At 71.5% G+C, this 56,482-nt stretch carries 52 protein-coding genes and 2 pseudogenes (2 of these 54 only partly in view); 27 read left to right on the forward strand and 27 right to left on the reverse strand.

All coding sequences use genetic code 11. From position 1 onward, the window contains the following. Positions 1-422 carry the 5' portion of a hypothetical protein gene (locus AB5J55_RS33045; RefSeq protein WP_369274109.1) on the reverse strand. 322 nt of this gene lie to the left of the window's left edge, so 422 of the gene's 744 nt are visible here — the first part of the coding sequence; it begins with the start codon at positions 420-422; its stop codon lies off the left edge, out of view. Between the two features lie 95 nt (positions 423-517). Between AB5J55_RS33045 and AB5J55_RS33050 the strand changes: the two genes are divergently transcribed. The 5 genes from AB5J55_RS33050 (at position 518) to AB5J55_RS33070 (ending at position 5,102) form a co-directional block, all read left to right on the forward strand. Beyond that, positions 518-1,384 (forward strand): LysR family transcriptional regulator, encoded by an 867-nt coding sequence (locus tag AB5J55_RS33050; RefSeq protein ID WP_369274110.1) that lies wholly within the window; start codon positions 518-520, stop codon positions 1,382-1,384. A gap of 150 nt (positions 1,385-1,534) precedes the next feature. Next, positions 1,535-2,134, forward strand: a complete 600-nt coding sequence (locus AB5J55_RS33055) for a PDZ domain-containing protein (RefSeq protein ID WP_369274111.1) — start codon at positions 1,535-1,537, stop codon at positions 2,132-2,134. 84 nt (positions 2,135-2,218) lie between these two features. Further along, positions 2,219-2,839, forward strand: a complete 621-nt coding sequence (locus tag AB5J55_RS33060; RefSeq protein ID WP_369274112.1) for a LysE family translocator — start codon at positions 2,219-2,221, stop codon at positions 2,837-2,839. Positions 2,840-2,960: 121 nt separating this feature from the next. Next, positions 2,961-4,088, forward strand: a complete 1,128-nt coding sequence (locus AB5J55_RS33065; RefSeq protein ID WP_369274113.1) for an aminopeptidase P family protein — start codon at positions 2,961-2,963, stop codon at positions 4,086-4,088. Positions 4,089-4,154: 66 nt separating this feature from the next. Then, complete coding sequence (locus tag AB5J55_RS33070) at positions 4,155-5,102, forward strand: aminoglycoside phosphotransferase family protein (RefSeq protein WP_369274114.1); 948 nt, start codon at positions 4,155-4,157, stop codon at positions 5,100-5,102. Between the two features lie 76 nt (positions 5,103-5,178). Here AB5J55_RS33070 and treZ read toward each other — a convergent pair whose 3' ends face one another. Next, a complete protein-coding gene (gene treZ / locus AB5J55_RS33075) occupies positions 5,179-6,924 on the reverse strand; it encodes a malto-oligosyltrehalose trehalohydrolase (RefSeq protein ID WP_369274115.1) in 1,746 nt (581 codons plus the stop codon). 185 nt (positions 6,925-7,109) lie between these two features. Here treZ and AB5J55_RS33080 point away from each other — a divergent pair, with 185 nt between their 5' ends. The 3 genes from AB5J55_RS33080 (at position 7,110) to AB5J55_RS33090 (ending at position 9,586) form a co-directional block, all read left to right on the forward strand. Beyond that, positions 7,110-7,661 (forward strand): DUF1707 and FHA domain-containing protein, encoded by a 552-nt coding sequence (locus AB5J55_RS33080; RefSeq protein ID WP_328421918.1) that lies wholly within the window; start codon positions 7,110-7,112, stop codon positions 7,659-7,661. Between the two features lie 138 nt (positions 7,662-7,799). Continuing rightward, a complete protein-coding gene (locus AB5J55_RS33085) occupies positions 7,800-9,170 on the forward strand; it encodes a M14 family zinc carboxypeptidase (protein ID WP_369274116.1) in 1,371 nt (456 codons plus the stop codon). After that, positions 9,167-9,586, forward strand: coding sequence for an SSI family serine proteinase inhibitor (locus tag AB5J55_RS33090; protein WP_369274117.1), 420 nt, complete (start codon positions 9,167-9,169; stop codon positions 9,584-9,586). The genes AB5J55_RS33085 and AB5J55_RS33090 overlap by 4 nt, the downstream gene beginning before the upstream one ends. A 55-nt stretch (positions 9,587-9,641) precedes the next feature. On the opposite strand, the gene AB5J55_RS33095 is transcribed toward AB5J55_RS33090, so the two are convergent. Both AB5J55_RS33095 and treY read right to left on the reverse strand, forming a co-directional pair. Next, entirely contained in the window at positions 9,642-10,892 is a 1,251-nt protein-coding gene (locus AB5J55_RS33095) for a M14 family zinc carboxypeptidase (protein WP_369276362.1), read from the reverse strand. Positions 10,893-11,283: 391 nt separating this feature from the next. Next, positions 11,284-13,662, reverse strand: coding sequence for a malto-oligosyltrehalose synthase (gene treY, locus AB5J55_RS33100; protein ID WP_369274118.1), 2,379 nt, complete (start codon positions 13,660-13,662; stop codon positions 11,284-11,286). Positions 13,663-13,743: 81 nt separating this feature from the next. On the opposite strand from treY, the gene AB5J55_RS33105 reads away from it, so the two are divergent. Continuing rightward, complete coding sequence (locus tag AB5J55_RS33105; RefSeq protein WP_369274119.1) at positions 13,744-15,138, forward strand: MFS transporter; 1,395 nt, start codon at positions 13,744-13,746, stop codon at positions 15,136-15,138. Here AB5J55_RS33105 and glgX read toward each other — a convergent pair. Beyond that, on the reverse strand, positions 15,135-17,309 hold the full coding sequence (gene glgX / locus AB5J55_RS33110; RefSeq protein WP_369274120.1) for a glycogen debranching protein GlgX: 2,175 nt from the start codon (positions 17,307-17,309) through the stop codon (positions 15,135-15,137). The two genes, AB5J55_RS33105 and glgX, sit on opposite strands and share 4 nt — an antisense overlap. Before the next feature lie 180 nt (positions 17,310-17,489). Here glgX and AB5J55_RS33115 point away from each other — a divergent pair, with 180 nt between their 5' ends. The 4 genes from AB5J55_RS33115 (at position 17,490) to AB5J55_RS33130 (ending at position 21,927) form a co-directional block, all read left to right on the forward strand. Then, positions 17,490-18,311 carry a Tat pathway signal sequence domain protein gene (locus tag AB5J55_RS33115; RefSeq protein ID WP_369274121.1) on the forward strand — a complete coding sequence of 274 codons (822 nt, stop codon included), beginning with the start codon at positions 17,490-17,492 and terminating at the stop codon, positions 18,309-18,311. 85 nt (positions 18,312-18,396) lie between these two features. After that, positions 18,397-19,713, forward strand: a complete 1,317-nt coding sequence (locus AB5J55_RS33120; RefSeq protein WP_369274122.1) for a copper amine oxidase — start codon at positions 18,397-18,399, stop codon at positions 19,711-19,713. A gap of 103 nt (positions 19,714-19,816) precedes the next feature. Then, complete coding sequence (locus AB5J55_RS33125; protein ID WP_369276363.1) at positions 19,817-21,058, forward strand: SAV2148 family HEPN domain-containing protein; 1,242 nt, start codon at positions 19,817-19,819, stop codon at positions 21,056-21,058. A gap of 131 nt (positions 21,059-21,189) precedes the next feature. Next, positions 21,190-21,927, forward strand: a complete 738-nt coding sequence (locus AB5J55_RS33130) for a 3'-5' exonuclease (protein ID WP_369274123.1) — start codon at positions 21,190-21,192, stop codon at positions 21,925-21,927. 136 nt (positions 21,928-22,063) lie between these two features. Here the strand turns inward: AB5J55_RS33130 and AB5J55_RS33135 are convergent, their stop codons facing one another. Then, on the reverse strand, positions 22,064-22,573 hold the full coding sequence (locus AB5J55_RS33135; protein WP_369274124.1) for a YbaK/EbsC family protein: 510 nt from the start codon (positions 22,571-22,573) through the stop codon (positions 22,064-22,066). Continuing rightward, positions 22,537-23,514 (reverse strand): DMT family transporter, encoded by a 978-nt coding sequence (locus AB5J55_RS33140; RefSeq protein WP_369274125.1) that lies wholly within the window; start codon positions 23,512-23,514, stop codon positions 22,537-22,539. The genes AB5J55_RS33135 and AB5J55_RS33140 overlap by 37 nt, the downstream gene beginning before the upstream one ends. A gap of 91 nt (positions 23,515-23,605) precedes the next feature. Between AB5J55_RS33140 and AB5J55_RS33145 the strand changes: the two genes are divergently transcribed. Further along, positions 23,606-24,520: a LysR family transcriptional regulator gene (locus AB5J55_RS33145; protein ID WP_369274126.1), complete on the forward strand. Its 915-nt coding sequence runs from the start codon at positions 23,606-23,608 to the stop codon at positions 24,518-24,520. A gap of 42 nt (positions 24,521-24,562) precedes the next feature. Here AB5J55_RS33145 and AB5J55_RS33150 read toward each other — a convergent pair whose 3' ends face one another. Next, positions 24,563-25,426 carry a phosphotransferase enzyme family protein gene (locus AB5J55_RS33150; RefSeq protein WP_369274127.1) on the reverse strand — a complete coding sequence of 288 codons (864 nt, stop codon included), beginning with the start codon at positions 25,424-25,426 and terminating at the stop codon, positions 24,563-24,565. A 212-nt stretch (positions 25,427-25,638) separates the two neighbouring features. Between AB5J55_RS33150 and AB5J55_RS33155 the strand changes: the two genes are divergently transcribed. The 7 genes and pseudogenes from AB5J55_RS33155 to AB5J55_RS33185 all read left to right on the forward strand — a co-directional run bounded on the left by AB5J55_RS33155 (position 25,639) and on the right by AB5J55_RS33185 (position 32,348). After that, positions 25,639-26,547, forward strand: coding sequence for a carbohydrate ABC transporter permease (locus tag AB5J55_RS33155; protein ID WP_369274128.1), 909 nt, complete (start codon positions 25,639-25,641; stop codon positions 26,545-26,547). After that, a complete protein-coding gene (locus tag AB5J55_RS33160; RefSeq protein WP_369274129.1) occupies positions 26,544-27,377 on the forward strand; it encodes a carbohydrate ABC transporter permease in 834 nt (277 codons plus the stop codon). Before AB5J55_RS33155 ends, AB5J55_RS33160 begins: the two co-directional genes overlap by 4 nt. Next, a complete protein-coding gene (locus AB5J55_RS33165) occupies positions 27,377-28,663 on the forward strand; it encodes a sugar ABC transporter substrate-binding protein (RefSeq protein ID WP_369274130.1) in 1,287 nt (428 codons plus the stop codon). The genes AB5J55_RS33160 and AB5J55_RS33165 overlap by 1 nt, the downstream gene beginning before the upstream one ends. Before the next feature lie 257 nt (positions 28,664-28,920). After that, positions 28,921-29,700 (forward strand): ErmE/ErmH/ErmO/ErmR family 23S rRNA (adenine(2058)-N(6))-methyltransferase, encoded by a 780-nt coding sequence (gene erm / locus AB5J55_RS33170; protein ID WP_369274131.1) that lies wholly within the window; start codon positions 28,921-28,923, stop codon positions 29,698-29,700. After that, positions 29,697-30,963, forward strand: a pseudogene (gene mgt, locus AB5J55_RS33175) (macrolide-inactivating glycosyltransferase). Before erm ends, mgt begins: the two are co-directional and overlap by 4 nt. A 112-nt stretch (positions 30,964-31,075) precedes the next feature. Then, positions 31,076-31,718 (forward strand): annotated as a pseudogene (locus tag AB5J55_RS33180) (GAP family protein). Between the two features lie 135 nt (positions 31,719-31,853). After that, positions 31,854-32,348, forward strand: coding sequence for a hemerythrin domain-containing protein (locus AB5J55_RS33185; RefSeq protein WP_369274132.1), 495 nt, complete (start codon positions 31,854-31,856; stop codon positions 32,346-32,348). Between the two features lie 102 nt (positions 32,349-32,450). Here the strand turns inward: AB5J55_RS33185 and AB5J55_RS33190 are convergent, their stop codons facing one another. Further along, positions 32,451-34,718, reverse strand: a complete 2,268-nt coding sequence (locus AB5J55_RS33190) for an MMPL family transporter (RefSeq protein ID WP_369274133.1) — start codon at positions 34,716-34,718, stop codon at positions 32,451-32,453. A 325-nt stretch (positions 34,719-35,043) separates the two neighbouring features. Here AB5J55_RS33190 and AB5J55_RS33195 point away from each other — a divergent pair, with 325 nt between their 5' ends. The 3 genes from AB5J55_RS33195 to AB5J55_RS33205 are packed head-to-tail and all read left to right on the forward strand — an operon-like array spanning position 35,044 to position 36,999. Beyond that, positions 35,044-35,589 carry a DUF1697 domain-containing protein gene (locus AB5J55_RS33195; RefSeq protein ID WP_369274134.1) on the forward strand — a complete coding sequence of 182 codons (546 nt, stop codon included), beginning with the start codon at positions 35,044-35,046 and terminating at the stop codon, positions 35,587-35,589. Further along, positions 35,582-35,953, forward strand: coding sequence for a DUF4440 domain-containing protein (locus AB5J55_RS33200; protein ID WP_369274135.1), 372 nt, complete (start codon positions 35,582-35,584; stop codon positions 35,951-35,953). Before AB5J55_RS33195 ends, AB5J55_RS33200 begins: the two co-directional genes overlap by 8 nt. Positions 35,954-35,955: 2 nt before the next feature. Then, entirely contained in the window at positions 35,956-36,999 is a 1,044-nt protein-coding gene (locus tag AB5J55_RS33205; protein ID WP_369274136.1) for a ketopantoate reductase family protein, read from the forward strand. Between the two features lie 9 nt (positions 37,000-37,008). Here the strand turns inward: AB5J55_RS33205 and AB5J55_RS33210 are convergent, their stop codons facing one another. The 15 genes from AB5J55_RS33210 to AB5J55_RS33280 all read right to left on the reverse strand — a co-directional run bounded on the left by AB5J55_RS33210 (position 37,009) and on the right by AB5J55_RS33280 (position 51,944). After that, the gene (locus AB5J55_RS33210) at positions 37,009-37,749 is read right to left on the reverse strand and encodes a sirohydrochlorin chelatase (RefSeq protein WP_369274137.1); all 741 of its coding nucleotides are present in this window, start codon (positions 37,747-37,749) and stop codon (positions 37,009-37,011) included. A gap of 5 nt (positions 37,750-37,754) precedes the next feature. Beyond that, the gene (locus AB5J55_RS33215) at positions 37,755-38,645 is read right to left on the reverse strand and encodes an ABC transporter permease (RefSeq protein WP_369274138.1); all 891 of its coding nucleotides are present in this window, start codon (positions 38,643-38,645) and stop codon (positions 37,755-37,757) included. Continuing rightward, the gene (locus AB5J55_RS33220) at positions 38,632-39,420 is read right to left on the reverse strand and encodes an ABC transporter ATP-binding protein (RefSeq protein ID WP_369274139.1); all 789 of its coding nucleotides are present in this window, start codon (positions 39,418-39,420) and stop codon (positions 38,632-38,634) included. The genes AB5J55_RS33215 and AB5J55_RS33220 overlap by 14 nt, the downstream gene beginning before the upstream one ends. A gap of 36 nt (positions 39,421-39,456) precedes the next feature. Continuing rightward, complete coding sequence (locus AB5J55_RS33225; protein ID WP_369274140.1) at positions 39,457-40,557, reverse strand: aliphatic sulfonate ABC transporter substrate-binding protein; 1,101 nt, start codon at positions 40,555-40,557, stop codon at positions 39,457-39,459. 208 nt (positions 40,558-40,765) lie between these two features. Further along, positions 40,766-42,100 (reverse strand): sulfate adenylyltransferase subunit 1, encoded by a 1,335-nt coding sequence (locus tag AB5J55_RS33230; RefSeq protein ID WP_369274141.1) that lies wholly within the window; start codon positions 42,098-42,100, stop codon positions 40,766-40,768. Between the two features lie 2 nt (positions 42,101-42,102). Further along, a complete protein-coding gene (gene cysD, locus AB5J55_RS33235) occupies positions 42,103-43,050 on the reverse strand; it encodes a sulfate adenylyltransferase subunit CysD (protein ID WP_369274142.1) in 948 nt (315 codons plus the stop codon). Continuing rightward, positions 43,047-43,625 (reverse strand): adenylyl-sulfate kinase, encoded by a 579-nt coding sequence (gene cysC / locus AB5J55_RS33240; RefSeq protein WP_369274143.1) that lies wholly within the window; start codon positions 43,623-43,625, stop codon positions 43,047-43,049. The genes cysD and cysC overlap by 4 nt, the downstream gene beginning before the upstream one ends. A gap of 3 nt (positions 43,626-43,628) precedes the next feature. Next, positions 43,629-44,339, reverse strand: a complete 711-nt coding sequence (locus AB5J55_RS33245) for a phosphoadenylyl-sulfate reductase (RefSeq protein ID WP_363031632.1) — start codon at positions 44,337-44,339, stop codon at positions 43,629-43,631. Further along, positions 44,336-44,515 (reverse strand): hypothetical protein, encoded by a 180-nt coding sequence (locus AB5J55_RS33250; protein ID WP_314205404.1) that lies wholly within the window; start codon positions 44,513-44,515, stop codon positions 44,336-44,338. The genes AB5J55_RS33245 and AB5J55_RS33250 overlap by 4 nt, the downstream gene beginning before the upstream one ends. Next, positions 44,512-46,209 (reverse strand): nitrite/sulfite reductase, encoded by a 1,698-nt coding sequence (locus tag AB5J55_RS33255; protein WP_369274144.1) that lies wholly within the window; start codon positions 46,207-46,209, stop codon positions 44,512-44,514. Before AB5J55_RS33255 ends, AB5J55_RS33250 begins: the two co-directional genes overlap by 4 nt. Before the next feature lie 128 nt (positions 46,210-46,337). Next, positions 46,338-46,421, reverse strand: a complete 84-nt coding sequence (locus AB5J55_RS33260) for a putative leader peptide (protein ID WP_349817346.1) — start codon at positions 46,419-46,421, stop codon at positions 46,338-46,340. Positions 46,422-46,547: 126 nt separating this feature from the next. After that, positions 46,548-47,120: a GNAT family N-acetyltransferase gene (locus tag AB5J55_RS33265; protein WP_369274145.1), complete on the reverse strand. Its 573-nt coding sequence runs from the start codon at positions 47,118-47,120 to the stop codon at positions 46,548-46,550. Positions 47,121-47,186: 66 nt separating this feature from the next. After that, positions 47,187-48,476: a hypothetical protein gene (locus AB5J55_RS33270; RefSeq protein WP_369274146.1), complete on the reverse strand. Its 1,290-nt coding sequence runs from the start codon at positions 48,474-48,476 to the stop codon at positions 47,187-47,189. 144 nt (positions 48,477-48,620) lie between these two features. Continuing rightward, positions 48,621-49,910, reverse strand: a complete 1,290-nt coding sequence (locus tag AB5J55_RS33275; RefSeq protein WP_369276364.1) for a GAF domain-containing protein — start codon at positions 49,908-49,910, stop codon at positions 48,621-48,623. A 399-nt stretch (positions 49,911-50,309) separates the two neighbouring features. Beyond that, on the reverse strand, positions 50,310-51,944 hold the full coding sequence (locus AB5J55_RS33280) for an acyl-CoA dehydrogenase family protein (RefSeq protein ID WP_369274147.1): 1,635 nt from the start codon (positions 51,942-51,944) through the stop codon (positions 50,310-50,312). A gap of 136 nt (positions 51,945-52,080) precedes the next feature. Here AB5J55_RS33280 and AB5J55_RS33285 point away from each other — a divergent pair, with 136 nt between their 5' ends. Beyond that, on the forward strand, positions 52,081-53,220 hold the full coding sequence (locus tag AB5J55_RS33285) for a YihY/virulence factor BrkB family protein (protein WP_369274148.1): 1,140 nt from the start codon (positions 52,081-52,083) through the stop codon (positions 53,218-53,220). Positions 53,221-53,258: 38 nt separating this feature from the next. Here AB5J55_RS33285 and AB5J55_RS33290 read toward each other — a convergent pair whose 3' ends face one another. Further along, positions 53,259-54,110 carry an NmrA family NAD(P)-binding protein gene (locus AB5J55_RS33290; RefSeq protein WP_369274149.1) on the reverse strand — a complete coding sequence of 284 codons (852 nt, stop codon included), beginning with the start codon at positions 54,108-54,110 and terminating at the stop codon, positions 53,259-53,261. An 80-nt stretch (positions 54,111-54,190) separates the two neighbouring features. Here AB5J55_RS33290 and AB5J55_RS33295 point away from each other — a divergent pair, with 80 nt between their 5' ends. After that, positions 54,191-55,132 (forward strand): AraC family transcriptional regulator, encoded by a 942-nt coding sequence (locus tag AB5J55_RS33295; RefSeq protein WP_369274150.1) that lies wholly within the window; start codon positions 54,191-54,193, stop codon positions 55,130-55,132. A gap of 71 nt (positions 55,133-55,203) precedes the next feature. Next, the gene (locus tag AB5J55_RS33300) at positions 55,204-55,896 is read left to right on the forward strand and encodes a helix-turn-helix domain-containing protein (protein ID WP_369274151.1); all 693 of its coding nucleotides are present in this window, start codon (positions 55,204-55,206) and stop codon (positions 55,894-55,896) included. Here the strand turns inward: AB5J55_RS33300 and AB5J55_RS33305 are convergent. Together AB5J55_RS33305 and AB5J55_RS33310 are read right to left on the reverse strand one after the other, a co-directional pair. Continuing rightward, a complete protein-coding gene (locus AB5J55_RS33305) occupies positions 55,873-56,280 on the reverse strand; it encodes a VOC family protein (protein ID WP_369274152.1) in 408 nt (135 codons plus the stop codon). The genes AB5J55_RS33300 and AB5J55_RS33305 overlap by 24 nt on opposite strands. Positions 56,281-56,332: 52 nt before the next feature. After that, on the reverse strand, positions 56,333-56,482 hold the end of the coding sequence (locus tag AB5J55_RS33310) for a VOC family protein (RefSeq protein ID WP_369274153.1). Its footprint extends 483 nt past the window's final position; the window shows 150 of its 633 coding nt (coding positions 484-633); its start codon lies off the right edge, out of view; its stop codon occupies positions 56,333-56,335.

The raw sequence follows: 56,482 nt of genomic DNA on the forward strand, positions 1-56,482 counted from the left end.
ACCAGTGAACAGGCCAGGGGTTCGATGAGGAAGTCGTCCGCGTCGGGGTCGTTCTCGGCGTGGGCGACCCGGGACAGCCCGCACACCTCGCGGGCGTACTCGAGGAGTGCGTGCTGGAAGCCGCCGCAGGTGCCGAGGAACGGGATCCTCTCCTCGCGCGCCGTGCGGATCGCGGACAGCACACCCGCCTCGCTCCGGTACGGGCTGCCCGGCAACACCCACACGGCGTCGAAGCCGCGCACGGCGTCGTCGGCGACCGCGTCCTGCGAGGGGATCCAGTAGGCGTCCAGGACGAGCCGTTCGCGCTCGGCGAGGGCTTCCAGCAGCACGGGCACGCGCGTGTGCGAGGCGACGTTGGGGGAGCGGTCCCCGACCAGCGCGAGCCTTGCGGTCGTTGCTGCTCGAGCAGCGGTGTTCGTCATGGCCGTCATCCTGGGCGCGGCCCGTCCTTCACGTCCAACGATGATTACTGGACCTCCGATAAGCAGCACTGATGGCGTGCGGGATGCTCTGGCACATGGACCCGCACCTGCTGCGCACCTACGTCACCGTCGCGCGTCTCGCCTCGTTCTCCGAGGCCGCCCGCGAGCTCGGCTACACCCAGTCGGCGGTGTCCCAGCACATGGCCGCGCTCGAACAGGACCTCGGCGCTCCGCTGCTCACCCGTCGCCCCGTGGCACCCACGGCGGCCGGTGAGCGGCTCCTCGAACACGCGGGCCCGCTGTTGCTGCGCCTGGAGGCGGCCCGCGCGGACGTCGTAAGGATGGCGGCCGCGCCCGGCCGCGGACTCACGCTCGCGACCGCGTCGACCGCACTCGGACCCCGCATCCTTGCCGCGCTTCCGGCCTCCGGCGTGACCCTGCGCGTGCTGCCCCGCGACGAGGTCCCCGCTGCCGTCGCCACCGGCCCGGCCGACCTCGGCCTCGTCGACGGCCTCGCCGCCCCCAGCGACCCCCTGCGACTGCCGGATGTGGCCCCGCTGACGACGTACGGCGTGGGGGAGGAGCCCGTCTGCGTCCTCCTGCCCGACACCCACCCGCTCGCCCGGCGCACCGGCCTGCGCCTCGGCGACCTGGCCGACGCGCGCTGGCTGGAGGCCCCCGACGCGGGGCTGCCCCTCGCCCACCTCCGCGCCGCGAACGGCGGCCACGGCTTCCGCCCCGCCCTGCGCTACGAGGGCACCGACATCCACGCCCTCACCGCCCTGGCCGCGGCGGGCCACGGCCTGACCCTGCTGCCGCGCCCGGTGGCCACCGGGGTGCCCGGCGCGGTCGCCGTACCGCTCACGGAGCCGCGGGTCGTACACCGGACGGAACTGGTGTACGCCGGGGCCCTCCGAGGAGCGTCGGCAGCGGTCGCGGAGGCGTTGCTCGAACCCGCTTGAGGCAGGCCTGCCCCTCCGCCGCCCCTCCCTGACGTCCTGTTCTCCGCCGTGACGCCTATGGCTTCCCGTTCTTGACCACCGGTCAGTCTCACTCGATCGTGGCTCGTCGTGCGCCGGTGCGCAGGGTAGTCACCAGCCGGAGGCGATCCGATGGAACAGACTGCGTTGCGACCCAAGCCCATGCCAGGTCAGGGGCCCGGCGAAGAGGCCAAGCCTGCCCCCGGCGCACGGCGTCCGCACGCCGCGCCCCACCGGCGCGGCCGACGGCTCACGACCCTGCTGTGCGCGCTCCTGGCGGGAATGGTCCTGATCCTGTCCGGGGTCGGGCTCGGCACCCTCGGGGCCACGGTGATCGGCATGAGCAAGCTCGCCGAGCTGAAGCGACAAGCGGGCCTGGGTGCCCCCGGAAGCCCGTCCGAGTCGGCACCACCCGGTTCCTCCGCCCCCGCATCCCCGACGCCCACCTCCTCGCCGCGTCCAGCCGCCGTCGCCACTCTCGGCGTGGAGGCCGTGGACGCCGAGAAGCCGGGCGCCCTGCTCGTCGGCGTCCATGTCCCGGGACCGGGATACTCGGCCGGCCTGGTCCGCGGTGACGTGCTCCTGGTGTTCGGCAGGACCCGCATCGACTCGGCCGCCGACCTCGCGCGAGCCGTCGCCGGGGCCCGCCCGGGCCGCGAGGTCACCCTCACGGTGCGCCACCGCAGCGGCGGCTACCAGCAGCTGACGGCGATCCCGGGCGTCGTCACCTGACCGCCACGCGTCTCAAGCGAAGGCTTGAGGGGGAGTCCGCGAAATCCGCTGGTCCCGTTCCGCCGGCCGGGCCACGATGACCCCATGCTGACCACCCTCATCGCCTTCCTGGGAGCCTGCACCCTCGTCGCCGCCTCGCCGGGGCCCAGCACGGTGCTGATCATCAAGCAGTCGCTGCACAGCAGACGCTCCGGATTCCTGACCGTGCTCGGCAACGAGACAGGGGTCTTCGTCTGGGGCGTGGTCGCCGCGTTCGGCCTGACCGCGCTGCTGACGGCCTCCGAGGTGGCGTACGACGTGATGCGGATCGTCGGCGCCGTCGTGCTCGTCTGGTTCGGCATCCAGGCGCTGCGACAGGCCCGCCGCGCGAAGGGGGAGCACGAGACCGCGTGGGAGGGCACGCAGAAGAGCGGCTGGGCCTCCTACCGTGGCGGGCTGCTGCTCAACCTCGCCAACCCCAAGGCGGCCGTCTTCGCCCTGTCCTTCCTCCCGCAGTTCGTCCCGGAAGGCGCCCCGCACCTGCCGACCATGATCGGCCTCGCCGCACTCTGGGCGGTCTACGAAGTCGGTTACTACGGCCTCTACGTGTGGTTCGTCGGCCGGATGAAGAACGTGCTGTCCCGCGCGGGCGTGCGCCGGCGCCTGGAACAGGTCTCCGGAGGCGTGCTGCTCCTCCTCGGTGTCCGCATGGCACTGGACAGCTGACGCCACGCCCGCCCGGGCTTCCCGACGAGCCGCTCGAAAGACCCGCCGATCGGCTCGCGCCGCCCCCTCCGTACGGGCAGGATGCTGCCCGTAGTCCTTTCACGCGCCCAGGGAGGCCCGGATGACCGGCACCGCACCCGCGCCCTTCACCGCCGACGACTACAAGGCCCGTATGGAACGTGCCGCGCGGGCGGCCGCCGACGCGGGCCTGGCCGGGCTGCTGGTGGCCCCCGGCCCGGACCTGGTGTGGCTGACCGGCTACGCGCCCCCCGCGGAGACCGAGCGGCTCACGCTGCTGGTCCTCGTCCCCGGCCGGGACCCCGTCCTCGTCGTCCCCGCCCTGGAGGCCCCGGACGCCGCGCAGGCCACCGGCGCGCCCGGCCTGACCCTGCGCGACTGGACCGACGGCAAGGACCCCTACGCCGCCACCGCCGCCCTCCTCGACGCGAGCGGCCGGTTCGGCATCAGCGACAACGCCTGGGCCCTGCACCTGCTGGCCCTGCAGAAGGCGCTGCCCGGCACCTCCTACGCCTCCCTCACCGACGCGCTGCCGATGCTGCGCGCCGTCAAGGACGCCGCCGAGCTGGAGCTGCTGGCGGCAGCGGGTGCGGCCGCGGACGCAACGTTCGAGGAGATCCGGAAGGTTCCCTTCAGCGGTCGCCGCGAGTCCGAGGTCGCCGCCGACCTCGCCCACCTGCTGCGCCGCTTCGGCCACTCCCAGGTCGACTTCACGATCGTCGCCTCCGGCCCGAACGGCGCCAACCCGCATCACGAGGTGGGTGACCGCGTGATCGAACGCGGCGACATGATCGTCCTCGACTTCGGCGGCCTGAAGGACGGCTACGGCTCCGACACCTCCCGCACGGTCCACGTCGGCGAACCCACCGACGAGGAGCGCCGGGTCCACGACCTGGTGCGCGCGGCCCAGGAGGCCGGCTTCCGTGCCGTACGGCCCGGCGCCGCCTGCCAGGAGGTCGACCGGGCGGCCCGCGCGGTCATCGCGGACGCCGGATACGGCGAGTACTTCATCCACCGCACCGGGCACGGCATCGGCGTCACCACCCACGAGCCGCCGTACATGATCGAGGGCGAGGAGCAGCCCCTCGTGCCCGGCATGTGCTTCTCCGTGGAGCCCGGGATCTATCTGCCCGGCCGCTTCGGAGTGCGTATCGAGGACATCGTGACGGTCACCGAGGACGGCGGCCGGCGCCTCAACGACACGACCCGCGAGATGGTCATAGTGGACTGACCCGGCCACCGATCCGGGAGCAAGGAGCCCGGCCCCCGTAGACCCCCGAGCGACGACGGCGCGACCATGACCCAGGCACCGACACCCACCGCGGACACCGTCCGCCGACTGGTCCGTTCCCTGCTCAAGGACGGCGCGGACCACTCGGCCGGGCCCGAGGTCCGCCCTGCCGCCGCGGGCGCCGAGCCCGCCACCTGGTGGGTCGGCACCCGCCATGTGCTGCGCCTCGCCCCCGACCGTGAGGCCGCCGCCCGCCAGCGCCGCGAACTGCGCCTGCGCGACCTCGTCCGCCCGCACGTACCCGTCACGGTGCCGACGAGCGTCGCGTACGGCGAGTGGGCGCCCGGACTGACCTGCACCCTGGACACCAAGGTGCCCGGCGGGGCGGGCGGGCAGCACGACGTGTCCGCCGTCGGCGAGGCCGACCTGGCCGGGCTGCTCACAGGGCTGCGCGAGGTCCCGGTACGGCAGGCCGAGACGCTGGGCGTGCCGCGCGCCGCACCGCGCTCCCTGGAGGCCCTGCGCCGGGCCGCAGAACGTGCCGCGGCCCGCCTCGACGCCGCTGACGAGTTCGACGCCGCCCGCGTGCGCCAGCTCACCCAGCAGGCCGCCGGACAGCTCGCCGCCCAGTCCGCGACGGCCGTCCTCGTCCACCACGCCCTCACCGGCGACCACCTCGTGGTCAGCGCCGACGGCCGGGTGCGCGGCGTCCTCGGCTGGGCCGACGCCGTCCTCGGCGACCCCGCAGAGGACATCGCCGGCCTCGCTCTCGCCGTCGGCTCCCCGGCCGCCGTCCGCGCCGCCACGCTCGCCGGCTACGGGGCCCGACCCTGCCTACGAGGCCTCTGGCTCGCCCGCTGCGACGCGGTCGTCCGCCTCGCGGACCGCCTCGCCGGCAAGGGCGAGTCACCGCCACCGCTGCTGAGAGCGCAGCTCATGCACGCGTGGGAGCCGATCCTGCTGGAGCGGGTGACGGAGCTCAGGGAGGACGACGAGGGGGAGGAGGAGTTGTAGGGGTGGGCCCGCAGGCGCATGCGCGGGCTGGTCGCAGGGGCGGGACGCGTGGTCTCTCACGCCCGCCCAGCCCCGCTCACCCCTGCAACAGCACCACACCCGACTCCCCGGGCACATGCAGCACCCCGTCCGCGCCAGGCGCCTCCACGGGCTCCCACGCCGCCAGTACGGCCGCCTGCCGGGGCCCCAGCGGGATCGCCGCCGGTTCCTTGGCGAGGTTGACGGCCACGCGTACGTCGCCGCGCCGGAAGGCGAGCCAGCGCCCCTGCTCGTCGTAGGCCACCTTGGTGTCGGCGAGGTCGGGATCGGTGAGGTCGGGCTGCTCGTGGCGCAGGGCGATGAGGCGCCGGTACCAGGCCAGCACGCGCGCGTGAGGCTGGCTGTCGAGCTCGGACCAGTCGAGGCAGGAGCGGTCCCGGGTCGCCGGGTCCTGCGGGTCGGGCACATCCTCCTCGGCCCACCCGTGCGCCGCGAACTCCCGCCGTCTGCCGCGCCGTACGGCTTCGGCGAGCTCCGGGTCGGTGTGGTCGGTGAAGAACTGCCACGGCGTGCCCGCGGCCCACTCCTCGCCCATGAACAGCATCGGCGTGAACGGCGCCGTCAGTGTCAGCGTGGCCGCGCAGGCCAGCAGCCCGGGGGAGAGGACGGCCGCGAGCCGGTCGCCCTGGGCCCGGTTGCCGACCTGGTCATGGGTCTGGCTGTAGCCGAGGAGGCGGTGCGCCGCCACGCGCGTGCGGTCCAGGGGGCGCCCGTGACGGCGGCCCCGGAAGCTCGAGTACGTGCCGTCGTGGAAGTAGCCGCCGGTGAGGGTCTTGGCGAGGCCTGCCATGGGAACGCGCGCGAAGTCGGCGTAGTAGCCCTGGGACTCGCCGGTCAGCGCGGTGTGCAGGGTGTGGTGGAAGTCGTCGTTCCACTGGGCGTGCAGACCGAGGCCGCCCGCCTCGCGCGCGGTGATGAGCCGAGGGTCGTTCAGGTCCGTCTCCGCGATCAGGCACAGCGGCCGGCCCAGGTCGGCGGAGAGGGCGTCGACGGCCGTCGACAGTTCCTCCAGGAAGTGGCACGCGCGCGTGTCCACCAGCGCGTGCACCGCGTCCAGGCGCAGCCCGTCGATCCGGTAGTCCCGCAGCCAGGCCAGTGAGCTCTCCACGAGAAACGTGCGCACCTCGTCCGAGCCGGGCGCGTCCAGATTGACCGCGGAGCCCCACGGCGTGTGATGCGTGTCCGTGAGGTAGGGGCCGAAGACGGGCAGATAGTTCCCGGACGGGCCGAAGTGGTTGTGCACCACGTCGAGGACCACGCCCAGGCCCAGTTCGTGGGCCCGGTCGACGAAGCGTTTCAGCGCCTCGGGGCCGCCGTACGGCTCGTGCACGGCCCACAGCGAGACGCCCTCGTAGCCCCAGCCGTGCCGCCCCGGGAAGGGACACAGCGGCATCAACTCGATATGTGTGATGCCCAGTTCGACGAGATGCCCGAGGCGCTCGGCGGCCGCGTCCAGCGTGCCCTCACGCGTGTACGTACCCACGTGCAGCTCGTACAGCACCGCACCGGGCAGCGGTCGCCCTGCCCACTCGGTACGCCACTCGTGGCGGCCGTGGTCGACGACCGCACTGAGCCCGTCCGGGCCGTCCGGCTGCCGGCGCGAACGCGGATCGGGCAGCACCGGCCCGTCGTCCAGCGCGAAGCCGTACCGCGTCCCGTCCCGCGCCTCCGCCTCCCCCCACCACCATCCCGCTCGATCAGGATCGCGCTCCAACGCGCGCGTGGCGTCCCCGCAATGGAGCGTCACACGGCCGGCCTTCGGTGCCCACACCTCGAACTGCACGGACGGTTCCCCTTCGTCTGCTCACCGTGATGTAGCCCGTCCATGGTGCTTCAAACGAGATCAATCCGCTTTTGAATCTTCCCTTTTGCGGCGGGTGTCGTGACCTGTCTCGGCGATCACGCGCGTGTGGTGGTCGTTTCCCCGTTTTCTGGACACCGGGGGTCCACTGACCGACAATCAGCAGCGTGACGTCGTCTTTCGAGTTCAACACGTACCCCGCGCGGCTCTCCGACGTGGAGCGCGACAAGGCGCTGAAGGTGCTGCGTGACGGCGTCGCCATGGGACGGCTGTCGCACGACACGTTCGTGCGCCGCATGGAACTCGCCCTCTCCGCCCGCCGTGCGGACGAGCTAGCGGCGCTCACCGCGGACCTGCCCTCCGAGAGCCGTCTGTCCCGCCTGGTGTTCGGCACCGTCGAGGCGGTCTCCGGCTTCACCGTACGGCTGCGCAGGGCATGGCAGGCCGAGCGGCTGCCCAAGCTGCTGCTGCCCCACCCCGGGTCCGGTCATCCGCTGCGCATAGGGCGCGACCCCGCCAACGGGCTGCGGCTGACCCACGAGACGGTGTCCCGGGTGCACGCCGAACTGAGCCACCAGGCCGGCCTGTGGGTCCTGCGTGACCTCGGCTCCACCAACGGCACCACGGTCAACGGCAGGCGCGTCATCGGTGCCGTCGTGGTCCGCGAGGGCGACCAGGTCGGCTTCGGCCGGATGTCGTTCCGGCTCGCCGCGAACTGAGCCGGCCAGCGGCTCGGGGCCTCCCTTTGCTTGAAGCGTTGACTCAAGTCCCTTTGCCCTCGGTGGTGTTGACGTACTGGCCAAGTCGTGACTGACTGTGCGTACACCATGCACACCAGGTGAACCGACGGCACCGCATTGTGGAGGTGTGCCCTGCCGCCACTCCTCCGCTACCCGACCGTCGACGAGCTGGGCGCCCGGGCGGCCGCGCTCGTCGCCCGCCGTCCCCGTGACGCACGACTGCGCCGTGTCGGCACGTCCCGCGCGGGCACGCCCCTGTGGCTGCTGTCCGTCGGCCACGGCAGCCGCCAGGCCCTCGTCGTGGCCGGCCCGCACGCCAACGAGCCGGTGGGCGGCGCCACCGTCCTGCGGCTGGCCGAACGGGTGCTCGCCGACCCCCGCCTGCACGAGGGCGCCGACGCCACCTGGAACCTGCTGCTGTGCCTCGACCCCGACGGCCTGCGCCGCAACGAGGGCTGGCTGCACGGGCCGTACGGCCTCGCCGACTACTTCCGGCACTTCTTCCGGCCCGGATTCCTGGAGCAGCCCGAATGGCTGCCGGACGGTGCGGACGCCGCCACGCTGCCCGAGACCCGCGCCCTGCTCGAACTCCAGGACGAACTGCGGCCCTTCCTGCAGTGCTCCCTGCACGGCGTCGACGTCGGTGGCGGCTTCGTCGAGCTGACCCATGACCTGCCCGGCCTCGCCCAGCGCATCGCGCACACGGCGGCCCGCCTCGGCATCCCGCGCGAGCTCGGCCCCTACGACACCCTGTACTGGCCGGAACTGGGCCCCGCCGTCTACCGGATCCCCAGGCCCCGCCGGGGTGACCTGGCCGCCGCCATCACCGAGGCGGCCGTGGAGTCGACGTGGTTCCATCCGTACCGGCACGGCACGGTCACGGCGGTCGTGGAGGCGCCCATGTGGGGTGTGGCCGCCGTGCAGGACGGTGCTCCGCCCGCCGATGAGGAAACGGTCCTGCGCAGGGTGAGCCACACCCTCCGGCACGACACCCTCCTGCTCCAGCGGCTGCTGGAACGCCTGCGGCCCCACCTGCCCGCCGGACCGGAGTCGGCCCGGCTGCTCGCCCCGGTCGACGACTATTTACTGGTCTGTCCAGGGCTCGCGAACACCTGGGACCCCGACGTGCGGGACCCGGTCGGCGTACACCCCCTTCCCCCGCTCAGCACCGCCCATCTGGCCGCCCTGCGCATCGCCGGGCGGCGCCTCGCGCTGCGCACCGCCGGACTGCTGCACCAGCTCGTGACGGGCGCCGGGCGCGACCCTGCCGGGGTGCTGCCGGAGTTGGACCGGCTTCTCGACGAGTGGTGCGACGACTATCGCGACGGCTGCGGGGCGCGCTGGATCCCGGTCGCGCGGCAGGTGGAGTACCAGGCGCGGGTGGTGCTCGCCGCGTTCGAACTCGCCGGACGGTACGCGCCCGCGTGCTCCCGTTCGGGTGAGTCGGGGTGGAATGCCGGGGCCGCCGTGCCGATGCATCGGGAATGACGCAATCAATCACGGCGAAAGCGGTACGGGGCGGCCTGCTGGCGGCGGCCGCCATGCTCCTCCTCGGCGCGACCCCGGCGCAGGCGGCGGCCCAGGAATCGGACTCGGAGAACTGGCTCTTCCTGACGGTCACCCGGGGCGACGCCCGCCACGGTGACCCGCACGGCACGCTGCTGCTGTGCGACCCGCCGCAGGGCCACGGGAAGGCGGCGGAGGCCTGCGCGGAGCTCGAGAAGGTGGGCGGCGACATCAGCCGGCTCCGGACGGCGGACGCCTTCTGCCCGATGATCTACGCCCCGGTGACCGTCCACGCGCGCGGGGAGTGGCAGGGACGGCCGGTCGAGTACCGGGAGACATTCGCCAACGGGTGCGCGATGGGTGCTCGGACGGGAGCCGTGTTCGCGCTGGACGACTGACGCCGTGCCGCATCGGCCGTACCGCACACGCCGGCGCGGCTCAGGTCGGCGCGGCTCAGGTCGGCCGGTCGCGCGCGTGCAGCGCTGCCGCTACGACCGTGCGGGACTGGTGCTCGACCTGGTGCTCCAGGGGCACCCAGCGGGCCCGGAAGCGCTCGGCGAAGGCGTCGCTCCAGGTCGCCACCAGATGTTCGAGGCGCTGCGCCCCGCGGTCGTCGGCCTCGCGCAGGACGCGCAGCAGCATGGCCGCCGCCCGCAGCGGCAGCCGGCGACCGAAGGCGTCCACGCTCCCGACGTACGCCATGGTGTTGTCGGCGGGCGGCGTGCGCATCCAGTCGGCGGCCAGCCCTGGCACCAGCTCCAGCGCCCACTTCGAGGCCCGCAGCAGGGGCCCGTCGAGGCCGTCCAGGCGGGGAAGCGCCTCAGCGAGCACCCGCTCCACCTCCAGCGCGTCCCGCAGCAGCCGGGCCGCCAGCCGCCGCATCGCGCCGGCCGGGTCCGGATGCGGCGCGGGGTCGTCCACCAGGTCGCTGGCCCACATCGGCACCTCGACGACCGCGGTCAGGCCGCCGTAGCGGTGCACGTGGTACCAGGTGCTGCTGCGCGCGTCGTCCGGCATGCTCGGATAGGCCGCGCCCGCGCCAGGCGCCGGCATCACATGCACCCCGGGTCCGGACGCGGGCCAGCCGGCCGCGTCCGAGGCGCCCGTCTCCACCGGGATGTGCAGCTGGGCCGCGGACTTCGCGAACGGCTCGGCGAGGCCCGGGACGTCCTTCGTCAACTGCACCCAGCTGCCGCCCAGATCGGTGCCGTGCAGGGTCACCTGGAGGTAGGGGCGCAGTTCGTCGATGACCCGGGTCAGCGCGCGCGTCTCGGGCGGCAGCCGGTCGGCCGGCAGCGTGGCCGGTGCCCACTCCGGCTGTTCCTCGGCCGCGGGCCGGAAGAAGCCGCGGTGGTAGTCGAGCAGGCTGCGGGGTGCCGGGGTGACGTGCAGGCTCGCCCCGTCGGGATCCGCGCACAGCAGGAAGTGCCAGGAGATGTCCCTGCGCAACTCCCGTTCGACCAGGACGCGTTCGGCGACCGCGAGGAGGGTGGGCCCGCCGGTCGGTTCGTTGGAGTGCGCTCCGGCGACCACCAGGACGGCGGGCCGGGCGTGACCGATGGACAGCAGGTGGAGGGGTCTGCCCGCTCGGGAGGACCCCACCTGTCTCATGGTGCACAGGCCCGGTCGGTGAGCGGCCAGTGCGCGGGCGGACAGGACCAGCTCGGTCAGCGTGGGGTAGCGCAGCTCCGGCAGGAGACTCACCCCCGTCATGTCCGCCCAGCCTTCGCAATCCGCAGTACCCCACGGTCTGGTTTACGTGTCAAGGACTTCACGGGGGAGGCTCCCGGGGGCGCCCAGTTGCATTCACCCCCGGCGCGTGGGGGCAGCGGGAGCCGGGGGCGGCGCGAGGTCGGTCCGGCCGGGGTACTGCGCACCGGTCGCCGGCCGCCGACCGGCATGAACGGACGCCGGGAGCGCCGGATCGCACAGGGCGCCAGAGCTCGTCACCACGCGCTGCCCGTGTGCACGAGCCCCGGGAGCGCACGCGGGCCCGAGCCGGGTCGCCGGCGCTCTGGCAGGGCGCGGGGTGCCCATGTACGCGCTGGACGGTCGTGCTCTCCGCGGAGGTCCTCACTACCGCTCCAAAGCCGTTCTACGACTGCCCCTCCAGCTCGACCGCCTGCTCACCGACCCGCTCCAGCAACGCGACCGGGACGCCCTTGAAGAGCTCCTCCACGCGCGCGTGCCCGGTGAACTCCCGCTCCGGAGCCAGCACATCGGCCCAACGGCCCGGCGGCAGCCGCAGCACCGTGTCCCGCCAGCCACCCGACTGCGCCAGCCGCAGTGACAGCCGCGTCACGGCGGTGACCACCTCTCCGGAGCGCCCGAAGGCCACACAGTGCGCGGCGGCCGGGCCCTCGGCGGTCAGGGGCGCGTACGACGCCGAGTCACCGAAGACCTCGGGACGCCTCCTGCGCAGCCGCAGCGCGGCCGCCGTCAGCGCGCCCTTCTCACCGGGGTCCCGGTGCGGGAACCGCACGCCCCGGCGGTTGTCCGGGTCCACCAGCGCCCGGTACTCGCCCTCCGTGCCCTGATAGACGTCCGGCACGCCCGGCATCGTCAACTGGGCCAGGGCCATGCCCAGCAGGTTCGCCCGGATGTGCGGCTCCATACGGCTCCGGAACGCGGCCACGCGCTCGCCGGGCACCCCGCAGGGCCCCGCGGCGACGAACGCCGCCACCGCCTCCTCGTACGGCGGTTCCTGCTCCGTCCAGCTGGTGAACAGCCCGGCCTCGCGCACATGCTTCAGCAGCGCCCCCTGAACGCGGTCCACATCCGCCTCGCCCAGCGCGAACACCGTCTGCCAGGCAGCCCACGCCAGCTGCGCGTCCGGTACGCCCTCGCCGTCACGGGTCACCTCCGTCAGGACGTCCGCCCAGTGCTCCGGGCACTCGGTGAGCACGGCCAGCGCGGCCCGTACGTCGGCACTGCGCTTGGTGTCGTGCGTCGACGCGACCGTCCCCGTCACGGGCCAGTCGCGCTGCACGCGCGCGCAGTAGGCATGGAACTCGTCGGCCGACACGGCGGGGCTCCCCGGGTTCCCGCCCACCTCGGTCGCCGACAGCAGCGGCACATAGCGGTAGAACGCCGTGTCCTCCACGGACTTGGCCCGCAACGCCGACGCCGTCTGCGCGAACCGCGTCCGGAACTCCACGTGGTCCGGTCCGTCACCGGCCCGCCCGAGCACCAGCTCGCGCACCACATCGACCGCGCCCGCCTCCTCGGGCACGACGAAGGCGAGCCGGGCCTCGGCCGCGGCCTCCTCGGTGACCACACGGGCCGCGTCCCCGGAGGCGTACGGCCGGTAGACGTCCAGCCGGACGAGCAGCTCCTGCAGCGCGGTGCGCAGCGCCCAGGGGGCCCGGTCCCGCAGCGCCGGCTCCGGCGACGTGGCGCACAGGCGGCTCGCCACCCGCGTCAGCCGGTCGATCTCCGTGGCCAGCTCGTGCGTGAGCACCTTGTACGCCGCCCGCCGCACGGTCGCCTCCCAGTCGCCGCCCCGGTCCGTCTGCGGGGCCGCGAACCGCCGGTACTGGCCGAGGAGTTCCCCGAACCCCGCCGGATCGGTGAAGAGGCCGTCGATGTGCCGCAGGGCGTCGTAGCCGGTGGTGCCGGCCACGGGCCAGGAGGCCGGCAGGTGCTCGCCGTCCGACAGGATCTTCTCCACGACCGTCCAGCGCCCACCGGTCGCCTCGTGGAGGCTCTGGAGATACGCGTCCGGGTCGGCGAGGCCGTCGGGGTGGTCGATGCGCAGCCCGTCGATCACGCCCTCGTGAAGGAGCTGGAGGATCTTGGCGTGCGTGGCCTCGAACACCTCCGGGTCCTCGACCCGCACCCCGATCAGCTCCGAGATGCTGAAGAATCGCCGGTAGTTGAGCTCCGTACGGGCCAGCCGCCACCACACCGGGCGGTACCACTGAGCGTCCAGGAGCTGCGGCAGCGGCAGTTGCTCGGTGCCTTCGCGCAGCGGGAACTCATGGTCGTAGTAGCGCAGGACGCCGCCGTCCACCTCCAGACGGCCGAGCTCCTCGCCCAGCGGCCCCCCGAGCACCGGCAGCAACACCTGTCCGCCCTGGGCCTCCCAGTCGATGTCGAACCACCGCGCGTACGGCGACTTGGGGCCCTCGCGCAACACCTCCCACAGGGCGCGGTTGTGGCGCGGGGCCATGGCCATGTGGTTCGGCACGATGTCCACGACGAGGCCGAGACCGTGTTCGCGCGCAGTGCGGGCCAGTGCGCGCAGTCCCTCCTCGCCGCCCAGTTCCTCGCGCACGCGCGCGTGGTCCACGACGTCATAGCCGTGCCCCGACCCCGGGACCGCCTCCAGGACGGGGGACAGGTGCAGATGCGAGACGCCGAGCGAGGCCAGGTACGGCACGGCCGCCGCCGCGGCCTCGAAAGGGAACGAGGACTGCAGCTGCAGCCGGTACGTGGCGGTCGGCACCGTCGGTTCAGGTCGCTCAGGTGTCATGGAAAGCTACGTACCCGCCCTGCCGCCCTTCGTGTCATCGTCCCCTCCACGTGGGCCCACGCGCGTGCCTAGCTTCGAGTGATGGGAAAGACAGGGACGACAGGACGCCGCGGCTCCTCCGCGGCCTACCGCGAGGTGATCGGCCTGACCGGGCCGGTGCTGCCGGTCATGTCCTTCCTGGCTCGGCTGCCGACCGCCACGATCCAGTTCGGCAGCGTTCTGCTGGTCGCGCGCACGAGCGGCTCCCTGGCCGCCGCCGGGCTGACCGGCGGTGCGCTCGCCGTCGGGCAGGTGGCGTGCGGTCCGCTGGTCGGCCGACTCGCCGACCGGCGTGGTCAGCGGACGGTCGTGCTCGTCTTCTCGCTCGCCAACGCCGTCGCGATCTCCGGGCTGGTCGCCGGTGCGCTCGCGGGGCTGGAGGCCGCGGTGCTGGCCGTGGTGGGGGCGGTGGCCGGAGCGACGGTGCCGCAGATCGGGCCGATGGCCCGCGCCCGTCTCGTGGCTCTCGCCCGCCGTGCGGGGGCTCGCGACTCGACGGTGGGCGCCGCGCTGTCCTTCGAGAGCACCCTGGATGAGGTCTCCTTCGTGCTGGGGCCCGCCCTGGTCGGCCTGGCGGCCGTGACTGCGCATCCCGGGTACGCGCTGGGTGGTGCCGCGGTGTTGGTGGCGTTGTGCGGCAGCGGCTTCGCGTTGCATCGGACGGCGGTGGCGACACGGCCTGGACCCGTCGGTGCGTCGGCGGAACGACGGTCGGGTTCCGTCCGGACGCCTGCGGGGCGACGGAACGGTGCCGTCCCCACGGCGCCCACAGGGCGGGGCGGTCCCGTGCCGACGGCGCCCACGGGAGGGGACGGTCCCGTCCCGGCGTCGCCGGCAGGAGGAGACGGTCCCGTCCCGCCGCCCCCCATCCCCCGATCCATCCACGCCCTCCGAGCCGCCCTCGCTCTCCAGGGCGCCATGTTCGGCGCCTGCCAAGCCGGCATCACCGCCCTCACCGAGCGCCTTGGACAGCCGGACCAGGCTGGGCTCGTCTACGCCGCCATGGGGGTGATGAGCGCTGTCGCCGGGCTCTCCATGGCCGCCGTGCCCGCCCGGCTCGGCCTCACCGTCCGCTGGCGGGCAGCCACGGCAGCCGCGTTCCTGCTGTCGCTCCCGCTGCTGTGGACGGAGGGCCTGCCCGCCCTCTACGTCACCGTCACCGTCCTCGGCGTCGCCTACGCCCCGCACCTCATCACGGTGTTCGGGCTCACCGAGCGCGTGGTGCCGCCCGCGCGGCTCTCCGAGGCGATGGCGTTCGCGACGAGCGCGCTGGTCGGCGGGCAGGCTCTCGCGCTCGCCGTCACCGGCCGGCTGGCCGAGTCGTACGGTCCCGCGACGGCCTTCGGCGCCGCCAGCCTCGCCGCGGCGCTCGCCTGTGCGATCGCGCTGGCGGTGCGCCCGGCGTCGTACCCCGGACGCACCGCCACATCGCCCTAGACCGGCCGCTGCAACACCGTCATGCTGCGGTCCACCAACGTCAACCGGTCCCCGGCCTGCACCTTCGCTGCCGTCTCCGGCGGCACTCCGTCCGCGCGCGCGGTGTCGACGACCACCTGCCACTCGCGGCCGTGGTTGACCGGCACGACGAAGTCGAGGGTCTTCGGGGAGGCGTTGAACATCAGCAGGAACGAGTCGTCGCCGATGCGCTCCCCGCGCGCGCCCGGCTCCGAGATCGCGTTGCCGTTGAGGAACACCGTCAGCGCCGACGCCTGCGCGCGGTCCCAGTCCCGCTGGGCCATCTCCTTGCCCTGCGGAGTGAACCAGGCGATGTCCGACAGGTCGTCGTGGGTGCCCTCCACGGGCCGCCCGTGGAAGAAGCGGCGCCGGCGGAACACCGGATGGTCCCGCCGCAGCCACACCATCGCGCGCGTGAAGGCGAGCAACTCGCGGGGCAGACCGGCCAGGGCATCGCCCTCAGGGCCGCCTTGCCCGTCCGAACCCGCCTCACCGGCGACCCCGTCGGTCGGCCACTCCACCCACGCGAGTTCGCTGTCCTGGCAGTACGCGTTGTTGTTGCCCCGCTGGGTGCGCGCGAACTCGTCGCCGTGGCTGATCATCGGCACACCCTGGGACAGCATCAGCGTGGCGATGAAGTTGCGCATCTGACGGGCGCGCAGCTCCAGGACGGCCGGGTCGTCGGTCTCGCCCTCCGCCCCGCAGTTCCAGGACCGGTTGTGACTCTCGCCGTCCCGGTTGTCCTCGCCGTTGGCGTGGTTGTGCTTGTCGTTGTACGAGACGAGGTCGTGCAGCGTGAAACCGTCATGGCAGGTCACGAAGTTGATGGAGGCCAGCGGGCGCCGCCCGTCGTCCTGGTACAGGTCGGACGAGCCGGTCAGCCGGGACGCGAACTCCGCCAGCGCGCGCGGCTCGCCGCGCCACAGGTCCCGTACGGTGTCGCGGTACTTGCCGTTCCACTCGGTCCACAGCGGCGGGAAATTGCCCACCTGGTAACCGCCCTCGCCCACGTCCCAGGGCTCGGCGATCAGTTTCACCTGGGACACCACCGGGTCCTGCTGGACCAGGTCGAAGAACGACGACAGCCGGTCCACCTCGTGGAACTGCCGGGCCAGGGTGGCCGCGAGGTCGAAGCGGAAGCCGTCGACGTGCATCTCGGTGACCCAGTACCGCAGCGAGTCCATGATCAGCTGCAGGACGTGCGGGGACCGCATGAGCAGTGAGTTGCCGGTCCCGGTGGTGTCCATGTAGTAGCGCGGGTCGTCCGTCAGGCGGTAGTACTGCGGATTGTCCAGGCCCCGGAAGGACAGCGTGGGGCCCAGGTGGTTGCCCTCGGCGGTGTGGTTGTAGACCACGTCAAGGATGACCTCTATGCCGGCCTCGTGCAGCGCCCGCACCGCCGACTTGAACTCCAGGACCTGCTGGCCGCGGTCGCCCCAGGAGGCGTACGCGTTGTGCGGGGCGAAGAAGCCGATCGTGTTGTAGCCCCAGTAGTTGTTCAGGCCCATGTCGACCAGCCGATGGTCGTTCACGAACTGGTGGACCGGCATCAGCTCCAGCGCCGTCACGCCCAGCTCGGTGAGGTGCTCGATGACCGCCGGGTGTGCGAGGGCGGCGTAGGTGCCGCGCAGTTCCTCGGGCAGCCCGGGGTGGCGCATGGTCAGGCCCTTCACATGGGCCTCGTAGATCACCGTGTGGTGGTACTCGGTGCGCGGCCGCCGGTCGTCGCCCCAGTCGAAGTACGGGTTCACCACGACCGACGACATCGTGTGCGGCGCCGAGTCCAGGTCGTTGCGCTTGTCGGGTTTGTCGAAGTGGTAGCCGTACACCTCCTCGCCCCAGCGGATCGAGCCGCTGACCGCCTTGGCGTACGGGTCGAGCAGCAGCTTCGCGGAGTTGCAGCGCAGACCGCGCTCGGGCGCGTAGGGTCCGTGCACCCGGAAGCCGTACCGCTGTCCCGGCATGACGCCCGGCACGTACGCGTGCCGTACGAAGGCGTCGCTCTCCCGCAGTTCCACCGCCGTCTCCGAGCCGTCGTCGTGCAGCAGACACAGCTCTACTCGGTCCGCGGCCTCCGTGAAGACCGCGAAGTTGGTGCCGGCGCCGTCGTAGGTGGCACCGAGTGGATATGCCTCTCCAGGCCAGACCTGCATGGTCACGACTCTTTCAGCTCGGGCACGCCGTCGTGGGCGCCTTGACGTCGAGTCTCCCCAAAAGTGATGGAACCACCTATGACTTACGTCCCTCTTATCGGTCGACCAGGCATACGCGTTATGCCGAACCAGTGGGGCCAACACGTACTCCCGGGGACGTACGGGGAGTAGGGGGAAGATGTGCGCAAGATAGTGCACCGCCATCTGGGCAAGGTGGTGGCAGGTGCGGCCATCGCCGTCGCGGGAACGGCCGTGATGGTCGGGATCACCCTGCCGGGGACGGCGGGGGCCGACGAAACGGGAGGAAGCAACAGCGGTCAGCCCGCCCAGCAGGCCGCCCAGGAGCAGGGGCAGGGCGCCGGCACGGTGCCGCCGGGCGTCGTCGAGGGGGCCCCGAGCGAGGGTGACGAGGGCACGGGCAACGACCCGCTGACCGACGACGAGATGGACCGGGCCGCGAAGCTCGCGGTCAACCCGCAGCTGCGCAGCGCCGGTGAGAACGTCGAGGGCGACCGCGGGCCGCAGCGCCTCGGCGTCGACCTGGCCGAGCCGGACGCCGACGAGCCGGACGACGCGAACGCGCCGCGCCGGGCCGAGGTCTCGTTCTACGACTACAAGACCGACGCGCTCGTCACCAAGACCGTCAACCTCGACACCGGCAAGGTCGAGCAGACCTCCACCGAGCACGGTGTCCAGCCGCCGCTGAGCCGTGCCGAGTACGCCGAGGCGGCCAAGATCCTGATCGCCGACCCGCTGGGCGCGGGCATGAAGGCGGACTACAAGGACGCCACCGGCAAGGAACTCAGCTCCCCGGACCAGCTGCTGCTCAACGGCGCCGTGTACCGGGCCGCTCCGGGTGCCCAGCCCGCCGTACTCGACCAGTGCGGCGAACACCGTTGCGTGCGGCTGTTCCCGAAGGTGAAGAACGGGCCCTGGATCGACGCCCGCTCCTTCGTGATCGACCTGAGCGCCCGCAAGGTCGCCAAGCTCGACATCGGCTGAACCACTCTCCGTTCAGTCTTCCAACTCGCGCGCCACAGGCGTGCATCTCACGTACTTGCACCTCCTGTAAGGGAGTCATTTCTTCATGCGTGTGAACAGAATGAGCCGTGCCCGCAAGGGTGCGGCCCTGGGCCTGTCCGTGGCCGCACTGGCCGCCGGCGCGACGACCGGCGCCGGACCCGCCTCCGCCCAGCCGAAGAACGCCCCGGCGCCTGCGGCCGACTGCAGTGCCGCCTACCGCATCGAGCAGAAGCTCACCGGCGGCACGACCTGGCGGATGTGCTGGCGCTACGACGGCAAGGCCGGGCTCGTCCTGGAGAACATCTCCTACCAGCCCAAGGGCGAGGCCAAGCCGATCAAGGTCCTCAACAACGCCAGGCTCGGCCAGATCCACGTCCCGTACGACGACGGCAGCGTCGAGTACGACGACCTGACGGGCTTCGGCTTCGCCCAGGGCCTGATGAACCTCGCGCCCAGCGAGTGCCCGGGCGGCACCATCAAGTCCGTCAAGGTCCCCGAGGCCTGGGACCCGGAGCACCCGAACGTCAACGGCCTGTGCACGACGACCCGCGCGCGTGGCCACGCCTACCGCATGCAGGGCGACACCGGCGACAAGGTCTACCAGGCGCAGAGCAAGGACCTGCTCGTCTACACGGTCAACCAGGTCGGCTGGTACGAGTACATGACCGAGTGGCGCTTCCAGGACGACGGCACGGTCACCATGAACGTCGGCGCCACCGGCAGCCTGTCGTACGACGACTACGACGCCGGCGACGGCCGCGGCTGGCCGATCGGCAAGGGCGACAGGGCCAAGGCCACCAGCCACAGCCACAACGTCTTCTGGCGGCTGGACTTCGGCCTGGACGGCTCCTCCAAGGGCAAGATCGAGCAGTACGACTCGGCCGTGACCGCGCCCGCCGCCGGTGACCGTGCCCCGAAGACCAAGACCACCCGCACCAAGGTCACCAAGGAACTCGCCGGCGACGCCAAGAACTACCGCTGGTGGCGCATGGTCAGCGCGACCGGCAAGAACAAGGACGGCCACGCGCGGTCGTACGAGATCGTCCCCGGCGCCAGCACCAAGTACCCGGGCCGCAGTTTCACCAAGCACGACATGTACTTCACCGAGTACAACAAGTGCGAGAAGTTCGCCACGAACAACCCGGGTTGCGGCAACACCCACCCCAAGTCCGTCGACAAGTGGGTCGGCGGTCAGAGCCTCACCCACCCGATCGTCTGGATGAACGTGGGCTTCCACCACATCGCCCGCGACGAGGACCAGCAGCCCATGCCGGTCCACTGGCAGGGATTCTCCATCGTCCCGCGGGACGTGACGGCTATGAATCCGCTCACTCCGAGCGAGCTCGCCTGGCAGAACGGGCACTGGCAGCCTCGTAGTTGAGAAACGACCCTGTCCATCCGGCTGCACCGCCGACCGCTCCCGGAGTACCCTTCCTTGATCGTTGGGACGGGGAGTGCTCGGGGGAGCGGAAGGCGGTGCGCGGGTGGGCTCGGGAGGGCTGGAGTTGCCCCCTGGTGACGAGGGTCACGAGGGGAACTCCACAGACGTCCCGCCCGGCACGGTGTCGCTGGCCAGGCCGATGGAGACCAACTCCATCGGCCCGGAGCTGGACTGGGACACCGAGGCCTGGCGTGAGGTACGGACGCGCGCCCAGCGGGCCGGCCGGGCATACATTTGGCTGAACCTCGTCGAACAGCGGCTGCGCGCGGTCGTGGCCGCTGTGCTGCGCCCCATCTACGAACCTGTCCACGGCCACGACGACTGGGTGGTGGCGGCGGCCGGCCCCGCCGGGCAGGAGTGGGTGCAGCGCGCCGTCGCGGTACGCGAAGTCAGCCGCCGCAAGGGCTACTTGCTGGACCCGGCCGACGACAACGTCCTCAGCTTCCTCACCCTGCCGCAGCTGCGCGAGCTGATGGTGCAGCACTGGCCGTGCTTCGAGCCCTACATCGACGACCGCAGGGACGTCGAACTCGCCCTGGACGAGCTCGAAGTGACCCGGAACGTCGTGTCGCGCAACCGGGCCCTGTCCGAGGCGGTCCTCAACCAGGCCGAACGGGCCTCCGCGCGACTGCTGGAGGTCCTCGGTTCGAGCGGTGACGTCCCGTCCGCGCGCCGGCTGCCCATCGACGCGGTCGAGGACCTGGTGGGCGACCGGTACGCCGACGTGGTCGCCGTGCACTCCGACCGGGTGCGGCTGCTGCGCCAGTTCCCGGCCGAGGACATCTTCGGCGGCGCGCGCAGGCTCGACGCCATCGGTATCGGCCTCAACCTTCTCGTGCAGAACTTCTCCGGGCGGCGCCTTGTGCGGCTCGCCGAGTCCGGTTGCCGGGTCCGGCTGCTGTTCCTGAACCCGGCCTCCAGCGCGGTCAAGCGGCGGGAACGCGAACTCGGCATCAAGCGCGGCGAGCTGAGCCGGGCGGTCGAGATGAACATCCTGCACATGCGCCGGGTGCGCTCCCGGCTGCGCGACCCGGGTGCCTTCGAGATCCAGGTCTTCGACGAGACGCCCCGCTTCACGGCCTACCTCGTGGACGGCGACGGCTCCGACGGCATCGCGGTCGTGCAGACCTATCTGCGGCGGATGCGAGGTCTCGAGGCGCCGGTTCTGGTGCTGCGTAACGGCAGCAGGGTGGTCAAGTCGGACGAGATCGACGAAGGCGGGCTCTTCCCCACGTATCGCGAGGAGTTCGAGCTCATGTGGGCGGATTCGCGTCCAGTGTCCTGAACTGTCCAAGTACGAACCGGTCGCGAAAGACCGTCCCGCCGCGGAAGCGGAATGCGGTCCCCTGATTGTCAGTGGCGCATGGGAGGGTGGAGACCACTGGGGGAAAGCACCACCAAGAAGGGGGACCGCCCATGGGCTGGCACCGTGAGCTGCTGATCGGCTTCGACCTGGAGACGACCGGGACAGATCCGCGCGAGGCGCGCATCGTCACCGCTGCCGTGATCGAGGTCAGTGACGGGCAGCCCCTGGGGCACAAGGAGTGGCTGGCCGATCCGGGCGTCGAGATCCCGGCGGACGCGGTTGCGGTCCACGGCATCAGCAACGAGCGCGCGGCCGCCGAGGGCCGCCCGGCCGACCAGGTGGCGGACGCCGTCGCGGACGTCCTGGTGACGTACTGGAAGACGGGAGTGCCGGTCGTCGCGTACAACGCGGCCTTCGACCTGAGCCTCCTCTCCGCCGAACTGCGGCGGTACGGCCTGCCGTCTTTGAGCGACCGCCTGGGCGGTCTTGCCCCCGCCCCGGTCATCGACCCGTACACCATCGACCGCTGGGCCGACCGCTACCGCCGCGGCAAGCGCAACCTCGAAGCGGTCTGCCGGGAGTACGGCATCGCACTCGACTCCGCACACGACGCCTCCGCCGACGCCCTCGCCGCGGCCCGCCTGGCCGGCGCGATAGCCGTCCGCCACCCCAAGATCGCGTCGCTCGGCCCGGCGGAGCTGCACCTTCGTCAGATCGAGTGGTACGCGGAGTGGGCGGCGGACTTCCAGAACTTCCTGCGCCGCAAGGGCGACGCGACCGCGGTGGTCGACGGCACGTGGCCGCTGAGGGAGCCGGCGGGGGAGCGGGTGGCGGGCGAGACGGTCTGAGGGGCGCTGAGCGCGGGCGGCAGCGGGGCGAGGGGCGTCAGGCCGACGCAGGCCGGTCCTGCCTTCCGGCGGCGTCCCGCACGCCGGTGCGGCACGTGACCCCGCAGGAACGGTGGCGCCGATGCGACGGCTTGCGTCACTCAGACGCGGACGCCGGCGCAGCGATCCGCTCGACGCGCGGCTTGGCCAGCCGCTCGTAGTCCGCGCCGGAGATGCGGAGCGAGCGGTCCAGCCGGGCGGCGTTGAAGTACAGCTTCGGCTGGGCCACGACGTCCGGGTCGGCGACGAGTTCGAGGTCGGGGTCGAAGCTGAACGGCAGGACCGTGCCGGGCACCGCACGGGCCAACCGCTCCGCGGTCTGAGGGTCACTGAAGCCGACGTAGCGCGCTGCGAACAGCGCCCGGACGGCGTCCAGGTCCACCCGACGGTCGCCCGGGACGACGGCGAGGACGTGCCGGGTCGTGCGCCGGTCCACCTTGACCCGCAGCACGATGCACTTCGCGGCTTCGGAGGCCGGGTGACCGCGCAGGGCGCAGACGGCCTCGGTGGCGCCTTCGGGCTCGTGGTCGATGAGGCGGTGGTCGATGGAGGAGGAGTCGAGCAGGGAGATCAGGTGGTCGTAAGTGTCGTATGCGTGCTCGGGCATTCGGGTTCCTTGCTGAGGGCGTCGGCCGGGGCATGGGATGCGGTGAGTGTGAGGTCCGGTGTGTTGCGGTGCGCCCGTTCCACAGCCTGGCCCCAGTAGGTGCCGGCCACCATGAGGGCCGCTCCGAGGCCGGTGAGCGGGGTGAGATGGTCGCCGCCGAGGGCCATGCCCACCGCGACCGCCCAGACCGGCTCGGTGCCCAGCAGCAGAGTGGCCCTGCTGGCGGAGGTGCGCTGCACGGCCCAGGTCTGCGCCAGGAAGGCGAACACACTGCAGAACAGGGCGAGATGGAGCAGCTGGGCCCAGGTCGCCGGGTCGGCGTGGACCAGCGCCGGCAGGTCGAAGGCGGCGGCCGGCAGGAACAGGGCCGTGCCGACGAGGGTCTGCACCGTCGTCAGCTGCAGCGGGCGGATCGCGCGCCCGGTGGTGAAGCGGCCGACCAGCGCGACATGCCCGGCCCGGATGATGGCGGCACCGAGCATCAGCAGGTCGCCGAGGCGGGGCGCGTGGAAGCCGTTGCCGGACATGAGGAGCCCGACGGCCAGGATGCACACACCGGTCGCGGCGAAGAAGGAGACGGGCAGTGAGCCGTGGCGGCCCCCACGGTCGAGGAGCGGGGTGAGGACGATGGTCAGGCTGATGATGAGCCCGGCGTTGGCGGCGCTGGTGTGGGCGACGCCGTACGTCTCCACGAGCAGGACCGCGGCCTGCGTCACCCCGAGGGGCAGACCGGCCCGCAGCTCGGCGCGCGTCCATCGGCGCGAGCCGCCCCGCCCGGCCGCGACCAGGCCGAGACAGGCGACGGCGGACAGGCCGTAGCGGGCGAGGAGCACCAGCAGCACGGGGAGCGCGGCCGTGGCCGTCTGGGCGGAGAGATAGCTGGAGCCCCAGACGAGCGCGACCAGGAGGAGTACCGCATCGGTACGTCGGACATCGGACACCTGCCCACCGTGCACGGAAACGTCCGTGAAGCCCAGTACCACCTTCTAAAAGGATCATTTAGCAGCGCTACATCGTCCCTACACTGAGGCAATGGACGAACGGCAACTGAGGATCCTGCGGGAGCTCGGCGAACTGGGCAGTGTCACGGCGGTCGCCGAGGCGCTGTTGGTGACGCCGTCGGCGATCTCCCAGCAGCTGCGGCTGCTGCAGCGGGCGATCCCGGTGCCGCTCACCGAGCGGCAGGGGCGGCGCCTGGTGCTCACCGATGCCGGGCAGGCGCTGGCGGGCGCAGCCGTCGAGGTGGAGACGGCGCTGGCACGCGCAAGGCGCACCGTCGACGATTTCGTCGGGCGGCCGGACGGGGAGGTGTCGGTGGCGGCGTTCCACAGCGCGGGTGCCGCGTTCTTCCCGCTGTTGATCAGCGCGCTCGCCGGTCCGGGCAAGCCGGTGCCGAGGCTCGCCGACGAGGACGTACCGCAGGAGGACTTTCCCCGGCTCACACGGGAGTACGACATCGTCCTCGCGCACCGGCTGGACCACGCCCCGCCCTGGCCGGACACGGTGGCCGCGACGACGCTGCTGCGCGAGCCGCTGGACGTGGCCATGCCCGCCGGCCATCCGCTGGCCGCCAAGCGCCGTGTCACTCCGCGCGATGTGGCGGACGAGCCATGGATCACGGTGCACGACGGCTTCCCGGTACTGGCGGTCATCGAAGCCATCGCCGCGTCGGCCGGGCGGCGCCTCCATCTGGCCCACCGCATCAACGAGTTCACGGTGGTGGCCGAGGTGGTGGCAGCCGGCGGCGGCATCGCGCTGATGCCGCGCTGGACGACGCGCCCCCACCCCGCACTCACCCTCAGACCCCTCAGCGGCGTCCAGTCCCGACGCCACATCGACGCCTTGTACCGCCCGGAGCGCACAGCCAGATCGGCGGTCCGCACGGTACTGGCCGACCTCGCCAGTGCCGCGCGCCAGATCCGGAGCAGGGAAGGTCCGGCTCGGTGATGCCTGTGCTGCATGTCGGGCCGGACGGGCCGGGTTCCGGGGTCAGAACGGATACCACCGCACGGCCTCATCCCCCTCCCGCAACGACGCCACCCGCCGCTCGAACTCGGTCAGCGCCTTCGGATTGCTCGGCGCATGCTGCGAGACCCAGGCACAGCTCGCCGTCTCCCGCGCTCCGCGCAGCACCGAGCAGCCGTCCCACGCCCGCACGTCCCAGCCGTAGGTCTCGACGAAGGAGTCGTAGGCCGCCGCGGGCAACCCGTACCGATCCCGCGAGAGCGCCATGACCACCAGGTCGTGCTCGCGCAGATCGGCCGAGAAGGTCTCCAGGTCGACCAGTACCGGCCCGCCCGGGCCCACATGCACGTTGCGCGGCAGTGCGTCCCCGTGGATCGGCCCGGGGGTCAGACGGGGCGTCAGCCCGGCCGCAGCCGCCGCGAACCCGTCCCGCCGCTCCCGCAAGTACGCCGCGTCCGCAGGATCGATCGCGTCGCCCGCCAGCCGCAGCCACCGCTCCACGCCACCCAGCAGCTCGCGGGGCGGCAGTTCGAAGGAAGGCGTGGGCAGGGCGTGCACGACCCGTAGCAGTTCGGCCAAATCCCGTGGCTCGGCGGGCCGTACCGGGTCGGGGAGCCGCTGCCACACGGTCACCGGGTGCCCCTCCACCAGCATCGCCTTGGGCTCGGCCGCCCGCACCGCCGGCACGCCCGCCTCTTCCAGCCACACCGCGATGTCCAGTTCGCGCCGCGCCCGGCCGAGGAGTTCGGCGTCGCGGCCCACCTTGACGACCAGGTCACCGGCGGCGAACACCGCGTTCTCACCCAGGGCGAGCAATCGCGCGTCCCGGGCCGGAGCGGGCAGTATTCCTGCCGCGCCCAGTACGTCCCGCGCCCGTGCCTCGTCCATCGTCCGCCTCCGTGTGGTCCTGCCTCGCCATGAACGGCGTCGGATTCCCGCCATCCACGGCTCAGTCTCGCATTTCCACAGGTCGGACCGCGTGCGCGCTGCCTTGACGGGAAAGAGCGCCTTCACGACCATGACGGGGCCCGTTCCGAGCAGCGCAAAGGGGCTGATGTGAGGCTGATCCCGTGACATCGGTGACCGAGGCGGAGAGGCCGGTGAGACGCACGCCGGGAGGCAAGCCGCAGCAGCGGCGCGTCACGGATCACGGCGCCTGGTTCCTCGTACTCCCCGCGCTGATCCCCATCCTCGTCCTGAGTGTCGGACCGCTCCTCTACGGCATCCTGCTGTCCTTCACCGACGCCCAGTCCGGACGGACCCAGGCCACCCAGTGGATCGGCGGTCTCAACTTCCGGGACCTGCTGCACGACACGCTGTTCTGGGATTCGTTCCGGATCGGCCTCGTCTGGGCCGTCGGCGTCACCGTGCCGCAGTTCCTGCTGGCGCTGGGCCTCGCCCTCCTCCTCAACGAGGACCTGCGTCTGCGCTGGCTGGCCCGGGCCCTGGCGATCGTGCCGTGGGCCATGCCCGAGGTCGTCGTCGGCGTGATGTGGCGGCTGGTCTACAACCCCGACGCGGGCATCCTCAACGAGACACTGCGCGACCTGGGCCTCGGCGACGGCCGTGACTGGCTCAGCGGGCTCGGCACCGCCCTGCCCGCCGTGATCGTCGTGGGCATCTGGGCCGGGATGCCGACCACGACGGTCGCCCTGCTCGCCGGCCTGCAGAACACCCCGGGCGAACTGCACGAGGCCGCGGCCGTGGACGGCGCCGGGGCCTGGCGCCGCTTCCGCACGGTCACCTGGCCGGCCCTGCGACCCGTCGCCCTCTCCATCACGGCGCTCAACCTCATCTGGAACTTCAACTCCTTCGCCCTGGTCTACGTGCTCACCAGCGGAGGCCCCGGCGGCCGCACCCGCCTGCCCATGCTCTTCGCCTATGAAGAGGCCTTCCGCTACGGGCAGTTCGGCTACGCGGCGGCGATGGGATGCGTGATGGTCGCGCTGATCTCCATCGTCCTCTCCGTCTTCCTCGTCGGACGGCTCAGGGGAGGCGACGAGTCATGAGGACCAGCAGAACCGGCCGCGCCGGACAGTACGTCGCCCTGCTCGCCTACCTCCTCTTCCTCGCCTTCCCCCTCCTCTGGCTGATCTCCACCGCCTTCAAACCGCCACGCGAGCTGGGCAGCCTGCACCCCACCTGGATCCCGAAGGACCCCACCCTCGCCAACTTCCGCCAGGCCTTCGACGAACAGCCCCTCCTGGACGCCGCCCTCAACTCCCTGCTCGCCGCGCTCGGCGCCGCCCTGATCGCCGTACTGATCGCGACCCCGATGGCCTACGTCATGGCCCGCCGGCGCACCCCGCTCGCGCGAGCGGCGACCGGCTGGGTGATCGTCAGCCAGGCGTTCCCGCTCGTGCTGGTGATCATCCCGCTGTTCCTGGTGCTGAAGAACCTGCGGCTGATCAACTCGGTGCCAGGGCTGATCATGGTGTACGTGGTGTGGGCGCTGCCGTTCGCGCTGTGGATGCTCGTCGGATACGTGCGTGCGGTGCCGCCCGAGTTGGAGGAGGCGGCGTCGGTCGACGGGGCCGGGCGCCTCAGGACCCTGGTCTCGGTGACCGCGCCGCTGCTGGCACCCGGGATCGCGGCGACGGCGATGTTCGCGTTCGTCACGGCGTGGAACGAGTTCTTCTTCGCGCTCGTTCTGCTGAAGACCCCGGAGAAGCAGACCCTGCCGGTCGTCCTCACGCACTTCATCGGCGCGGAGGGAGTCGCGGACCTCGGCCCGCTGGCCGCCGCCGCGTTCCTCGCGACGCTGCCCTCGCTGGTCGTGTTCGCGATCATCCAGCGGCGGATCACGGGCGGCGTGCTCGCCGGGGCGGTGAAGAACTGATGCGTACGAGACTGCTGCCGGCCCTGATCGCCGCCTTGGCCCTGCTGCTCGCGGGCTGCGGCGGCGACCATGACGGCGCCGACGACGGACGCGTCACCCTGCGCTTCCAGTCCCTGGCCTGGCAGGAGGAGTCCGTCGAGGTCAACAAGGAGCTGGTGAAGGAGTGGAACGACACTCACCCCGACGTCAAGGTCGAGTACGTCCAGGGCAGTTGGGACAGCGTCCACGACCAGCTGCTCACCTCCTTCGAGGGCGGTGAGGCCCCGGACATCATCCATGACGCCTCGGACGACCTCGCCGACTTCGCGTACGGCGGCTACCTCGCCGACCTGACCGACCTGCTGCCGCAGCGGCTCAAGTCCGACATCCCGCAGCGCAGTTGGGACACGGCGACCTTCGGGGGCGGGATCTACGGTGTCCCCTTCCTCCAGGAGCCGCGCGTCCTCATCGCCAACGCGAAATGGCTGAAGGAGTCGGGCGTGCGGATTCCCACGCCCCAACACCCGTGGAGCTGGCCGGAGTTCCGGCGCATCACGGACCGGCTGAGCGGCGACGGCAAGTACGGGGTCGCCTGGCCGCTGAAGGAGCCCGTCTCCGCCAGCCTCAACCTGTCCCTCTCGGCGGGCGGACAGCTGTTCCACCGAGGCGCCGACGGCAAGGTGACCGTCCGCTTCGAGGCGGCCGACGAGGTCATGCCCAGCACTGTCCACGACCAGGTCAACACCGATCGCAGCGCCTCGCCGACCACCCTGGGCAGCGGCGGCTCGGACACCCTGCCCGGCTTCTTCGGCGGCCGGTACGCGATGGTCCCGCTCGGCTTCTCCTATCGCCAGCAGATCGTCCAGCAGGCGCCCAAGGGCTTCGACTGGCAGGTGCTGCCCGCCCCGGCGGGCGCCGACGGACTCACCCAGGGAGTCAGCCCGCAGACGCTGTCCGTCGCCGAGGACAGCCCGCACAAGCGGGAGGCGGCCCAGTTCATCGACTTCCTGCTCCGCCCCGAGAACATGGTTCGACTGGCGCTCGGTGACTGGATGCTGCCCACCGGGACCCAGGCGCTGAAGGACCCCGCCCTGCACACCGCCGAGAACGACTGGGCCACCGGCACCGCCCTCGCCGAACACCTTCGCTCGGCACCCGCGCAGTCCGTGCGCGGCTACCCGGAGTGGAAGGACAAGGTCGCCACGCCCGCCTTCCAGGAGTACTACAGCGGCGCCATCGACGGCGACGAGTTGCGCGAGCGCCTGGAGGACGACGGGAACCTGGTGCTCGCCCGCTACCAGCGCTGACGTAATTCGGTTGTCCGCGTCGCCAGGCCAGGCCTAACGTGCCGTACGTGGCAGCGAACAACGCGATCATCATCACCGGTCTCGGCCGGGGCTACGCGCACTCCGTACGGATGCGCCGCGGCCCCGGAGCCCTGACCGGCCCGGGGAGCCACGCCCGCTGATCCGTCGCGGACCCGCATCTCCTTTCTCCTCCTGTCTTCCGGTCAGGGCCTTCGTCTGCCCTTTTCCCTCCCCACGGAAGACAAGGACCGCAGGCCATGGCCCGCCCCACCCGCGTATCCCGCGCGCTCTCCCAGAACTTCCTCGCCGACCGCGCCGCCGCCGGACGGCTCGCCCGGCTCGCCGTACCGCATGGACGTGCGGCGCCCCTGCTGCTCGAAGTCGGCGCCGGAAAGGGCGCGTTGACCGAGCAGCTCGCCCCGCGCTGCCGACGCCTCCTCGCGTACGAGATCGACCCGAGGCTCGTCCCCGCTCTGCGCTCGCGCTTCTCGGACACGCCCCAAGTCCGCGTCGTCGGCGAGGACTTCCTCACCGCACGACCCCCGCGTACGCCGTTCTCCGTCGCCGGGAACGTGCCCTTCTCCCGCACCGCCGCCATCGTCGGCTGGTGCCTGCGGGCGCCCGCCCTCACCGACGCCACGCTCCTCACCCAGCTCGAGTACGCCCGCAAACGCACGGGTGACTACGGCAACTGGACCCTGCTGACGGTCCTGACCTGGCCCCGCTACGAGTGGCGTCTGCTGGGGCGGGTCGGCCGGCGCAGCTTCCGGCCGGTGCCCGGCGTGGACGCCGGGATCGTCCGGATCGAGCGGCGTCGTACGCCGCTGCTCGACGCCGGGGCGTACGAGAGCTGGCGGCCACTGGTGGAGCTGGGCTTCTCCGGGCTCGGCGGCTCGCTGCACGCCTCGCTGTGCAGGGCCCACCCGAGGCGGCGGGTCGACGCGGCGTTTCGCAGGACGGGCCTCGACACGACCGTGCTCGTCGGCGAGGTGCCGCCGGGGGCGTGGCTGAGGCTGCACGAGGTGCTGGCCCCGTGACGAAAGAGTTGCACGAGACGTATCGTCTCGTTTATGGTCGGTGCCATGACCAGTCCCGCTCACATCGCCATGTTCTCCATCGCCGCCCACGGCCACGTGAACCCCAGCCTCGAAGTGATCCGCGAGCTCGTGGCACGCGGGCACCGGGTCACGTACGCGATTCCGCCGGCCTTCGCCGAGAAGGTGGCCGAGGCGGGCGCCGAGCCCAGGCTCTGGAACTCCACGCTGCCCGGCCCCGACGCCGATCCGGAGGCCTGGGGTTCCACCCTCCTGGACCACGTCGAGCCGTTCCTGAACGACGCGATCCAGGCACTGCCCCAGCAGATCGAGGCGTACGAGGGGGACGAGCCGGACCTCGTCCTGTACGACATCGCCGGGTACGGGGCCCGTGTCCTCGCCCACCGCTGGGGCGTGCCCGCGATCTCGCTCTCGCCGTGCATGGTCGCCTGGGAGGGGTACGAGCAGGAGGTCTCCGAACCGATGTGGGAGGAGCCGAAGAAGACGGAGCGCGGCCGCGCCTACTACGAGCGCTTCCACGCATGGCTGGAGGCGAACGGGATCACCCAGCACCCGGATCCGTTCGTCGGCCGCCCCGCGCGCTCCCTCGTCCTGATCCCCAAGGCCCTCCAGCCGAACGCCGACCGGGTCGACGAGGCCGTCCACACCTTCGTCGGCGCCTGCCAGGCCGACCGCACCGCCGAGGGCGACTGGCAGCGGCCGGCGGACGCAGAGAAGGTCGCGCTCGTCTCCCTCGGGTCGGCCTTCACCAAGCAGCCCGCCTTCTACCGCGAGTGCGTGAAGGCCTTCGGCGACCTGCCGGGCTGGCATTTGGTGCTGCAGATCGGTCGGCACGTCGATCCGGCCGATCTCGGCGACGTACCGTCGAACGTCGAAGTGCGCTCCTGGGTACCGCAGTTGGCCATCCTCAAGCAGGCCGACCTGTTCGTGACCCACGCCGGCGCGGGCGGCAGCCAGGAGGGCCTGGCCACGGCCACCCCGATGATCGCCGTACCGCAGGCCGTGGACCAGTTCGGCAACGCCGACATCCTCCAGGCGCTCGGCGTCGCGCGGCACATCGCGACGGAGGATGCCACGGCCGAGGTCCTGCGCGAGACCGCCCTGACCCTCGTCGACGACCCCGAGGTGGCCCGGCGTCTGAAGGACGTCCAGGCGGAGGTGGCGGAGGAGGGTGGCACCAAGCAGGCTGCGGATCTGATCGAGGCGGAGCTGTCGGCCGTACGGGAGACCCGACGGAACGGCTGAGTACCTGTTTCTGGCCCCTGGCCTGTCACGCCGGGGCGTCGAGCGGTCGCGCGGTAAACATGAGCGCGGGCGTGAGAGAGACGGTGACGAGGACTCGGCTGCGAACGAAGTGATGGGCGAGGTGGCGACGCTCGCACTGGGCATCGCGTTGTCGCCGTTCCCGATCGTTCCGGCGCTCTTCCTGCTGTTCACGCCCCGGCCCAGGGTGACCGGCGGAGCGTTCCTGGCAGGGTGGGCGGCCGGGATCCTCTCGGTCGCGACGGTGTTCACCGCCCTTGCGGCCTTCATCGAGACCGGCGAGGAAACGCCGACCTGGGCGTCCTGGACCAGGGTCGGGCTCGGCGCGGTCCTCGTCCTGCTCGCCGTGCTTCAGTGGCGCTCCGGGTGCCGCGAAAGGCACCCCGGCCTGGATGCGGAGCCTCACGGATGCCACGCCGGCCAAGGCTCTGCGGCTGGGTCTACTGCTGTCGGGGGCCAACCCGAAGACCGTCCTGCTGTCCGGGGCGGCCGGGCCGACCACCGGCTCCGCCGAACTGGGTTCGGCCCAAGCTGTCGCCGCCGTGGTGGTGTTCACCGCCATCGCCGCCTTCACCGTCGCGCTTCCCCTCCTGCTCCACGTCGTATTGGGAGAGCGCGTCCTGGCCGCGCTGGACAGGGGGAGGGCGTGGCTGGAGACCTGCAACAGCACCGTCACCGTCCTGGTCCTGGCCGTGATCGGCGTGCTCCTCGTCACTGAAGGTGCCGCCGGACTGTGACCGGCAACGCGCGGGGCTCCCGTGCGCGATTGACAGATCGTTTGTGCCGTTGGTAGGACCTTGGATCAGCGTCGCGTGCACCCGGCGAAGAGACCGTCGAGGGCATGGAGGCGTCGAAGCCTTGGAACAGCCTTGGTGACATCCCACGGGCGCCTGACCGCGTTCGGCAATCAGTTGATCGAAGTACACCTCTGGCTCCGCGAGGAGCTCGCAGCGCTGCGTCAGGACGTCGACGCCTATCTCGCAGGCGGCACGCGAGTCCGCGAGTTGCGAACCCACTGCCTGACCTTCTGCTCGGCCTTGGACCGGCACCACAACGGCGAAAACGATCTGGCATTCGTCAAGGTCGCCGAACAGTTCCCCGAACTGCGCCCCGTGCTGGAGGAGTTGCGGCGCGATCACCAGCTGGTGGACGACTCCCTGCGACGGCTCGAGACGCTCGTCGGAGAACTGGACCGGGAGTCGGACCCCACCGAATTCCGGCGCGAGTTGGACAGCCTCGCCGCGCTCATCGAGACGCACTTCACCTACGAGGAAAAGCGGGTCCTCTCGGCGCTCAATGCGCTGAACGTGCCGAGTTGGGACCGCACCCGGCCCGCGTTCCTACTCACCCACGAAGAGGAGTGCTGACCGGCCGCGGCCCGCGTCGGCGCCCTCCGCACCAGGGCCCGCCGACTCCCCCGGAGTCGACGGGCCCCTCGTAGGCCAGGCAGGCCAGCCAGGCCAGGCGGATCAGACGGGCACCCGCTCGCCCTCGTCGTCCCGAGCCGCGCTTCGTGTCACGGCCTCCGGCGCCTCGTCGTGCGTGAGGTCCGGCAGGCGGTTCAGCCACTTCGGCAGGTACCAGTTGCGCTCGCCGAGGAGTGCCATGACCGCCGGGAGCAGGACGCCCCGGATGATCGTCGCGTCGATGAGGACCGCCGCCGCGAGGCCGACGCCCATCTGCTTCATGGACTGCATCGACAGCGTGCCGAAGATCGCGAACACGGCGACCATGATGACCGCGGCGCTGGTGACGACACCGGCCGTGGTGACCACGCCGTGCTGGATCGCGTCCTTCGTCGTACGGCCGCGCAGCCGCGCCTCGCGGATTCGCGAGACCACGAACACGTGGTAGTCCATCGAGAGGCCGAACAGGATCACGAAGAGGAACAGCGGCAGCCAGGTGATGATGGCGCCGACGCCCTCCGCACCCACCAGCGAGGCGCCCCAGCCGTGCTGGAAGACGGCGACGAGGATGCCGTACGCCGCGCCCACCGACAGCAGGTTCAGCACGATCGAGGTGATCGCGATCGTCAGCGAGCGGAAGGACAGCAGCATCAGCCCGAACGCGAAGACCACGACGAACGCGAAGACCGGGACGACCGCGCCGGCCAGCTGGTCGTTGAAGTCCTTCGAACCGGCGACCTGTCCGGTGATCGGCGCCTCGACACCGTCGATCTTGCCCAGCGTGGCAGGCCGCACGTCGTCGCGCAGCTTGTCCAGGCTCGCGCCCGCCTTGTCGAGGTCGGAGCCGCCGACCAGCGGGACGTAGACGAAGGCGACGTTCTGATCGTCGTGCAGCTTGATCTCGACCGGGCCGCGCGAGGCACCCGAACTGATCGCCCGCTCACGGAAGTCGGCGAGCGCGGACTTCACCTCGGGAGCGTTGATGTCGTCGGCCTTGACGACCACCTCGGCCGGCTCGGAACCGCCCGGGAAGGCCTCGTTGACGCGGTTGTACGTCTGCACGATCGGCAGCGAGTCGCCGAACTCCTGGTCCAGGGTGAGGTTCTGGGTCTTCATGCCGACCGCGGGAGCCGCGATGGCGAGCAGCGCACCCGCCGCGACGACGACCGAGATCACCGGTCGGGCGAGGACGCCCTTCAGTACGGCCGTCCAGAACCGGCTCTCGCGGTTGCCCTGCCCCCGGTTGCGACGGAGCTTGCTCTGCGGGTGCAGGAAGGGGATCTTGCCCTTCTCGACCCGCTCGCCCAGCAGCGACAGCAGCGCCGGAAGCACCGTCACCGACCCGACCATGGCGACCGCCACGACCATCAGCGAGGCCAGGCCCATCGCCTCGAACTCGGCGAGACCGGTGAACAGCATGCCCGCCATCGCCACGCACACCGTGACACCGGAGACGATGATCGCGCGGCCGCTGGTGGCGGCGGCGACCCTCAGGGCGGTCTGTGCGTCCCGGCCGGCCTCGCGCTCCTCGCGCTCACGGCGCAGGTAGAACAGGCAGTAGTCGACGCCGACGGCCAGACCGACCAGCAGCATCACCGAGTTCGCGGTGTCGCTCATCGGCATCACATGGCTGACGATGCCCATCAGGCCCATCGTCGCCATGATCGCGGTGACCGCCAGCAGCACCGGCAGCAGGGCCGCCACCAGCGCGCCGAAGGCGATGAGCAGAATGCCGAGGGCCACCGGCACCGCGGAGTACTCGGCCTTCTGGAAGTCGTCCCCGAACGCGTCGTCGAACGTCTTCATCATGCTGGCGCCGCCGATCTCCTCGATCCGCAGCGACTCATGGTCCCTCTGGACGTCCTCGACCGCCTTGAGCACCGGCTCCACATGCTCACCCGCGGTGTCCGAGTCGCCGCGGATGTCGAACTGCACGAGCGCGCTGCGCCCGTCCTGCGAGATCGTCTGCGTGTCGTACGGCGATGTCACGTCGGTGACCTTGCCGGTGCCCTCGACCGCCTTGACGACAGCGGTGACGGCGGTCCGGAACTCGCTGTCGGTCGCCTTGAGCGAACCGCCCTTGGCCTGAATCAGGACGGTCTCACCGGCCGGCTCCTCGATCCCGGCGTCCTCGATGATCTTGGCGGCGGTGTGCGTCTCGCCCTTCAGCTGGTCGCTGTCCTTGACGTCGACCCGGCCGGCCGCCGAACCGAGGCCCATCGCCAGTACGACGAACAGCACCCAGATGCCGACGGCAGCCCATCGATGGCGGGCGCTCCAGCCGCCGGCGCGGGCGGCGAGGCCCCGCACGCGTGTGTCTCCGTTCCCCATGATGGGCTTGCCCCCTTGGTTGCGGTGGCGGCCCCCTGCCGCCTCCTTTCGTTTCGAAGGTATGGGCCGGATAAAGCCATCTCGTCGTGCTGCTCGGTGAAAGGCGGAGGCCAGAACTCATCCCCCCGGCCCGGGTGCCCTCCCCACTGGGGAGGATGGGGGTCCCCTACAACTATCCGGCGGTCTCGGGGGTGACGATCAGGGCTGAAAAGTTTGTGCTCGATGCTGACCGGCAAGTAACTTACGGATCCGGGCGGCCATCGTGCCCACCCCCACGGGGCACGACGGCCGCCTCGGCGCGACCGGATCGCCTTAAGGTGGCCGGATGACGACGTATGCGGCGCTGCTGCGCGGAATCAACGTGGGCGGCAGCAGAAAAGTCCCGATGGCCGACCTGCGGACCCTGATGGCCGGCCTCGGTCACGACGGCGTACGCACCTACCTCCAGAGCGGCCAGGCGGTGTTCACCTCCGACCACGGCGACGAGGAGACCTTGGCCGTGGAGCTCGCGTCGGCGATCGAGAAGCACTTCGGCTTCGCCGTGGACGTGATCGTGCGCGACCACGCCTACCTTCGGGCGATCGCCGACGACTGCCCGTTCCCCGCAGCCGAGTTGGAAGCCAGGCAGCTCCACGTCACCTACTGCTCCGCCCAGGTCGACGCCGAGCGCTTCGCGGAGATCGACCAGGCCGCCTACCTCCCGGAGGAGTTCCGCCTCGGCGACCGCGCGGTGTATCTGTACGCCCCGAACGGCCTGGGCCGCTCCAAACTCGCCGAAGCTCTGTCGCGGCCCCGGCTCAACAAGGGTTTGATCGCCACCAGCCGCAACTGGAACACGGTCGTAAAACTTGTGGAGATGACCCGTGACTGAGCAGGAGTCCGCCGTGAAGGCCGCCATTGAAGGGGAGTTGAGACTGCTCGACCCCGAAGTCCGCCGCTCGCCCGAACTGCTCGGGTCCCTGCTGCACCCGGAGTTCCACGAGTTCGGTTCGTCGGGACGGCGCTGGGACCGGGCGTCGACCACGGCCCGCCTGCCCGTGGACACTGATCCGCACCGGTACGTCGTCACCTCCGAGATACAGGGCGTCCAGCTGGCGCCCGACGTCGTCCACCTCACCTTCGACACGGAGTACAACGGCGCCCACGCGCACCGCAGTTCGCTCTGGCGCCGGACGCACGCCGGGTGGCAGATGTACTTCCACCAGGGAACGCCGTTCAACCCCGGGGGAGCGTGACCGTGCGCTACGTCATCATCGGCGCCGGAGCCGTCGGCGGCGTCATAGGCGGACGGCTCGCAGGCGCTGGGCACGAGGTCGTGCTGGTCGCTCGGGGTGCCCACTTCGAGGCCCTACGGGACCGCGGCCTGCGCCTCAGGGTGCCCGAGGGCGAGCTGACCCATCGGTTGCCGGTCGTCGACGGACCGGCCGCGCTCGGGGAGTTCCGCCCCGACGACGTCCTCGTCCTCGCCGTGAAGACGCAGGACAGCGCGGCCGCACTCCAGACGTGGGGACCCGTTCCGGTCACGGGCGGCGGAACGGCGGCCGAGCGGCTGCCGATGATCTGCGCGCAGAACGGCGTCGAGAGCCAGCGCCTCGCCCTGCGGGTGTTCCGGCGGGTGTACGGCGTCTGCGTCTGGCTGCCGTCGACGTACGTCGAACCCGGCGTCGTCTCCGCGGCCGGCAGCCCCCTCACGGGCATCCTCCATCTCGGCCGCCATCCGCACGGCACCGATGAGACCGCCCGCCTCATCGCCGCCGACCTGGAGAAGTCGCACTTCGAGGCACCGGTCGTGGCGGACGTGGCGCGCTGGCAGTACGCCAAGCTGCTGTCCAACCTCGGCAACGCCCTGGAGGCGGTGACCGGCCCCGCCGACAGCGAGGAGGCCGCGGCGCTGCTGCGGCGGGTGCGGGCCGAGGGCGCTGCCGTGCTCGACGCCGCGGGGATCCCGTATGCGAGCGCCGAGGAACAGCACGCCGTACGCGGCGACAAGGTCACCCTCGTCCCCCTCGACGGCGCCCCGCGCGGCGGCGGCTCCTCCTGGCAGTCCCTGACCCGAGGCACCGGCACCATCGAGGCCGACCACCTCAACGGCGAGATCGCCCTGCTGGGCCGCCTGCACGGCGTACCGACCCCGCTGAACGACCTCCTCCAGCGCCTCGCCAACACCTGCGCGCGCGAGCGACGGGCGCCGGGGTCGATGCCGGTGGGGGAGCTGGTGCGGTTGGCCGACGAGGCGGCGGCCCAGGCATCGGGCGAGGACGAGGCCGAACTCTTCGACTGAGGGCTGGGCTCAGGCGCCGACGGCCGCAAGCGCCGGCACCCGCGCGGCGTCGTACCGTTCCAGCAGCACCCGCGCGACTTCGGGCGCCGCGCCGAGCACGTCCGCCAGGACGTCCGCCTCGGCCGCGCCCCGCGCGATGCGGTCGGGGAGGAAGCCGGGGGCCAGGACGTACGGGGCCACGGCCACCCGCTCGCAGCCGAGTTCCCGCAGCTCGCGTACCGCGTCCTCGGTACGGGGAAGAGATGCGGAGGCGAACGCAGGCCGCACGGCGCACCAACCGGTGTGCCGCCACTCCCGCGCGATTTCTGCGATCACTGCGATCGCCTCCGGGTCGGTGGACCCCGCCGAGGCCAGCACGACCCCGGTCGAGGACTTGTCGGCGGGCGTCAGACCCGCCTCGTACAGGCGCCGTTCCAGCGCCGCCATGAGCAGCGGCGAGGGGCCCAGCACCTCCGCCTGGCGGATCCGCAGCTGGGGCGGCGCGTCCCGCAGCACCGCGGGGATGTCGGCCTTCGCGTGGAACGCGCGCGTCAGCAGCAGGGGCAGGGCCACGACGTCACGGACGCCCTGAGCCGCCAGCGACTCCAGCACCCCCTGCACGGACGGGATGTTGAAGTCCAGGAAGCCGGTCTCCACCCGTACGTCCGGGCGAAGCGAGCGCACCCGCCGTACCAGGGCATGCACCGTCGCGGCATGCCGCGGGTCGCGGCTGCCGTGGGCGATGACGAGAAGAACCGGCTTCGTGAACACAGGCGTCAGCTCCTTGGCAGCAGACCGCGGCTGCGCAGTACCGACCGCTCCAGTGGGCTGAAGATGAGCAGGTCGATGGCGATACCGACGATCAGGATGAGGAGGATGGCGAAGAAGACCGTGGACATGGAGCTGGTGTTGCGGCCGTTCTCCAGCAGCTGGCCCAGCCCCACACCGAGGTCGGGGGAGGAGGCGATGATCTCCGCGGCCATGAGCGACCGCCAGGAGAAGGCCCAGCCCTGCTTCAGGCCGGCCAGGTAGCCGGGCAGCGCGGCCGGCATCACGATGTGCCAGGTGCCCTTGAGCCCGGTCGCGCCCATGGTGCGGCCCGCGCGCAGGAACAGCGGCGGCACCTGGTCGACCCCCGACACGAGGCCGTTGGCGATGGAGGGGACCGCGCCGAGCAGGATCACCGCGAACATCATCTTGTCGTTCAGGCCCAGCCAGATCACCGCGGGCGGTACCCAGGCGACCGAGGGCAGGGACTGCAGACCGGACAGGATCGGCCCGATCGCCGCCCGCACGAACCGCACCCGCGCCACCAGCAGACCGAGCGGGGTGCCGATCGCCAGCGCGAGAAGGAAGCCGAGCAGGCCACGCGATACCGACGTCCAGATGTACTCGTGGAGGGTGCCCTCAAGCCACGCCTCACGCAGCTCGCCCCACACGTCGGACGGTGAGGGCAGCTTCGTCGGGTCGTCGGCGATGCCGGTGGAGATCAGCAGCTGCCAGACCACCAGCACCAGGGCGATGGCGGCGATGGGCGGCAGGACCTTCTGGGTCAGGGTCCTCCGGAACGGCGTCCGGCCCGTCTGGACCGTCTCCAGGGCGTCCAGACCGGCTTCGAGTCCGGCGAGATCGTTGCCGTCCTTGACGGTCGTCTCAGTGCTGGCCATGGCGGCGGATCTCCCCACGCAGTTCTTCGGTGATCTCGACGGACAGCTCGGCGACCGCGGTGTCCTCGATACGACGCGGGTGCGGGATGTCCACCGTCCACTCCCGGGCGACCCGGCCGGGCCGCGACGACAGCAGCACCACACGCTGGGCCAGCCGTACCGCCTCACGCACGTTGTGCGTGACGAACAGGACGGAGACCTGCGTCTCGCGCCAGATGCGGGTCAGTTCGTCGTGCAGGACGTCACGGGTGATGGCGTCCAGTGCGGCGAACGGCTCGTCCATCAGCAGCAGCTTGCTGTCCTGGGCGAGCGCGCGGGCCAGGGCGACGCGCTGGCGCATACCGCCGGACAGCTCGTGCACCCGCTTGCCGTGCGCGCCCTTGAGGCGGACGAGTTCGAGGAGTTCCTCGGCGCGCTCGCGGCGCTCGTTCTTGGGTACGCCCCTGAGCTTGAGGGCGAGTTCGATGTTCTTGCCCGCGGTCAGCCACGGGAAGAGCGCGTGCTCCTGGAACATCAGCGCCGGGCGGCCGTCGGTCGTGATGCCGCCCGCGCTGGGCTTGTCCAGTCCGGCGACTAGGTTGAGCAGCGTCGACTTGCCGCAGCCGGATGCCCCGAGGAGGGTGACGAACTCGCCGGGTGCGACATCGAGCATGATGTCGTCGAGGACGAGCTGCCGCCCGGCGGGGCCGGCGAAGGACTTCGAGACATGCTCGATACGCGCGGCCTGCTCCACGGACGCAACCGTGTCGGCGGCCTTGGCGAGGGCGGTTGCCATGGTCGTCACCTCCTGTGAACTCATCGGGTGCGGTGGTTACTTGACGCCGAGGCCGGCGTCGTCGACTTCGGGCTCGCCCTCGGCCTTGAGGACCTTGTTCAGTGGGGCCAGGTCGTAGATGCCGGTCAGGACCGGCTTCTGCAGCAGCCCCGCCTTGACCGCGTGCTCGGCCTCGGTGTTCAGCGTGGCCGCGAGCGGGTCGTCGGTGACCTGGATGGACTGCCACGCCGGGTCGAGCACGTCGGCGGGCAGGGGCTTGCCGGTGTCGGCCTTGAGCTGCGCGTTCGCCGCTGCCTTCGCCTTGTCCGGGTTCGCGTCGATCCACTTGTTCGTCTTCACCGAGGCGCGCAGGACGGCCTCCACGGCCTTCGGGTGCTCCTTCAGGAAGCTCTGCGACACGATGACGTTCGTGATCACGAACTTCTTGTCGGGCCACAGGTCGGCCTCGTCGAGGAGCACCTTGCCGCCCTCGGCGACCAGCTTGGACGCGGTCGGCTCGGGCACCCAGGCACCGTCGATCGAGCCGGACTTGTAGGCGTCCGGCGTGATCTTGTTGTCGGTGCGGACGACCGAGACGTCACCCTGGCCGCTCTCCGCGTCGACCTTCCAGCCCTGCTCGGAGATCCAGTTGAGGAACGCCACATCCTGTGTGTTGCCGAGCTGCGGCGTCGCGATCTTCTTGCCCTTGACGTCCTTCAGGGACTTGACCTTCTCCGGGTTGACGACCAGCTTCACCCCGCCCGAGGCCGACCCCGAGATGACCCGCAGGTTCTTCCCGCCCGACTTGATGTAGCCGTTGATCGCGGGGCTCGGGCCGATCCAGCCGATGTCGATGGAGCCGGAGTTCAGCGCCTCGATCTCGGAGGGACCGGCGTTGAACGTGGCGTACTCCGCCGTCGTGCCGCCCAGTTCCTTCTGGAACAGGTCCTCGTGCCGGCCCACCAACGCCGTGGCATGGGTGAGGTTCCCGAAGTAGCCGATCTTCACCGAGTCCAGGCCGTCGACCTTGGGCGCCCCCGCGATGGCCTGCTCGGTGTTCTCCTTGGCCTGCGAGCCGTAGCCGCAGGCCGCGAGGGCCAGCAGTGGCAGCGCGGCCAGGACGGCGAGGGTCCGTCGCAGGGCGGGGGTGGCAGGCACGGGAGGTGTTCCTCTCGGTGGCCCGGCGCTCACGCCCGTATCAGGTCGTGGCCGGGAGGTCGGCAGGTTCGTCCGGAGCGGCGCGCATACGGTGCACGCAGGTCAGCGCACACATCGCGGCACTCCGCCCTGCCCGCTTCCGAGGGCGCCGCTGCCTACGCGGCCGCCCTCCTTCGCGAACGTGGAGAAGTAGTCGAGGGGCCTCATGTCAGAAGTCCCACCCGTCGTCGTCGGCCTCGTCCTTGACCGGCTCCGGCGAGGCGAACGACTCGCCGACCATGCCCGCGGTCAACGTCGTGCCGTCGTTGGGGTCGATCAGGATGAAGGAGCCGGTGCGGCGGGAGTCGGCGTAGGAGTCGACGGGCAGGGGCTCGGCGGTGCGGATCTTGACGCGGCCGATGTCGTTGGCGACGAGCTGCCCGGGGTGCGGGTGCAGGGACAGGTCGTCGAGCGTGAGCCGGGACGGGATGTCCTTGACGATCGCCTTGACCGTGCGGGTGCCGTGCTTGAGCAGCACCCGGTGGCCGACGGTCAGCGCGGCGTCGGCGACATGGCAGACGGTGGCCTCGATGTCCTGCGTGGTCGCGGGCGCGTCCTTGGCCGGCACGATCAGGTCACCGCGCGAGATGTCGATGTCGTCCTCCAGCAGGAGGGTCACCGACTGGGTGGTCCAGGCGATGTCGACCGGCTCGCCCAGCAGGTCGATACCGGAGATCTTCGACGTACGGCCCGACGGCAGCACCGTCACCGACTCGCCGACCCGGAACGAACCGGCGGCGATCTGTCCGGCGTAGCCGCGGTAGTCGGGGTGCTCGGCGCTCTGCGGCCGGATCACGTACTGCACGGGCAGTCGCGCGTGGCAGTGGCTCAGGTCGTGGCTGACCGGCACCGTCTCCAGGTGTTCCAGGAAGGTCGGGCCGCCGTACCAGTCCATGTTCGCGGACGGGTCCACCACGTTGTCGCCGGCCAGCGCCGAGATCGGGATCGCGGTGATCTCCGGGACACCCAGCTCGAGCGCGTACGCCGTGAACTCCTCGGCGATGGCGGCGAACACCGACTCCTGGTAGTCGACCAGGTCCATCTTGTTCACGGCGAGCACGACGTGCGGCACCCGCAGCAGCGCGGCGATCGCGGCGTGCCGGCGGGTCTGCTCGACGACACCGTTACGGGCGTCGACCAGGATCACCGTCAGCTCCGCCGTGGACGCGCCCGTGACCATGTTCCGCGTGTACTGCACGTGGCCGGGGGTGTCGGCGAGGATGAACCGGCGCCGCGGGGTGGCGAAGTAGCGGTAGGCCACGTCGATGGTGATGCCCTGCTCGCGCTCGGCGCGCAGGCCGTCGGTGAGCAGTGCGAGGTCGGGGGTGTCCTGGCCGCGGTTGCGGGAGGCGTGCTCCACGGCCTCCAACTGGTCGGTCAGCACCGACTTGGAGTCGTGCAGCAGCCGGCCCACCAGCGTCGACTTGCCGTCGTCGACCGAACCGGCCGTCGCGAACCGCAGCAGGGTGGTGGCCGAGAGCTCCTCGGTCGTGATCGTGCTCATGCTTAGAAGTACCCCTCGCGCTTACGGTCTTCCATCGCGGCCTCGGACATCTTGTCGTCGGCGCGGGTCGCGCCGCGCTCGGTGAGCCGGGACGCGGCGATCTCGGTGATGACCTGCTCCAGGGTCACCGCGTCCGAATCCACGGCGCCCGTGCAGGACATGTCGCCGACGGTGCGGTAGCGGATGAGCCGCTTCTCCACGGTCTCGCCGTCCTTGGGCCCGCCCCACTCGCCGGCGGTCAGCCACATGCCGTTGCGGGCGAACACGTCGCGCTCGTGCGCGAAATAGATGTCCGGCAGCTCGATGCCCTCGCGGGCGATGTACTGCCACACGTCCAGCTCGGTCCAGTTGGACAGCGGGAAGACGCGGACGTGTTCGCCGGGCGCGTGGCGGCCGTTGTAGAGGTTCCACAGCTCGGGCCGCTGGCGGCGCGGGTCCCACTGCGAGAACTCGTCCCGCAGGCTGAACACCCGTTCCTTGGCCCGTGCCTTCTCCTCGTCCCGGCGCCCGCCGCCGAAGACCGCGTCGAACCTCTCGCTCTGGATCTTCTCCGTCAGCGGCACCGTCTGCAGCGGATTCCGTGTCCCGTCTGGCCGTTCGCGCAACACACCCCGGTCGATGTAGTCCTGTACGGAGGCCACATGGAGGCGGAGCCCATGTGCGGCCACCACACGGTCCCGGTAGTCGATGACCTCGGGGAAGTTGTGCCCGGTGTCGACGTGCAGCAGCGTGAACGGGATCGCCGCGGGAGCGAACGCCTTCAGCGCCAGGTGCAGCATGACGATGGAGTCCTTGCCGCCGGAGAACAGGATCACCGGCCGCTCGAACTCTCCCGCCACCTCACGGAAGATGTGGACGGCCTCGGACTCCAGCGCGTCCAGGTGGGAGAGGGCGTACGGGGAGTCCGTACCGTCCTCGCCTCCCTTGACCGTGGCAACGGTCGTCGTCATGCCAGTCCCCTCTCGGTGAGCAGCGCGTGGACCGCGCCCGCGGATTCCTGGACGGTCTGGTTCTGGGACTCGATGCGCAGATCGGGCGACTCGGGTGCCTCGTACGGGTCGTCGACCCCGGTCAGGCCCGTCAGCTCGCCCGCGGCCTGCTTGGCGTACAGACCCTTCACATCGCGCACGGAGCACACGTCGACCGGCGTGGCCACGTGCACCTCGAGGTACGCCGTCCCGCTCTCCTGGTGGCGCTTGCGTACCGCCTCGCGGCTGTCGGCGTAGGGCGCGATCACGGGGACGAGCGCCTTCACGCCGTTACGGGCGAGCAGTTCGGCCAGGAAGCCGATGCGCTGCACGTTGGTGTGCCGGTCCTCGCGGCTGAAGCCGAGGCCCGCCGAGATGAACTCGCGGATCTCGTCGCCGTCGAGCACCTCGACACGGTGGCCCTCCGCGCGGAGCCGGCCGGCCAGGTCGTAGGCGATGGTGGTCTTGCCGGCGCTCGGCAGACCCGTGAGCCAGACGGTGGCTCCGCTCGTCACGTGGTTCTCCCCACTCGCAGGAAACGTAGAAAGCTCAGTCATGGGTCAGCCGTGCAGCCCGCACTCGGTCTTGGCGCGGCCCGCCCAGCGGCCGGCGCGCGCGTCCTCGCCCTCAAGGACCCGGCGGGTGCAGGGGGCGCATCCGACAGAGGCGTAGCCGTCCATCAGCAGCGGGTTGGTCAGCACACCGTGTTCGGCGACATACGCGTCCACGTCGTCCTGGGTCCAGCGGGCGATCGGGGAGATCTTCACCTTCCGGCGCTTCTCGTCCCAGCCCACGACCGGGGTGTTCGCCCGGGTCGGCGACTCGTCGCGGCGCAGCCCGGTCGCCCAGGCCACATAGCCCTTCAAGCCCCGCTCCAGCGGCTCGACCTTGCGCATCTTGCAGCACAGGTCGGGGTCGCGGTCATGCAGCTTGGGCCCGTACTGCGCGTCCTGCTCGGCGACCGTCTGACGCGGGGTGAGCGTGATGACGTTGACGTCCATCACGGCCTCGACCGCGTCGCGGGTGCCGATGGTCTCCTCGAAGTGATAGCCGGTGTCCAGGAACACGACATCGACGCCGGGCATCGCGCGGGAGGCGAGGTGGGCGACCACCGCGTCCTCCATCGACGAGGTCACGCAGAAGCGCTTGCCGAAGGTGTCGGCCGCCCACTGGAGGATCTCCAGCGCGGAGGCGTCCTCCAGATCACGGCCCGCCTGCTCGGCGAGCGCCTTGAGATCCTCTGTCGTGCGCTCTTCCTGAATCGCGGTCATATCTCCTCTCCCCCTGCGTCGTTGTGCTGAAGGCCCCGGGCGAGCAGCCCGAGGAACTTCAACTGGAATGCGCGGTTGCACGCCGCGCATTCCCATGCGCCGTGGCCCTGCTCGCTCGGACGGAGGTCCTCGTCGCCGCAGTAGGGGCAGTAGAAGGGGGCGGCCCGCTCGCTCATGAGAGGGCCTCCTCGGACGCGCGGGTGACCCAGGCGGCGAAGCGCTCGCCGTCCTCGCGCTCGTCCTGGAAGCGCTTGAGAACACGCTCGACGTAGTCGGGCAGCTCGTCGGACGTGACCTTCAGGCCACGCACCTTGCGCCCGAACCCGGCCTGCAGACCGAGCGCGCCGCCCAGGTGCACCTGGTAGCCCTCGACCTGTTCGCCTTCGTCGTTCAGGACCAGCTGCCCCTTGAGACCGATGTCCGCGACCTGGATACGGGCGCAGGCGTTCGGGCAGCCGTTGAGGTTGATGGTGATCGGCTCGTCGAAGTCCGGAATCCGGCGCTCCAGCTCGTCGATGAGGGCGGCGCCGCGCGCCTTGGTCTCGACGATCGCGAGCTTGCAGTACTCGATGCCGGTGCAGGCCATGGTGCCGCGCCGGAAGGCCGACGGCCGGGCCGTCAGGTCCAGCGCCTCCAGGGCCTCGACGAGCGGCTCGACCTGTGCCTCCTCGACGTCGAGGACGATCATCTTCTGCTCGACGGTGGTCCGCACCCGGCCCGAGCCGTGCGCCTCCGCCACCTCGGCGATCTTCGTCAGCGTGGCACCGTCGACGCGGCCGACACGCGGCGCGAAACCGACGTAGAAGCGGCCGTCCTTCTGCCGGTGCACACCGACGTGGTCACGCCAGCGCTCCGTGGGCTCGGCCGGCGCGGGGCCGTCGACGAGCTTGCGCTTGAGGTACTCGTCCTCCAGGATCTGGCGGAACTTCTCCGGGCCCCAGTCGGCGACCAGGAACTTCAGACGGGCGCGCGTACGCAGACGCCGGTAGCCGTAGTCCCGGAAGATGCCGATCACGCCCGCCCAGGCGTCCGGCACCTCCTCCAGCGGCACCCAGGCGCCGAGGCGGACGCCGATCTTCGGGTTGGTGGACAGGCCGCCGCCGACCCACAGGTCGAAGCCGGGGCCGTGCTCGGGGTGCTCGACGCCGACGAACGCCACGTCGTTGATCTCGTGGACGACATCGAGGAGCGGGGAACCGGAGATCGCCGTCTTGAACTTGCGGGGCAGGTTGGAGAATTCCTTGCTGCCGATGTAGCGGTCGTGGATCTCGTCGATCGCCCAGGTGCCGTCGATGATCTCGTCCTCGGCGATACCGGCGACCGGCGAGCCGATGACGACACGCGGGCAGTCGCCGCAGGCCTCGGTGGTGGACAGACCGACGGCCTCCAGCCGGTCCCAGATCTCCGGCACGTCCTCGATGCGGATCCAGTGCAGCTGGATGTTCTGTCGGTCGGTGATGTCCGCGCTGCCGCGCGCGAACTCCTGCGAGATCTCGCCGATCACCCGCAGCTGCTGCGTGGTGAGACGGCCGCCGTCGATCCGGACGCGCAGCATGAAGTACTTGTCGTCCAGCTCCTCCGGCTCCAGGATCGCGGTCTTGCCGCCGTCGATCCCGGGCTTGCGCTGGGTGTAGAGGCCCCACCAGCGCATACGTCCGCGCAGGTCGTTGGGGTCGATCGAGTCGAAGCCGCGCTTCGAGTAGATCGTCTCAATGCGTGTCCGCACATTGAGACCGTCATCGTCCTTCTTGAACTGTTCGTTGCCGTTGAGCGGGGTGAAGTGTCCCGCGGCCCACTGGCCCTCACCGCGGTGACGGCTCACCTTGCGGCGGGGAGTCGCGGCGGCAGGCTTCTGCGGGGTGGCGGCCATGGTGGTTACGTCCTTCGGGACAGGCGGGAATGCGGCTCTGACCTGCGCGTACGAGCGCACGGGCATACGAGCGCGTCGTTGCGCGGGAATGAAGCGAAAAGAGGGAGATGTCGGGCGCTGCGAGGCTGTCAGCGCACCGGACAGATGGCGCTGGACATGCGGCCGAGGTCGACGTGCCGCCGACTCACCAAGGCAATTCCAGTTCCAGACATGACGGAAGCGTGGCATGGCGATCTGGACACAGTCCAGCTTCGTCCGACATGCGGACACCCTTGTCCCGTAGAGTGAGACAAGGGTGTCGTCGGTCACATGGCCCGTATCGGCCGTTTCTGCCCAGCTCAGCCAGGGTACGCCCCGGGCCACGGTCCGGGCGTGGCGGCCTCGGCCTCCTCCTCGACCTTGGTGTCGAAGAGCGTGAAGCCGCGGCGCAGGTAGTTGTCCATGGCGTGCTCCCCGTCCTTGCTGCAGGTATGCAGCCACACCCGCTTCGTCTGAGGCAGCCCTGGCCGGCGTTCCGCCAGGTCCCAGGCGCGGGCCGCACCGTACGCCAGCAGATGCCCACCGATCCGCCGCCCGCGGAAGGCCGGAATCAGGCCGAAGTAGACGATCTCCACGACCCCGTCGTCCTGCGCCTCCAGCTCCACGTACCCCGCCGGCGTCCCGCGGTCGTAGGCCACCCACGTCTCGACACCCGGACGCTCCAGGTGCTCCTGCCACTGCGCGTACGTCCAGCCGAGCCGGTCGATCCACCGGATGTCCCCGCCCACCGACGCGTACAGAAACCGGCTGAACTCGGGAGAGGGCACCTCGGCCCGCACGATCCGCACGTCCCCGTCCGGGGCGGCGGCCGGGAGGAGGTCGGCGGGGGAGTTCTGCTCCAGGGACCAGGTGGTCACGGGGATGTTGGTCATGACGGCCAGGGAATCATCCGGGTGCAGGGTCTGTCGATCGGCGTCCACGCGCCCCGGGCCGGGCTGCTACCCCAGCGCGTCGTCGATCGACTCCAGCGGCACCGCGAACAGCATCCGGCCCGACTGGGACCAGACGTCGCCCGTTGCCTCCCAGTAGGACAGGGGCCCGGCCTGGGCGCCCCAGCAGCGGGGGGCGCTCTCCGAGCCGCAGCGAGTTGCCTTCGCTCCCTCGGTGTCCTGGCGCCAGAGGCTGCCGTGGCGGTCCGTGGGGGCCGGCGCGCGGCCCAGGTACCAGTCGGAGCGGTCCGCTCCGGGCGCCCGGTGCGACAGGACCCCCTCGATACCGGAGGCCTCAGTCCGGTAGGCCTCGACCGTGCGCGCGGCTCCGGTGGCGTCGACGGCCGGCAGGCCGGGGCGGGCCGGGTCCTTGCTGAAGTCGTAGCGCCACAGGCGGGCGGGCCGGTCGCTGTCGGCGGCGGTCCACTCGCTCGCGACCAGACTGTCGGGCGCCGTGCTGCGGTCCAGGGAGATACCGCCGAGGCGCGGGGCGGCGCTCCCGCCGGTCAGTCGGTACGAGCCGACGGCCGGCAGGACGAAGCGGTGGCCGTGGGCCGACCAGCCCTCGTCCACGCGACCCACCGCGGTGCTGTCGACCGTGGCGCGCTGGACGCGGTTCATGTCGTAGACGTACAGCCCGTCGGCGGCCGTGACCAGCAGCTTGTCCTGGTACCAGACCATCCCGGAGAGGCGGGAGCTCAGGGCGCGGTAGTCGCGGCCACCGTCCACCGGGACGACGAGGAGGACCGACGTGTACCTCAGGCGGGCCAGGTCGTTCGCGTCGACGAAGGCGACCCGGGCGAGGCCCCGGCCGGCGGTGCCCTGACTCCAGCCGGAGAGCAGCACCCGGTTGTCGTTCCACCAGCCGTCGTCGTCGGCGTCGCCGGAGGTGGTGACCGCCCCCGCCCGCCAGGCGCGGGTGTCGGCAGCGTCCCAGCAGTACGCGCGCGAGGCCGTCGGTGCGACCGGCAGCGCGGTGCGCTGGCCGGTCGTACAGCCGTCCCCGCGGCGCAGGCTGCGGTCGGCGGTTTCCAGAACGGCACGGACGCCGACCGGCTTGCCCATCCCGGCGGCGAGTTCGTCGAGGGTGGCCTGCGGCACCAGCTGCTCCTGGAGGCGGAGCGCGCGGGTGTCGGCGGCCCTGGTGAGAGGCTCCAGCGCCCCGGGGTTGTCACCGACCGTGGCCTGCGAGGCGCTGATCATCGTGGCGGCTGCGGTGAGCGCGAGGGCGGTGCCGGCGAGGAACGCGCGCACGGCACGGCCCTGCTTGCGTCGACGGTGTCTGCCGCGGTGCTTCATCAAACCTCCCGAGGCGGGCCAACTGCGGCCATTGGTCTGTGCGTTGACCAAAGGAGCAGGTGGGGCGGCCCGTACCGGGATGCTACGGCAGTTGGGCACGCTTGCGGACTAAGACCCCGTAAATATGCGGAAGACACACGCCAGTCAGGGCAGATCGGCCGAGATCCGCCCCCGCACCACCGCGGGCGCCGTCGAATACGGCAGCAGATCGCGCGGCTCGTCCGGCAGCTGCACCTCGACCTCGGTGTCCTCGCGGAAGCGGTACGGCCGGTGCTCCAGAAAGCCCCCGAGGTAGCGCCGCACCCGCGACATCTCGGCACGCACCGTCACCGTACGGCCCGGGTCGCCGAACACGTCCTCCGCCAGCCCCGCCGCACTGCGGCCGGACCGGTGCAGGGCCAGAAGATAGAGCAACTCGGCGTGCCGGGGACTCAGTTCATGGCTCCAGGAGCCCGCGCTGCCGGACACCGTCACCGACCAGCGGCGCGGCTGCGTCAGGTCCAGCGCGATCCGCGTCGCGCCGGGCGGCACCGGCTCCTCGGAGGCCCGCAGCAGCCAGCCGCCCGCCAGCGGCTCCACCGAGCACAGACCGAGCGGCGGCAGCCACCGTCGGCCCGGCGACAGGGACTTGGGCAGCGCGATCCGGTTCGCGTACGGCATCCCGCTCACCGCGGCGGTCCAGCCGTCCCGGTCCACCACCAGGGCCCGCCCGGGCAGCCGCGCCAGCACCGGCGCCGCCACCGCGCGCAACCGCTCCAGCGAGTTCAGGTGCAGCTCCCGCAGCCGGGCCTCGGCGAGCTTGGCCACCGAGTCGACCCAGGCGAGCGTGGCCGGATGCATGGTCTCCAGGGGGCCGCTGACATCCACCACCCCGATCAGCCGGCCGTCCCGCGGATCCGTGAGAGGGGCGCCGGTGCAGGTCCAGGACGTCTGGGAGCGCTGGAAGTGCTCGGAGGCGAAGACCTGCACGGGCCGGCGCACCACCGCGGGCGTGCCCACCCCGTTCGTCCCGACGACGCTCTCCCGCCAGTCGGCGCCGAGTTCGAACCCGAGGCTGTCGGCCTTGCGCAGCACGGAGGCGTTGCCCTCCCGCCACAGCACCCGGCCCTCGTCGTCGGCGACGACCATGATGTGGTGGGCGATGTCCGCGACCGCCAGCAGGCCCTCGCGCAGGACCGGCAGGACGTGCTTGAGCGCGGTGGTCTCCCGGCGTCGCTGCACCTCCTCGCGGGACAGCAGCCCGGACCGGGCGTCGTGGTCCGGATCGACACCGCTGCGCAGCATGCGGTCCCAGGACTGCTCGATCACCGGGCGCGGCGCGACTGGCGCGCGCTGTCCGGCGAGCGTGGCCGCGCGGACCTCGCTGAGTACCCGCGCGGCCCGCCCGGAGTCCACGACGGCCAGCTGTGTCACGTCCGTCGGCGAGAGCGCCAAGGGTCCCTCCCGGTTCGACTCGTCCACGTTTTGACTGTGTGTCTCATAGTGCCGCCCGACGCTCGCGGAGGCACACACTCCGCACACAGTCGCCAACAAGTTGCAACCCCTTGCAACCCTGGTGGACCGCTCTGGCCTGATTGAGACTTGAGCAACGCCGTCCCGAGCGGCGTTCGTGGCCTCGAACGGGCCAAGCGCAGGGGTGGTGCCGTGTCGGCGCAGCACCACCCCTGTCTCCTACGGTTGGGCCGTGTTCGCGACAGGGGGTGCGGCTTTCTGCGCGTTGGCGGCTGCGGGTTCGTTGCGGCTGGTCGCACCCACGCGGCGGAGCCGCAATATCGATACGGCCCCGCGCCCCTGAGCTCGGCGGCCGCATCCTCGACCGGATTGCTGAGCCTCTCAGGCAACCGGCCGCGCTCGCTCCATGATCGACCCGAGGTCCAGGGTGTGCGGAAGGGTTCCGAAGGCCGCGCCGCCGTCGCCGCCCAACCGTGAGGCGCAGAACGCGTCGGCGACCTCGGGTGGCGCGTAACGGACCAGCAGGGAGCCCTGCAGGACCAGTGCGAGCCGCTCCGTCAGGCGGCGGGCGCGGGCCTCGATGCCGTCCAGATCGGCCAGTTCGGTCAGCAGGCCCTTGATCGCCGCGTCCAGCCGGTGATCGGCGCCGCGCGCCTTGCCGACCTCCTGGAGATAGGCGTTGAACGCCGCGGGCTCCCGCTGCAACGCCCGCAGCACGTCCAGCGCCTGAACGTTGCCCGCCCCCTCCCAGATCGAGTTCAGCGGCGACTCCCGCACCAGCCGGGGCATCCCCGACTCCTCGACGTACCCGTTGCCGCCCAGGCACTCGGACGCCTCGACCGTCAGCGGCGTACATCGCTTGGTCACCCAGTACTTGGCGGTCGGCACCGCGATCCGCAGCAGTGCCCGCTCCTGCTCGCCGCCGTCGTCGTAGGCGGCCGCGAGCCGCAGGGCGAGGGTGGTCGCCGCCTCGGACTCGACGGCCAGGTCGGCCAGGACGTTGCGCATGAGCGGCTTGTCGACGAGCTTCCCGCCGAACGCCTCGCGGTGCGTGCAGTGGTGGATCGCCTGCGCGACCGCCTGCCGCATCAGCCCCGCCGAACCCAGCACACAGTCGAGCCTGGTCGCGGCCACCATCTCGATGATGGTGCGCACCCCGCGCCCCTCCTCACCGACCCGGCGCGCCCACGTCCCGTCGAACTCGACCTCGCTGGAGGCGTTCGAGCGGTTGCCCAGCTTGTCCTTGAGCCGCTGGATGCGGAACACGTTGCGGGTGCCGTCCTCCAGCACGCGCGGCACGAGAAGGCAGGTGAGGCCGCCCGGTGCCTGCGCCAGCACGAGGAACCCGTCCGACATGGGTGCCGAACAGAACCATTTGTGTCCGGTGAGCTCGTACGACTCCCCGTCGGGGAGGGACCGCGCCGCCGTCGTGTTGGCCCGTACGTCGCTGCCGCCCTGCTTCTCCGTCATGCCCATCCCGAACAGGGCACCCGCCTTGAGCCGGGCAGGCCGCAGCTCACGGTCGTAGATCATGGACGTCAGCCGCGGTTCCCACACGGCGGCGAGGTCGGGGTCGGTGCGCAGCGCGGGCACCGCCGCATGGGTCATGGACAGCGGGCAGCAGTTGCCGGCCTCGATCTGCGTCCACAGCAGGAACGCGGCCGCCCGCCGCACATGCCCGCCCGGCCGCACCCAGGCCGCGGTCAGGCCCGCCGAGACGCCCTTGCCGAGCAGCCGGTGCCAGGACGGATGGAAGTCGACCTCGTCGACGCGGTGGCCGTAGCGGTCGTGGGTGCGCAGCGTCGGCGGGTTCTCGTTGGCCAGCACCCCCCACTCCTGCAGCTGCGCCGATCCACAGGACTTGCCGAGCCCCGACAGCTCGCCCCGGACCTCGTCCAGCAGCTCAGGGGCGAGATGACGCTCGACGGCCGAGCTCAGGGCCCGATCGGTGGTGTAGGCGTCGTAGTCGACCAAGGGCGGGGGCTGGTTGGTCACGGTGTGCGTGCTGCCTGCCATGGCTGTGAACCTACCCCTCCGTAGAACGGTGGTATCCACCCTGACACGGCACCGGCGCGCGCGATCGGGCAGGTGGTGAGGGCGCGCACCCGGCGCCGCGGTGAGTGCGCCCCCGTACGGCGGATACCTTTAGGTCGTGCAGCCAGCAAGTGAATCCCCCCAGCGGCCCTCCGGCCGTCTTCATCGGGCACGTGCCCTCTACCGGAACGTGTCGAAGCGCAGGACCGCCTGGCTGTTGCTCAAGGACACCGTCAATTCCTGCATCGAGTACCGCATCCTGGGGCTCGCGGCCGAGGCGGCGTTCTTCACGCTGCTGTCCGTGCCACCGCTCCTCCTCAGCCTCATCGGCCTCCTCGGTTACGTCGACGACTGGACCGGCACCGACACCATCACCAGCCTGGAGACCAACATCCTGGAGGCCTCCCGCACCGTCCTGTCCGACAAGGGCGTGCGCCAGATCGCCCAGCCGATCCTGGACGACGTGATGAACGGCGGCCGCCCCGACGTGATCTCCGTCGGCTTCCTGTTCGCCCTGTGGTCGGGGTCGCGCGCGGTGAACGTCTTCATAGACACCATCACCGTGATGTACGGCCTCGACGGCGTCCGCGGCATCGTCAGGACGCGGCTGGTGGCGTTCCTGCTGTTCATCGCGGCGCTGCTGATCGGCTCGGTGGCGCTGCCGCTGATGGTGGCCGGGCCGGACGCGGTGGTGCGGATCGTGCCGTGGTCGGAGACCTTGGTGCAGGTCCTGTACTGGCCGGTCGTGATCGTCCTGTCGATCGCGTTCCTGACGACGCTGTACCACGTGTCCGTGCCGGTCCGCTCACCCTGGATCGAGGACGTGCCCGGCGCGCTGGTCGCCCTCGCCATGTGGGTGCTGGGCAGCTTCCTGCTGCGGATCTACCTGACGAACACGATCGAGGGCGCGACGATCTACGGCTCCCTCGCCGCCGCCGTCGCCGTGCTGCTGTGGATCGGCGTGTCCGCGTTCGCCGTGCTCGTCGGGGCCGCGGTCAACGCCGCGATCGACCGGGTCTGGCCGGCCGCCGCGACGGCCGCGGCCCGCGCCGCGAACGAGCGGATGCGCGAGGCCCAGGTCGCCGAGTACGTGGCCCGCCACGCCGCGAGCCGGGAGCAGGACCCCGACGACCCGGACATGCCGTCGGAGTTCCCCGAGCGCTGGTCCCGCTTCCTGCCGCCGGAGGACCTGTCGTCGCGGCTGCGGACGCATGTGAAGAGCACCCACACGCATCCGCCGCACAAGCCGGAGGACTGAGCGGCCCGAGAGGACCGACAGACCCGAAGAGCAGGGCTTCAGGCCTTCCACGCCCCTGCCGCCGCGGCTTCCCGCACGAAGTCGGAGAAGTCCCGCGGCGCTCGGGCGAGCACCTCGCGGACGTCGTTCGTCACATGGGCATTGCGGCCGTCCATGAGGGTCTCGAAGACCTCGACCAGGAGCTCCACCTCCTCGGGCGGCACTCCGAAACCCGCCAGGGCCTCGCCGTACGCCGCCGTCGGGACCGGTGTGTACGTGATTTTGCTGCCCGTCGCCTCGGAGATCTCCGCGACCGCCTCCCGCCACGACAGCAGCCGCGGCCCGGTCAGCTCCAGCGTCCGGCCCACATGGCGGTTGCCCGAGGTCAGCACGGCCGTCACCACGTCCGCGATGTCGCGCACGTCGACGAACGGCTCCTTCACCTCGCCCGCCGGGAAGACCAGCTCCCCGTGGACCATGCCCTCCACCAGCGGCCCCTCGCTGAAGTTCTGCGCGAACCACGTGGCTCGTACGATCGTCCAGTGCGCGCCGGACGACTTCAGCGCCTCCTCGGTCGGCAGCGCCTGGTCCTCACCGCGTGCCGACAGCAGCACCAGCCGTCGTACGCCGAGCCCGACCGCCTCCCGCGCGAGCGCGCCGACGCCCTCCGCCGCCGCCGGGGACCCGACGTCGGACGGGTACATCAGATACGCCGCGTCCGCGTCGCGCAGGGTCTCCGCCCACGTCGTCGGGTTCTCCCAGTCGAAGCCCTGCGCCCGGGAGGCGGCCCGTACCGTCAGCCCCGCCCCGCGCGCCGCTTCCGCCACCCGGCTCCCCGTACGACCCGAGGCACCGGTCACCACTACCGTCATCCGCTGCGTGTTCGCCTTGTCGGCTGCGTTTTCCGTCATGCCTCAAGTCAACTGGCGCGCGCCCCAACAGCCCATCGCTGAACGGCTCATTCCCATGCGCGGACGTCTACGCTGAGGCCATGGACGCTCTCGCCGGCCTTCTGGAGGGCCCACGCGCGCGCGGCGCCTTCATGATCCGCGCGTGTTTCGAGCCGCCGTGGGCCATTCGCGTCGAGGACCGCGCCCCGCTCACCGTCATGGTCATGGTCCGCGGCGACGCCTGGGTGATCCCGGACCAGGGGGAGCGGCTCCGGCTGCGCCCCGGGGACCTCGCCATCGCCCGCGGCCCGGACCCGTACGTCTGCGCCGACGACCCCGGCACCGCACCCCAGGCCCTGATCCTGCCGGGCGCCGAGTGCCGCTACCCCGACGGCCGCTCCCTCAACGGCTCGATGGATCTCGGCGTGCGCACCTGGGGCGACCGGCTCGACGGTTCGGCCGTGATGCTGATCGGCACCTATCTGTGGCAGGGCGAGGTGAGCGGGCGGCTGCTGAACGCGCTGCCGCCGCTGCTGGCCCTCCCCGCCGACGTGTGGGACTGCCCCCTCACGCCGTACCTCATGGAGGAGATCGTCCGCGACGAGCCCGGCCAGGAGGTCGTCCTGGACCGGCTGCTCGACCTGCTGGTCATCGCCGCGCTGCGGGCCTGGTTCTCCCGCCCGGAGGCGGCGGCACCGGCCTGGTACGCGGCGCTCGCCGACCCCGTGGTCGGCCGCGTGCTGCGGCTCGTCCAGGACGACCCCGCGCACCCCTGGACGGTCGCCACGCTGGCCATGAAGGCGGGGGTGTCCCGGGCCGCGCTGGCCCGGCGCTTCACCGAGCTGGTGGGGGAGCCGCCCATGACGTACCTCACGGGATGGCGGCTCGCACTCGCGGCGGATGCGCTGCGTGACACCGACGACACGCTGGACGCGATCGCGCGGCGGGTCGGGTACGGGAGTGCGTTCGCGCTGTCCAGTGCGTTCAAGCGGGTTTACGGGCTGAGTCCGCAGGAGCATCGGGGCCGGGTTGTCGTGGGGTAGTGCATGCGGCAGAGCCGCAGATCGACACAGCCCCCGCGCCCCTGAGGGCGTTGCGGCGTAGCCTCGCCTGCATGTACGCGGAGCGCGCGTCCCGGCTGCCTGGTGCCGTGGTGTGGACGAACACCCCCGGTGGGCCCGGTGCGGGGCGGGTTCTGCCCGACGGGTGCATGGATCTGCTCTGGAACGACGGGCGGCTGCTCGTTGCCGGGCCCGACACACGTGCGTACGTCACCGGAGGGGAGCCGACCGCTTGGGCGGGCGTGCGGTTCTACCCGGGGACCGCGCCCGGCTTTCTCGGGGTGCCCGCGCACGAAGTGCGTGACCGGCGAGTCGACCTCGCGGACCTGTGGCCGGCCTCGGAGGTACGACGGCTGCGTGGCCGTATCGAGGCCTCGGCCGACACGGTGACCGCGCTCGAGGACGTGGCGCTGGAGCGGGCCGCGGACGCGGAGCGGCCGGACCCGCTGCTGCGGCAGGTCGTCACCGCCCTCGACTCGGGCCACCCCGTCTCCGCCACCGCCGACCAACTCGGCTACGGCGCCCGCCAGTTGCACCGTCGCTGCCTGGCCGCCTTCGGGTACGGCCCCAAGACACTGGCGCGGATCCTGCGGCTGCAACGCGCGCTCGCACTGGCGCGGGACGGCGTCGCCTTCGCGGAGACCGCCGTCCGGGCGGGGTACGCCGATCAGGCTCATCTGGCGCGGGACGTCAAGGAGTTGTCGGGCGTGCCGCTCGGCGAGCTACTCGGCCGGAGCGGCGGCTAGCGGCGCGAAGAGGTCGACGCCGTTGCCGTCCGGGTCATGGACGGAGGCGTACCGCTGGCCCCAGAAGGCGTCCCACGGCTTGAGCTCGCCGTGGTAACCGGCGCCCACCAGGTCCTCGTACACCGCGTCGACCTCCGCCGGATCGTCGCACCGCAGGGCGAGCGAGTGCCGGCCGCCGCCCGTGGGCGGCTGCCACTCCGGGAGGAAGGACCGCACCGTCTCCTCGGTGTCGAGCAGCAGCCGCAGCCCGCCCGGCAGTTCGGCCTCGGCGTGCGGCTCGTTCCCGGCGCCCGCGGGGAACGCGAACCCGAGGCGGCGGTAGAAGGGGACAGAGGCGGCCATGTCGGAGACGACCAGGCCGATGGCATCGAATCGTGGAGTCATGCGGCCACCGTAGGCACGCCCGAGCCGTCCGGTCTTGAAGGAATCGGACACCTCAATCGAAGGTCACCGGTCCCAAGAGCGTGCCCACCGTGAAAGTGATCCCCACCGGGCCCGCCCTGAGGTCGAGGTCCGTGCCGAGGGCCGCCAGCAGGGGCCGGATCTCGTCCGGCTCGGGGGCGCTCGCGGACAGGGACAGCAGGGG

The sequence above is a fragment of the Streptomyces sp. R11 genome, assembly GCF_041051905.1.
In the GTDB taxonomy this organism is placed as follows: domain Bacteria; phylum Actinomycetota; class Actinomycetes; order Streptomycetales; family Streptomycetaceae; genus Streptomyces.

Bases quoted from the DNA above. Each gene is read 5' to 3' on its own strand.
- AB5J55_RS33055 (WP_369274111.1), top strand. From the start codon at position 1,535: ATGGAACAGACTGCGTTGCGACCCAAGCCCATGCCAGGTCAGGGGCCC.
- AB5J55_RS33190 (WP_369274133.1), bottom strand. From the start codon at position 34,718: ATGGGGAACGGAGACACACGCGTGCGGGGCCTCGCCGCCCGCGCCGGC.
- AB5J55_RS33220 (WP_369274139.1), bottom strand. From the start codon at position 39,420: ATGGCAACCGCCCTCGCCAAGGCCGCCGACACGGTTGCGTCCGTGGAG.
- AB5J55_RS33105 (WP_369274119.1), top strand. From the start codon at position 13,744: ATGGGAAAGACAGGGACGACAGGACGCCGCGGCTCCTCCGCGGCCTAC.
- AB5J55_RS33245 (WP_363031632.1), bottom strand. From the start codon at position 44,339: ATGACCGCGATTCAGGAAGAGCGCACGACAGAGGATCTCAAGGCGCTC.
- glgX (WP_369274120.1), bottom strand. From the start codon at position 17,309: ATGCAGGTCTGGCCTGGAGAGGCATATCCACTCGGTGCCACCTACGAC.
- AB5J55_RS33305 (WP_369274152.1), bottom strand. From the start codon at position 56,280: ATGACTCCACGATTCGATGCCATCGGCCTGGTCGTCTCCGACATGGCC.
- AB5J55_RS33135 (WP_369274124.1), bottom strand. From the start codon at position 22,573: ATGCCCGAGCACGCATACGACACTTACGACCACCTGATCTCCCTGCTC.
- AB5J55_RS33255 (WP_369274144.1), bottom strand. From the start codon at position 46,209: ATGGCCGCCACCCCGCAGAAGCCTGCCGCCGCGACTCCCCGCCGCAAG.
- AB5J55_RS33130 (WP_369274123.1), top strand. From the start codon at position 21,190: ATGGGCTGGCACCGTGAGCTGCTGATCGGCTTCGACCTGGAGACGACC.
- AB5J55_RS33060 (WP_369274112.1), top strand. From the start codon at position 2,219: ATGCTGACCACCCTCATCGCCTTCCTGGGAGCCTGCACCCTCGTCGCC.
- AB5J55_RS33280 (WP_369274147.1), bottom strand. From the start codon at position 51,944: ATGGCAGGCAGCACGCACACCGTGACCAACCAGCCCCCGCCCTTGGTC.
- AB5J55_RS33195 (WP_369274134.1), top strand. From the start codon at position 35,044: ATGACGACGTATGCGGCGCTGCTGCGCGGAATCAACGTGGGCGGCAGC.
- AB5J55_RS33250 (WP_314205404.1), bottom strand. From the start codon at position 44,515: ATGAGCGAGCGGGCCGCCCCCTTCTACTGCCCCTACTGCGGCGACGAG.
- AB5J55_RS33295 (WP_369274150.1), top strand. From the start codon at position 54,191: ATGGACGCTCTCGCCGGCCTTCTGGAGGGCCCACGCGCGCGCGGCGCC.
- AB5J55_RS33260 (WP_349817346.1), bottom strand. From the start codon at position 46,421: ATGTCTGGAACTGGAATTGCCTTGGTGAGTCGGCGGCACGTCGACCTC.
- AB5J55_RS33290 (WP_369274149.1), bottom strand. From the start codon at position 54,110: ATGACGGAAAACGCAGCCGACAAGGCGAACACGCAGCGGATGACGGTA.
- AB5J55_RS33230 (WP_369274141.1), bottom strand. From the start codon at position 42,100: ATGAGCACGATCACGACCGAGGAGCTCTCGGCCACCACCCTGCTGCGG.
- AB5J55_RS33150 (WP_369274127.1), bottom strand. From the start codon at position 25,426: ATGGACGAGGCACGGGCGCGGGACGTACTGGGCGCGGCAGGAATACTG.
- AB5J55_RS33090 (WP_369274117.1), top strand. From the start codon at position 9,167: ATGACGCAATCAATCACGGCGAAAGCGGTACGGGGCGGCCTGCTGGCG.
- AB5J55_RS33215 (WP_369274138.1), bottom strand. From the start codon at position 38,645: ATGGCCAGCACTGAGACGACCGTCAAGGACGGCAACGATCTCGCCGGA.
- cysC (WP_369274143.1), bottom strand. From the start codon at position 43,625: ATGACTGAGCTTTCTACGTTTCCTGCGAGTGGGGAGAACCACGTGACG.
- AB5J55_RS33050 (WP_369274110.1), top strand. From the start codon at position 518: ATGGACCCGCACCTGCTGCGCACCTACGTCACCGTCGCGCGTCTCGCC.
- AB5J55_RS33165 (WP_369274130.1), top strand. From the start codon at position 27,377: ATGCGTACGAGACTGCTGCCGGCCCTGATCGCCGCCTTGGCCCTGCTG.
- AB5J55_RS33070 (WP_369274114.1), top strand. From the start codon at position 4,155: ATGACCCAGGCACCGACACCCACCGCGGACACCGTCCGCCGACTGGTC.
- treY (WP_369274118.1), bottom strand. From the start codon at position 13,662: ATGACACCTGAGCGACCTGAACCGACGGTGCCGACCGCCACGTACCGG.
- AB5J55_RS33160 (WP_369274129.1), top strand. From the start codon at position 26,544: ATGAGGACCAGCAGAACCGGCCGCGCCGGACAGTACGTCGCCCTGCTC.
- AB5J55_RS33265 (WP_369274145.1), bottom strand. From the start codon at position 47,120: ATGACCAACATCCCCGTGACCACCTGGTCCCTGGAGCAGAACTCCCCC.
- AB5J55_RS33300 (WP_369274151.1), top strand. From the start codon at position 55,204: ATGTACGCGGAGCGCGCGTCCCGGCTGCCTGGTGCCGTGGTGTGGACG.
- cysD (WP_369274142.1), bottom strand. From the start codon at position 43,050: ATGACGACGACCGTTGCCACGGTCAAGGGAGGCGAGGACGGTACGGAC.
- AB5J55_RS33120 (WP_369274122.1), top strand. From the start codon at position 18,397: ATGCGTGTGAACAGAATGAGCCGTGCCCGCAAGGGTGCGGCCCTGGGC.
- AB5J55_RS33065 (WP_369274113.1), top strand. From the start codon at position 2,961: ATGACCGGCACCGCACCCGCGCCCTTCACCGCCGACGACTACAAGGCC.
- AB5J55_RS33270 (WP_369274146.1), bottom strand. From the start codon at position 48,476: ATGAAGCACCGCGGCAGACACCGTCGACGCAAGCAGGGCCGTGCCGTG.
- erm (WP_369274131.1), top strand. From the start codon at position 28,921: ATGGCCCGCCCCACCCGCGTATCCCGCGCGCTCTCCCAGAACTTCCTC.
- AB5J55_RS33145 (WP_369274126.1), top strand. From the start codon at position 23,606: ATGGACGAACGGCAACTGAGGATCCTGCGGGAGCTCGGCGAACTGGGC.